Below are 57,671 nucleotides of genomic sequence, written 5' to 3'. Positions count from 1 at the left end.
GCGCGATCCTGAGAACCGCGGACGCCGCCGGCGTTCTCGAGGTGCAGCTCGTCTATGCAATCGAAGAATTTCCGAAGCTCGGCAAGAAGAGTTCCGCGAGCGCGGTCAAGTGGGTCAAACGCCGCACGTTTAAATCGATAGAGGCTTGCTACGAACGGCTGCACAAGGAGGGGTTCCGGGTGTATGCGACTCATCTCGGCGCGGCGTCCCCATCGATCTTCGAGCTCGATCTCACCGGAAAGGTGGCCCTGGTCTTCGGCAACGAGCACCGCGGGGTGTCGGAACGCGCGGCGGAGCTCGCGGACGGAAATTTTCAGATTCCGATGGTGGGAATGATCCGGAGTTTGAATGTTTCCGTCGCCTGCGCGATCTCTCTTTTCGAGGCATTCCGCCAGCGGCAGAAAGCGGGTTGCTACGGGCGATCGGCGCTTGGAAGTACGGAGGAGAAACAGTTGATTGATGAATGGCTGGACAAGTAATTCATCGCTACCTTCAGGTGGGGGGCGTCAAGGCGCGCATCTCGGAGGGTGGATCCGGCGTCCCGCTTCTTCTCATTCACGGCCTGGGAGGGCCGCGCACGTGGCAGCGAGTGCTCGAACCCCTCTCGCAACGGTTTCATCTCATGGCGGTGGATCTTCCCGGGTTCGGTGAAACGGAGTGCCAGGCGGGAAGCTATTCCACGGGGGAGTATGCGGGGTTTCTGCTCGAGTTGCTGGAGAGGGTGGAGGCCCCCAAAGTCGTGCTGTGCGGCATCTCCTGGGGCGGAGAGGTCGCGGTCCGGGTTGCAGATCTGAATCCGGGGCGGGTCGAGCGGCTTATCCTTCTCTGCAGCAGCGGTTTCCGCCGCCGCCCGTTCGCGGCCAGTCAGCCGTTCAGGAGGCTTGTTTCCGCCTTTCTGAACGGGGTCGTCTTCCGGTCGAGGGGAATGGTGGACTTTTTCAGCCGGCGGTCGTATTACTCGATCGTGAGCCGGCCCCCGGAGCTCTGCGATCAATTCATCGCGGATCTGGAGAGGCCGGGACGGAAAGCCGCCTGGTCGAACGCGCTGCTGTCCGCGTTGAAGGGCGACCCGGAATTTAAGAGCAGAGTCTCACGGCTGAGCATGCCGTTGCTGGTCGTATGGGGGAAGAACGACGCGATCGTGCCGGTGAGGCATGCGCTCGAGTTTCAGCGGCAGAGGCCCGATCTGACGCTCGAGCTCTTCTCCGAGTGCGGTCATTCCATCCCTCTCGAGAAGCCGCGCGAACTTGTTCGGGTTCTCGAAATGTTTATTACGAGAGAAGGGTCCCCGAAAGGCGCCCCCGGGCGCTAGAGCAGGGGCGGAAAGGAAGTCTTATGCAGGAGACGATTATTCGGCTCAACGATACTCTTCCCCGGTTCGACCGGCTTCCCGGCGCCGACGGCAAGACCTACTCCTCGGACGATTTCAAGGGGAAGGAGATCCTCGTCGTCGTGTTCAGCTGCAATCACTGCCCGTACGTGAAGGCGTACGAACGAAGGATGATCGAGCTCGAGCGGGAATACGCCCCGAAGGGGGTCCAGGTGATTGCGATCAATTCGAACGATACGAAGAACTACCCCGAGGACCGGTTTGAAGAAATGGTCCGGCATGCAAAGGAGAAGGGGTTTACGTTTCCCTATCTCCGGGACGAAGACCAATCGGTCGCCGGGGCGTTCGGCGCCACGCACACGCCGCAATTCTTTGTCTTCGACCGGGAGAGAAAACTGAGGTACGTCGGAAAAATGGACGATAACTGGCAACACCCGGAATCTGTGAAGGAACGCTACCTCCGGGACGCTCTCGAGGCGGTTCTCCGGGGAAAAGAGGTCGCGGTTCCGGAAACCTATTCGATCGGGTGCACGATCAAGTGGGCGTAGGAAAAGACCGCCGGTAGGCGCGACCTTCAGGTCGCGTGCTTTTTGTTGGGCTGCGGCTACCAAGAGATGACGGCAGAGGTACCGGTAGCCGCAAGCTTCAGCTTGCGGGCTTTTTGTTGGGTTCCCCTCCCACGGTCTCCGTGGGAACGAGGGAATGAGGTGGTACGGGTAGGCGCGACCTTCAGGTCGCGTGTTTTTTATTTGCTCCGTTCGAGGACGAAGCCGACGAATCCGCGGAGGGCATCTTTGGAGGGCGAGGGAGGAAGCCCCTCCAGCGCGTTGAGGGCCAGCGTCGAGTAGTGTTCGGCCTTTCTTGTCGTATACTCGATCCCGCCAAACTCGTAGGCAAATTCCACCACGCTCTGCAGATCCTTCTTGCCCGAACCGTCCTTGATGATCCGCAGGACCGCTTTGGACCTGCCCTGCGGCGCCTTCAGGAATGAATAAATGAGAGGAAGCGTCAGCTTCTTTTCTTTCATATCGAGGCCCGTCGGCTTGCCGGTGATGCTCTTCCGGCCCGTGTAATCGAGCAGGTCGTCTCGGATCTGAAACACCATCCCGATGTTCTCGCCGAATTCCCTCAGTTGCCGCACCGTCTCGGGGCCGGCGGCTGCGCTCGCCGCGCCGATCTGGCAACAGGTCGAGAGGAGCGATGCGGTCTTGTCCGAGATGATCTTCAGGTACGTCGCCTCATCCAGATCGAGATCCCGGCTCTTGGCGATCTGGAGAATCTCCGCTTCGCTCATCCTCCGCACCGCGTCGGAAGTGATTTTCAGAAACTGGAAGTCGTTGTTGTCGAGCGACAACAGGAGCCCTTTCGCGAGCATATAATCGCCCATCAGGACCGCCACTTTGTTTTTCCAGACCGCGTTGATCGACGCGAGCCCGCGGCGGGTGTCCGCGTCGTCCACGACGTCGTCGTGAATCAGGGTCGCGGTGTGGAGGATTTCCACCAGGGAGGCGCCCCGATACGTGCTGTCCGAGATCCCCCCGCACGCCTTTGCGCTGAGGAGGACGAGGGCCGGGCGGATCTTTTTCCCCTTTTGCCGGACGATATACCGGGCGATCAGATCGACGAAGGCGACTTTCGAGCGGATCGCGCCGCGAAAGTAACTGCTGAACGCGTCGAGCTCCTCACTGATGGGTTCCAGGATCTCCTGCAGGTTCACGATGACTCTCTCGCCGCCTGGGCCTCCGCCCGTTTACGCTGCGCAACCTGCGCGATCCAGATGCTTATCTCGTAGAGGACGAACATGGGAAGAGCGAACACCGTCATCGTGAGAGGGTCGGTCGTCGGAGTCACCACCGCGGCGATGATCAGGATCGCGACGATCGCGTGCCGGCGGTAGTGCTTCATGAACGCGGGAGTCACGATTCCGAAGCGCGCCAGGAAATAGGAGACCATCGGAAGCTCGAAAATCAATCCCGAGAGGAGGATGAGCTGGAGGGTGAAGCTCATGTACTCGTCGATCGAAATCATGTTCTGTATGCCGGTCGATCCGAACGTCGCGAAGAACTGGAGCATGTACGGCAGCATGATGAAATAGGCGAACGCGATGCCGGCAAGGAAGCAGAGGGTCGTAAACAGGACGATGCTTGAGATGTATTTTCGCTCGCGCGGAAGCAGGCCCGGCTGGACGAACTTCCACAACTGGTAGACGATCCAGGGGGAGCTGAGGATGAGCCCCCCGGCGATCACGACCATCATGTAGAACGAGATCTGTCCGTACGGAACGGTGTTGATCAGCTTGAGGGGCGGTGTGATCGTCTGGCTCGGGCGGAGGACCACGTCGTTGACCAGCCGGTCGGCGAAGATTCCGCAGACGATGATGCCCGCGAGAAGTCCGAGCACCGCCCGGACGATCCGCCACCGCAGCTCCTCGAGGTGGTCGAGGAACGACATCTCCTTTTCGTCGGATTCGAACGGCTCGCCGTCTTCCGGCAGGGGATTCTCTTCGATATGCTCAGCCACTTCAGCCACAGGATGCTATTCTGTTCTTCGTTCGGTTGTGCCGCACTTTGTCCAGATCGGTCACCGCAACACTACTGGTCACACACCTGATTGTCATCCTGAGCGTAGCGAAGGATCTCCGTTCGTAAGCCGAAAAGCTAGATCCTTCGGTCGCTCCGCGACCTCAGGATGACAAGCAATGGGAAAACGGAACACCTTCCATTCCCCCGCAGCGATCACCCGGAGTGAGTCCGGCCTGTCAGTCCCGGGTACAGGGGAAACTTCGCGCATAACTGCCGCACGCTCTCCTCCACCGTTTTCTCCACGCCGGCGTCGCCCCTGTGTGCGAGGACCTGATCGATCAATCCTCCCACGATCTCCATTTCGGGCTCCCGCATCCCGCGCGTGGTGAGGGCGGGCGTTCCGATCCGGATGCCGCTGGTGATCAGCGGGCTCTTGTCGTCGAATGGGACCGCGTTCTTGTTGACGGTGATCCCGGCTCTGTCGAGGGACTCCTGCGCGTCTTTCCCGGTCGTGTTCTTGTTCCGTAAATCAACGAGCATCAGGTGATTATCGGTTCCCCCGGAGATCACATCGTAGCCGAGGCTCGTCAAGCGCGCCGCGAGCGCCCGGGCGTTCCTGATGACCTGGGCGGCGTAGGTCGCGAACCCGGGCTGAAGGTTTTCCAGAAATCCGACGGCCTTTGCGGCGATCACGTGCATCAGCGGCCCGCCCTGTATTCCGGGGATGACCATCGAGTCGATCAGCTCGGACATGAGTTTTGTCCTCCCGGACTTCGCCGCTTTCTGGCCGAATGGATTTTCAATATCCGTTCCCATGAGGATCAGGCCGCCCCGGGGCCCGCGAAGGGTCTTGTGCGTCGTCGAGGTTACCACGTGGCAGTGGGGAATCGGATCGTTGAGGAGTTTCTTGGCGATCAGGCCGGCGGGGTGCGCGATATCGGCGAACAGGAAGGCTCCGATCTTGTCGGCGATGACGCGGAACGCCTGATAGTCGATGTTCCGGGAGTAGGCGCTCGCGCCGACAGTGATCATCTTCGGCTTCTCGCGCAGCGCGACCGACTCGACTTCGTCGTAGTCGATCAGCCCGGTGTCCCGCCTCACGCCGTAGGCGACGAACCTGTAGAGCTGGCCCGAAAAATTAACCGGCGACCCGTGGGTGAGATGGCCTCCGTGAGAAAGGTTCATGCCCATGATCGTGTCGCCCGGCTTGACGAACGTGAAGTAGACGGCCATGTTCGCCTGCGACCCCGAGTGCGGCTGCACGTTCGCATAAGCGGCCGAGAACAATTGCCTGGCCCGGTCGCGGGCGAGGTTTTCCGCGATATCGACAAACTCGCATCCGCCGTAGTAGCGTTTTCCGGGGTAGCCCTCGGCGTATTTGTTCGTCAGGACGGAGCCCAGCGCCTCCAGCACCGCGGTGCTGACGAAATTCTCCGAGGCGATCAGCTCGAACTTCGAGTCCTGCCTCTCAATTTCGCGCCGGATCGCATCGTAGATCTCCGGATCCTGTTTTGAAAGCGCGCTCATTCTTCCGGGGGCCGTACGAACCAGAGTTCACCCGCGGTCAGGGTGACGGTAAACCGCAGGATGCGGTCCTTCTGCAGTTGCTGGTCGGTTGTGCCGCGGAAGCTGTACCCTGTCGTAAAATGCAACCGCGTATCGGAAACGATCGGCACGCCGATCCCGGCGGTAAAGCCGATCTCGTTGATCGGCTCGCCCTTGATATCGTAGTAACTCGCATCGTAGAAAAAACCGGCCCGGTAGGCGAGGCGCTGGAAGAACGGAGCGGAGGCTTCCCGCTTCGGGATGAGTTCCCCCCCGGCGCTGAACCTGTAACTGTCGCGCACGTCGGGGGATTTTACGTCATTCACCGTGTACGCGTTCCAGTTCTGGTAGGTGAAGTCGGCTCCGAGCGAGTACCGCTCCGCCGTGAAGGCGATCCCGCCCCCGGCCGCAAGCGGAAGGCGCGTGGTCCCTTCGGGATTGAGGACGGTATCCCGCGTCGTAAGCGACGAAGTCGTATAGGTGAAGTAGCGTTCCTCCGCGGAGTTCATCCGCGATACCGTGGAAACGACGGCGCCGATGTTGAGCGTCTGGCCCGCAGGGAGATTCAGAATGTTCTTCAGTCCGCGGTAGACGATACCGAACGTCGCTCCCAGCCCGTTGAAACGCGTCAGCCGGATATCCTCGGCGTCTGTGTACTGGGCCGGCGTAAACGACTGGTCCAGCGTGTTCCGGATCGTTCCGAAATAATAGTTCATCTTCGCCCCCAGCAGGAGCTGGCTGTCGGGCATCGCGGAAAACCCGAGGTGTCCCTGCGAGAGGCCCCCGTCCCCCTGGTACCGGACGGTATAGTCGTATCCGTTCTGGGAGGAAGGGGAGACGATATTATAATCGACTCTGCTGTAGGGCGTGATGCCGGCTCCGAGCACGACGCCCCAGCGGGGAATGAGGGGTATCGCAAACATCAGGCCGTTGAAGGAGGCCTGGCTCAGATAGGTCGAGTTCCTGTCGTCGCTGGAAGCGAACCCTTCGTAAAAACCGCTGATGGAAAACTGGGTCCTGTTGTCGACTCCCCACGTGGCGGGGTTGAGCGGGTCGACGACGCCCGAAGAGAGAAGCGCGATCCCCACCCCTCCCATTCCTGTCCCCCGGCCCGAGGTTCCGTACCGCAGATCCCCTATCCCGTGGCGCGTGTAAACGGACCCCCCGCCCCCGGCAAAAGCCGCGGCCGTACACATGGCCAATAGAAGGAGGAGGCGCAAGAGTGTGGTTCGGGTTGTCATCACGCTGGAGTCGCTACGGGAAAAGAGTGTAGGAAACGGTCAGTTTGGGCCGAAGGTTCGGAGGAGCATCCGCTCCATAGACCGCGAACCGGTCGAGAGTCGTGAATTCCGCATAGGAATGGATCGCCAAGCCGTGATTGGGCTCGTGCGTGATCCACTGCTGGACGATGTTCCTCACGTTCGCCTTGTAATATTTCTGGAGTCCGATCCGTTCCGGGCTGCACACGGCTCCCAGAATGAGGGAATCGTAGGGGTAGACATCTTTCCTGGTCAGGTACGCGATCAGGGAGTCGCGCGAGTACCGGTTCAGGAGGGAGGTTCCCTCGTCGATCGCAAACTCGAGCGAAGCTTCCACGACGCTCACCTTCGGGGGAAGCGCGAGCGAATCGAACCGGAGGAGCACCGGGTAATCGACCCCCGCCTGGATGAACGTACGCTGGGCCGCCGCAGGAATCGTCGAGTTGGCGACAAAGATGCTCCGGGGCGCGCGGATTCTGAGCGTGTCCGGCGTCCCCGCGCTGTCGCGGGTGTTAATGGTCAGGAGCGGCCTGGAGTCCGAGAGGGTGTTCGACACGGTCGAGAACCCGAGGATGATCTGCGCGGTGAGAGATGGCATCAAAAGGAGCGAGCCGGTTCCGGTCTGCGACCAGGTCCGGACGAGGGCCGTGTCGATCCGGAAGGTGAGGGTCGACATGGTGTCCGAGGCGGAGATCGACTTCAAATACGCTCCCGCGAGCGCGTTGTCATAGGAACCCGGAATGCTGTCCCACCGGAAGGATGCGGTCCCCCAGGGCCTGATCATGTTGTGGGCGGAGATTCCGAATTCCCCCGTCGTGTCCCTGAAACGATAATCGACGGTGAGCGTGATCGTCGCGGAATCGAGTGTGGAGCCGGAAATGAATTTGGGGATACCCGTGTATTCGATGAGCGCGTTCGCCTCGAGATCCTGAAAAGTGCCGACGAGCACCCTCCCCGAATTGCCGTTGATCCTCGTGAGAAAATTCGCGGCCGACGTCGCGCCGAACACCCGTGTCTCCAAATGGAGCGTGTCCTGCGCGGTGAGGAGGCCCATCCCCACATCGGCGGGCTGGTCGCTGCAACCGGAGAGGAAACTTGCGAGCGCTAAGATGGAAACGAATTTCCGAACAACCGATCTGAACAAGTTAGGACACCACCTGCTGGAATGTCTGCTTGACATAGTGGATTGCATCGGGGAGATCTTCGGCGACATGCCCGACGGGAACCCCGTTCAGGCGGCAGAGTTCCAGTTCTTTCCGCCCGTAGCCGGTGAGAACGAGGATCGAGGCCGCGCCGGCGTTGTTTCCGGTCTGGACATCAATCATCCGGTCGCCGATCACGAACGATTTCGATATGTCGATCCCGAACTCCCGAACAGCCGCATCGATCATTCCGGTTCCCGGCTTGCGGCAATTGCAGACCGCCCGGAAGGGGGGTTCTCCGAAATCGGGATGGTGGGGGCAATAGTAAATCTTGTCGATCGTCGCATGCTGCCTTGCGAGCGCGGAGACGAGAGCCGCGTGGATTTCCGCCAATCGTTCCTCGGTGAGGATGCCCCGGGCGATTCCGGACTGGTTGGTGATGATAAATACCTTAAATCCGGATTCGTTGGCTTCGCGGATGGCGTCCGCCGCGCCGGGGATCAGGTGAAGGTCGAGCGGAGAGGAAAGATAATCTACTTCTTCATTAATGGTGCCGTCGCGGTCGAGAAAAATCCCTATACGGTTCATCGGCCGTTTTTTGCCAGCTCTCGATAGACGTCAATGAATTTTCGGGCTAGCAATCCGTTTCCGTTTCCGTTGTGTGTTTCCGTCCCCATGGAGACGATGCTGTTCTTCCGGGCCTGCAGGATCTTGTCGACGCCGTCCTGGGGCGCGATCCGGATACCCTGCTCCGCGCGGTTGCCGAGCGTGGTGATGACGTCCGCGAATGTCAGGCCGGCAGAGAGGAAATTAAACCGCCCCATCCCGTCCCCGTTCGTGCCGCAGACATGCGAGGGGAGGCCGGCTTTCTCGAACGAATTTTTCGGGAACGAGCCGTGGGAAGCGAGGCTGAACACCGTAAACACGGTCTTCATCCGCTTGAAGTAGGGATCGTTTTTGTAGATCGAGTTCAGGTATGCCGGGATCAGTCCGCACTGCCAGTCGTTGCAGTGAATGATGTCCGGTTGCCAGCGTAATTTTTTCAGCGTCTCGAGAACGCCGCGGCAGAAGAAAATGAACCGCTCGTCGTTGTCGGCAAAGTATTTCTTGGTCGAGGGGTGGAAATAGAGGCCGTCCCTGCTGAAAAACCGGTCGTTGGCGAGGAAGTAGACCAGGACCTTTTGATTCTCGCTGTTCAGGTAAGAGGATCGCACGCTCGCCTGCTCCATTTTTCCCCCGATGGGGATTTCGATGTCCTTCATCCGGAGAAGATTGTGTATCTGGAAACGGCGGGTGTTGATACTCCCGTACCCGGGAAGCATGACACGGATGTCATGACCCATTGATCGGACGGTCTTGGGCAGGCTGCCGGCAAGTTCTCCGATACTCCCTGACTTGATAAAGGGATCCGCCTCACTCGCGACGTAGAGGATTCCTATCGGCTTGGCCATTGGGTCACATAAATTGTAGGAAAAACGAGAGATTTCAAAATAATTTACGAATTATTCGGGTAATAAACAACTCGGGTCTTGACATTACCCCTTAGAATTCCTATATTTCTTCGAAATTGTTTCACTATTATACCGGACCGACCGCATAGAGATTTTGTTAAAGGTTCTTTTTCCGTCCAGGGGGTAACCCCTCGAGTTGATGAATTCGGCGCTGATCGCTGAATTCTTCTTTTTTCAAACCCGGAACCTTTGACAATCTGCTGCGGAATGATAGAACATCATGCCGTCCAGACCGAATGTCAGGGTTCTCTGACATTCGGTCTTTTTGTTTTACGCACGGCAGCACGATGCGGCATCTTGATCACTTACAGGACCAATATCGCGACCACGAACAAGGAGGCGTCATTTCTCCTTACATCCATTATTCTTTGCTCCACCGTATCCGGAGGCATCTCCCCGTCGTATGGCGGGTCAAGGGAGATACAGATCGTGCAATCGGATAGAAACGGAGTCACGGTACTCTACGAACCGCAATTCCGGACGCCTTCCCGCGTCCCTTCCCCGGGCCAGGAGTTCGTCCGGTACGATTTCGAGGGCGCTGTCGTTTCGGGGCGGCCGCTCCCGGGTGAGCCCGAGCTGCGCGTCCGCCGGATACCTCTTCGGCTTCCGGACCGGGCCGGGAACAGCGTCGAAATCCTGAAAGCGGATTATGAGGATATCCCCAACGTGACGCTCCTTCCCGTCGCCGGCCTCCACCCTGGCGAACTTGATCCGGTTCGTTCCTACGCGCCCGACCGGGCGGCGTATTCTCGGACGGAGTTTCTTCCCGGCCGGATTGCCACCCTGGAGAACGTAGGGGAGAGCAGAAGGATGATTCTCGGGGATCTCACGATTTCACCGATGCAGTATAACGCCGGACTCCGGACCCTCAGGAAATATACCCGCATCCTCGTGCGGGTAAATTTCGGGGGAGAGGGCGCCGCTGCGGCCTCCAATGACCCGATGGCCCGGGGCCTCGCGCTCAATGAGGCGGCGTTCAGTTCCACCCTTTCCGGATCCCCCGGACGCCGGGCCGCGACCCTCCGCAACAGCGTACTGAGCAGCGGAGTCTGGTACCGGTTTCCGATCGCGGCCGACGGAGTGTACAAGCTCACAGGCCAGGCCTTGCTGAACGCGGGGATTCCCTCGGGAACGGATCCGAAGACGATCCGAATCTTCGGGAACGGCGGATTTGAGCTCCCGGCTGCCGTCACCGCACCCTCGGCGGACGACCTCATCGAAAACGCGGTCTATACGTTCGACGGGGGAAGCCAGGGCGCGTTGGATCCCGGCGACTATGTCGCCTTCTACGCGAAGGGCGTGCGGGGATGGACCTACAATCCGGCGACGCGCTCCTTCAGCCATTACATAAACCATTTTACCGAGACAGACTATTGCTGGCTGACGTACGGGAACACGCCGGCGAAGGCGATGGCGGTCTCGCCTTCCCTGAATCAGCCCGGAGTCCCGGCGGTCACCACGATTCTCGGCATGGAATCACGCGAGGATGACCGTGTGAATCTTCTCTCCTCCGGCCAGGAATGGCTTGGCCCGCCGATGAGCAACGGAGAGCAGGCGACGTACGTCACTTCGCTTCCCGGCCTCGACAATTCCCAGCAGATCAGCTACCGGTTTCACGTCGGAGCCCAATCCCACGATTTCTCGACGTTCGCGATCAAGGAACACGGGGTTCAGCTCGGCGCGAACGTGATCCTGAGCGGAACCGACGTCGGAAACGATCTTGCGAGGCAGCTCACCGACGCGGTGCTCGTGAGGTCGATCCAGCCCGCCTTCTCGGACGGGCAGAGCCAGCTCCGGTTCGCCTATTCGACATCGAACGTGGGAGGGACCGGATACGTCGATTGGTATGAGATCTTTTACAGGCGGAAGCTGCAGGCGCAAAACGACCTCTTCAACTTCCGGGCGCAGGATACTTCGGCGGCGGCCGGGTACGACGTGACGGGGTTCAGCGGCGGCCCGGTGCTCGTGTTCGACGTGACGAAATTCGACAGCGCCGTGTTCGTTTCGGGCCCGCGCGTCTCGGCCGACACCTGTTCGTTTCAGGTTCAGCTGGCGGCGGGAAGCGCGAAAGAATTCTACGCGGTGGGCGCGAACGGGTTCAAGACCCCGGGCCAGCTTTCGCGGGTCCCCAATCAGAATCTCCACGGCGATCCGGCGGAGGCCGACTACATCATCGTCACGCATCCCGACTTTGACGGCGCGGCGCAGCGGCTGAGAACCTTCCGCGAGCAACAGGCGCCGAATCCGCTGCGGTCCCTCGTGGTCGATGTCGACGATATCTACAACGAATTCGGCGGCGGCCTGCCGAGCCCCGTCGCGATCCGCAATTATCTCCGGTACGTCTATTCGAACTGGTCGCGTCCCCCGAAGTACCTCCTGCTGTTCGGCGACGGCGACTACGATTATCGAAGGATTGTCGCCACCGGCCCCGACTGGATACCGGCGTGGGAAACCGTCGAGTCGTTCGATCCGCTCGGCACCTATGCCAGCGACGACGATTTCGCCATCCTCGACAATAACGTGCGCGTCGACCTGGGGGTGGGGCGCCTGACAGTCCGGTCGGCGCAGGAGGCGAACACGGTCGTCGACAAGATCGTCGAATATGAAACAAACCCGGTCGAGGATCCGTGGAAGATCCGCGCCACCTTCGTGGCGGACGACGCCCTGGCGGGCGTGCTCCCGAACGGAACGATAGAAAACGACGGAACCCAGCACATGGACCAGGCGGAGGACGTCGCCCGCAGGATTCCGCCGCTCTTCGACGTGAAGAAGATTTACGAGTTCGAGTATCCGACTGTCTTCACGCCCGAAGGACGAAGGAAGCCCGGGGTGACCGCGGCCATCATCGACCAGGTGAACCAGGGAACGATGATCATGAATTTTTCGGGACACGGCAACCCGCAGCTGTGGACGCACGAGCACTGTCTCGTGAACGCGACGGACTTCCCCCAGTTTCACAACAAGGGGAAATATTTTTTCCTGGTGGCGGCGACGTGCAATTTCTCGGCCTTCGACCAGCTCGATCAGCAGAGCGGCGGGGAATTGCTGCAGACTATGCCCGGCGCGGGGGCGATTGCGACATTCTCGGCCACGAGGCCGGTGTTCCAGAGCCTGAACGCCACGCTCAACGTGATCGTGTTCCAGAACCTGTTCCAGCTCGACAGCGCGGGGCGGGTGTTGCCGCAGCGTCTGGGCGACGTGGTCTACCGCGCGAAGCAGATCCGGACGACCGACAACGACAGAAAATACTTTTTGCTGGGTGATCCGGCGCTGAGCATCGCCTTTCCCCGGCTCTATGCCTCCGTGGACAGCATCAACCACCAGCCCGCGTCGCTGACGGCCCAGCTTCAGGCCCTCAGCCATGCGGCGGTCACCGCCACGGTCCGGGATACCGCATCGTCGGGAATCCTCCCCGTCTCCGGGCAGGCCCAGATCGTCGTGAACGACGCCCAGGGGACGATCCAGCTCACCGATCCCGACGCCGGGCTCGTCACGTTCAGGACGGAAGGGAGCGTCCTGTTCCGGGGCGCCGCGACGCTGAACAACGGAACCATCAGCTCGACATTCGTCGTGCCGAAAGACATCTCCTACCGGAACGACTTCGGACGCATCACCACCTATTTCTGGAACGGCTCCACCGACGGCGCGGGATATACCGCAAACGTCCGCGTGGGCGGATCCGACTCGGCGGCGGTCCCCGACTCGACAGGTCCGCTCCTCCGGCTCTATCTCGACAGCAGGGGATTCAGGCCGGGCGACATCGTCAGCGCAACGCCGTTATTTATTGCGGACCTCTCCGACGTCAGCGGGATCAACACGTCGGGCTCCGGAGTCGGGCACCGGCTGGAAGCCTGGCTTGACGACCAGCCCGAGAGCATCGACCTGAGCGCGTTCTATCAGAGCAAGACGGATACCTACCAGGAAGGCACGGTCGAGTACCGGTTCGGAACGCTCCCGGCGGGAAGCCACAAGCTCAGGATGCGCGCGTGGGACACCTACAACAATTCCACCATGACGGAGACGATCTTCAGCGTCCTGGAAGGCGCGGGGTTGGATATCACCAACGTCTACAATTATCCCAACCCGTTCTCCTCCACGACCCTGTTCACCTTCGAGCAGAGCCAGGTCTCCGGAGTCGACGCGGAGGTCAAGATTTACACCGTCGCCGGCCGCATGATCCAGTCGCTGAAGAAAGCGAATCTCAACGAGCATTTTGTCCAGATTCCGTGGGACGGGCGCGACCGCGACGGCGATCTCCTCGCCAACGGAGTCTATCTTTATAAATTAATCGCCAGGACTCAGGACGGCAGGTTTTCGAAGGAAGTCCTCGGCAAATTGAGCATTATCAGATGAAGAGAGGCTGTGACACACTCCAGCTTGTCATGCTGACATGCTCCAGGTCAGCATCTTTACCAAGGCACGAGAATGAAGATCCCGGCCAGAAGCGTGCCGGGATGACGAGCGGGGGTAGTTTATGAAGGCATCTTGTGATGCAGGTAATTGCTTATTACGGCGTAACGTGCTACATTATAATCCCCTAGACGCCTGGGAATCGGTCAATTCGTCTCACATTTCCACTCATAAAAGGATACTCGCTATGATTTCAGACCGGACAAGGAGAAATCTCTCCTGGATCACAATCGCCGCCGCATGCTGCCTGCTGGCAGTGCCCCGGACGGCGGAGGCGCAGGGCGAATCTGCGGTGCCGTTTTTGCTTCTCGCTCCGAACGCGCGCGCGGACGCGATGGGAGAAGCGGGCGGCGCGCTCGCCGATGACGCGGCTGCCGCGTTCTGGAACCCGGCGGGGCTCGCATTCCTGCCCGGCCAGGAAGTCAGCATCACCCACTCGAATCTGCTTCCGCAGTTCCAGCAGAGCGACCTCTTTTACGACTATCTTGCGTACAGAAACCACATCGACGACATCGGAGGCACGATCTCGGCGACCCTGACGTACGAGAGCCTGGGCGAGTTTAACGAGACACGGGACACGCCCGACATCATCAGCACGTTCAGGGCGTACGAAATGGCGGTCACGGCGGGATACTCCACGAAAGTTCTTTCCGACCTCGGGGTGGGACTGAACCTCAGGTACATCAGAAGTTCTCTCGCGCCGTTCAACGTCCAGGGGCAGGACCGTCAGGGCGTGGCGTCGACGGTGAGCTTCGATGTTGCCGCCCTCTGGAAGCCGTCGTTTTTCGACAGCCGGTTGAACATCGGCCTCGACCTCTCGAACCTCGGGCCGAAGCTGACCTATATCGACCAGGCGCAGGCCGATCCGTTGCCGACCAACCTCCGGCTCGCGTTTTCGGGCCAGATCATCAAGACCGAATACAACAACATCAACCTCGTGCTCGACTTCACGAGAATCCTCGTCCGGCGCCGCCCTGAAGTGGACGATTCGATCACCTTCGCGATCATCACGCCGGCGTCGGTCGATCCTTTGCCGAAGGCCCTGTTCAGCGCGTGGGGCGACGGCGGCCTCAAGAAGGTCGACATTGCGACGGGGCTCGAGTACTGGTACGGGAGCCCGAGGCTCATCGCATTGCGGTTCGGCTACTTCTACGAAAACCCGAACTACGGAAACCGGAAGTTCCTCACCTTCGGAGCGGGCGTGCGGTATGATGTCTACGGGTTCGATTTCAGTTACCTTTCCGCGGTCGAAGAGAATCATCCCCTCGACGGAACGCTTCGGTTCAGCCTGATGATCGCGTGGGGCGGAAATAAGGAATAAAGAAACTCTGAAACCGCGTGGCGTGAATTTTTCCACACTCTGCAGGGCCGCCCTTATCATCCTCGTCTCCGCCGCCGTCGGCGCGGCGGACGCCCAACACGGGCCGGGGTTCAGCCATCCCCTGACGGTCCGGCGCGGCGCGAACGAACGGCTGCACCTGCCGGGCGGATCGGCGGCGTTTCCGGAAACTCTTCGCGTTCTCGCGGCGATGGTCGCCTTCCAGGAGGACAACGATTCCCGCTCCTCCGGGACCGGGAGTTTCGACACGACCGCGACGACGAAGAAGTATCTCGACCCACCTCCGCACGACCGGGCGTACGTCGAGCAGCACCTGGCCTTCCTTGAGAATTATTTCCGGAGAGTTTCACTCGGCAAATTGATCGTGAAGGGAGATGTGCTCCCTTCCGTTTACCGGCTTCCTTTTCCGATGAGGCATTACAGTCCGCCCAGGGGCACGACCGACAATGTCGAGCTGGGCCTCCTGACACAGGACTCCTGGCGCCTCGTCGATTCTTCGACCCCGGGAATTCCGTTCGCAAACTATGGAGCTTTTCTGATCCTCCACGCAGGCGCCGGCAGAGACGTCGATCTCACGAGCCTGTTCGGATTCGATCCGACACCGTTCGACGTTCCCTCGATCTATCTCAACCTGGCTTCCCTCCGGCGCATGTTCGGAAGTTCGTACGCGGGAGTCCCGGTTGACAGCGGCAGGTTCACGATCCAGAATTCGATCATCCTGCCGGAGACGGAGAGCCGCGACGTCACGACCTCCGTGGGGTCCACCCGCCTGCAGCTCGGCATCAACGGCCTTCTCTGCGCGAGCGTGGGGAGCCATCTCGGATTGCCGGATCTGTTCGACACCAAAACAGGCGCGACGGGAATCGGCCGGTTCGGCCTGATGGACGGGCAGTCGATCTTCAGCTGGAACGGACTCTTCCCGCCGGAACCTTCGGCGTGGGAGAGGTATTTCCTCGGGTGGATCGATCCGGTCACGCTCCCCCCGGGGGATCTGACCTACACGCTCCCCGCGGCGGGGCTGCCGGGCCAGAGCGACACGGTCTACCGCCTGCCGATCTCGGCGAGAGAATATTTTCTGGTTGAGAACCGGAATCGCGACGCAAGCCGGGACGGCGCCACGGTGACCTTCGTCCGGAACGGCGCGACGGTCACGCGCACGTGGTACCGGGACACCACGGGCTTCAACGCGTTCGACACCGACTCGCTGTACGGCGTCGTCACCGACGTCGACGAGCCCGATTGGAGCCTCCCGGGCGGCGTCAGTTCCACCACGCACGAATTATACGACGGCGGCGTCCTGATCTGGCATATCGACGAGAATGTCATCGCGGCAGAGTACGACGCCGATGCGGTGAACGCCGATCCCGGCCGGCGGGGAGTCAACCTCGAAGAAGCCGACGGTTCCCAGGATATCGGCCAGAGTTACGGCATCATCAGCTCCGGCTCGGGAAGCGAGAACGGGACGGTGCTCGATTTCTGGTACGACGGAAACAGAGCTCCGCTCCGCGTCCAGTCGAACGCGTTCACGCCCGACTCCCACCCGGGGAGCGAGAGCTACGACCACGCAAACAGTCATATTTCCGTCCGCGAGTTCTCCCCGAGGGGACCCAGGATGACGGCCCGGTTCCAGACAGGCGACGACCAGGTCTCGCTCCTTCCGGGATTTCCGAAGCCGACGTTATTCGGATTCGGCAGGAATTCCGTCACCGTCGGATCCTCGCCGGCGGGAGTCTCTCCGAAATTGCTCGTAGCGACGCTCCCTTCCGGGCCTGCTCCGCCCCCCGCTTCGGGAGTTCCGCCTGCCGACGGAACCTTTGGATCCTCTCTCATCTACGGGTGGACCCTCGAGGGAACGCCCATACTTCCTTCGGGGCTCTCCTCCGGCCAGCTTGCCTCTCCGGGAGGCGAGTTTGGATATTTTACGGGGAAAATCGCCCTCGGAGAGTTCAATGGCGACGCCACTCCCGATCTTACAATAGCGGGAAGCAGGTCCGGCCCGTTCCCCAACCCTGCGCCGGCCGCAAACGCCCGCGAGGTCTTCGGCTGGACCCTGCGCGACTCGGACAGCGACCACCTGATCGATACGCTCTTCACCAGGCAGCTCGGCCGTTCGATCACGACTTCTCCTGTCGTCTCGGATTCGTTCGTCGCCTACGGAGCGACGGGAGGGATCGTCTATTTGCTTCATCTTGACGGATCAATCTCTGACAGCGTTCGGGTGTACCCGTCCGACTCGTCCGATGTCGTCAGCCTGAGCCTCCTCCAGAATCCGGGCGCGTTTCTTGCGCTCACGGCAAACGGCTCGATCGCCGTCACGGGAATGGCCTGCGCGGATAATGCGGCGGGCGCCATCCGGCCCTCGTTCGCGGTCGCGGCGACGCTTTCCGCGGGCGCCGGAAAATTTGTCATCCTCGTGTCGAAGGACGGAGTTGTCTCTTCCCGCGGTTATTGCGCGAGCCTCGGCCGCGACGGTTTTACCGTTTCGACCGGCGGCGAAATCCTCAACGCCCCGGCCATCGCCGATCTCGACGGCGACGGAAGCAAGGATGTGATCGTCTGCAGCGCCAACAAGATCTATGCGATCAACGCCGTGGGTTCGGTGCTCGACAACTTTCCGGTGACGGTCCCGTCGGCAAAAACGATCCTCACCTCACCCGTCGTCGCTGACGTCGACGGCAACGGCTCGGCGGATGTGGTGGTGGTGACGCAGGAAGGGCTGGTCGTCGCGTATGACCGGAACGGAAAAATGGTTCGCGGGTTTCCGCTCCTCGCCGGGGCGAACGGCGGTTCGACCCCTGCGGTATTCTCCTCCATGCTGGGCGATTGTCTGAACTGCTGGACCATCGGCCTGGCTGTCGCCTCCGATGACGGCCATGTCTACGCCTGGAGAACGGGAAGCTGGCACCCGGGGACCCTGATTCCGCCCGCGCAACCCTGGCCTCAGTTCATGCGCGACGAGCGCAACACCGGTTTGTCCGACTCTGTCGGTGCGGGCCAACCGCTTGCATCCAATTTTTTCCCTGCTTCGCGCGCCTATAACTGGCCCAACCCGGTCGACCGGGATCACGGATATAAGACTCATATCCGTTACTATGTGAACAGCACGGCCCAGGTGCATATCAGGATCTTCGATCTTGCCGGCGATCAGGTGACCGAATTCGACGCACCCGGGACCGGAGGGTTGGATAACGAGGTGGAGTGGGACGTCTCGGGAATCCAGAGCGGAATCTACTTCGCCCACCTCGACGCCCGGGGGACGGGGGGGAGCGGCGCGACCGTCATCAAGATAGCGGTCGTCAAGTGAGACGGGCGGGAGGTGCATTGTTGTGCATCCTCTGCGCCGTTCTTCCGTCGTGCCGCGACATTCAGCCGTTTCAATCCTCATCATCCACTCAAGGGTACCAGTTGAACGGAACGGTGACATCCCCGAACGGCATCCCCCTCGATAGCGTCGGCGTCCGGCTCTACTATTCGTATGACATCGTCAGTTATGATCCCATCGATACTCAACAGGTGATTGTCACGGACTCAACGCGCATCGTCGACGTTTCGGTCTATACGCCGGACCACGTGTTCGTCAAGCAGCTCTACTTTAACTACCGGCCGAGGGGCCCGGTCCCGCATTTCCTGTGGGACGAACGGGATCAGACCGGGGCGCCGGTATCGAGCGGCGAGTACCTGATCCGGTACGCCATCGACACGACGGTCGTCAAGTATTCGGTCGTGGTGATCGACGGCCACACGACGGCGACGACGGACGGATTCGGCCGGTTCACCATTACGGCTCAACACCTGCCGGTGGGAACGGTCTTCGACGCCTATACGCAGCTCAACGCCTACGACGTGACGCTCCGCGTAAGGGCGCAGGTCGACTTGTTCCTGTACAAGGGCGCGCTGAACGCGCCCTATCCCTCCGTCCTGTTGAAAAAAGATCAAATCACAACCGCCGGATTCACACTCGGATGAAACTGAACCGCCGCCTTCGCTCGCTGCTTATCCTGTTGTGTTCCGGGGTTCTCCCCGGCTTGCTCCTGCCGGTCCCGGCCGCGGCCCAGGACGACGAATACTATCACCCCGAGCTCACGTGGCGATCGATAGAAACGGAGCATTTCTACGTCCACTATCACGAGGGGGAGGAACGGACCGCCCGGGTGGTGGCGAAAATCGGGGAGGAGATCTACCGCCCGGTGACGTCGCTCTACCATCACGAGCCGGACGGCAAGGTGAGCTTCGTGATCAAGGACTACGACGATTATTCGAACGGCGCCGCCTATTTTTTCGACAACAAGATAGAGATCTTCGCCTCCGCGCTCGATTTCGACCTGCGCGGCACGCACAACTGGCTGCGCAACGTGGTGACGCACGAGTTCACGCACATCGTCCAGATTCAAACCTCTCTGAAGTTCGGAAGAAAAATTCCGGCATTTTATCTCCAGTGGCTGCAGTACGAATCGGAGCGGCGGGCCGACGTCCTGTACGGCTATCCCAACGGGATCGTCTCCTACCCGGTCTCCGGGTACGTCGTCCCGAGCTGGTTCGCCGAGGGGGTCGCGCAATACAACAGAAAAGAACTGGGATACGATTCCTGGGACTCCCACCGCGACATGATCCTCCGCATGTACGCGCTCGACAATACCATGCTGACCTGGAACGAGATGTCGGTGTTCGGCAAGACGAGCCTGGGCAACGAATCCTCGTATAATGCGGGATTCGCCTTCGTCCGTTACATCGGAGAGAAGTACGGCGACGACAAGCTGGAGGCGATTTCCCGGAACCTCTCCTCGTTGACGGCGGTGACGATCGACGGCGCAATCGGGTCGGCGGTCGGGAAGAACGGCAGCGATCTCTACGACGAGTGGAAGGAGGAGTTGCGCAAGGAATATGCGGCCCGGACGGCGCCGCTGAAGGGCGCGCTCGTCGAGGGCAAGGTCGTGGGCAATGTCGGCTTCGGCAATTTCTACCCCTCCTTTTCTCCGGACGGGAAGAGCCTCGCGTATGTTTCGAACAAGGAGGCCGACTATTTTTCGCTCTCGTCCATCTACCTGTACGACATCGCCTCGCAGACGGAGAAGCTCCTGAAGCAGGGCGTGCATTCCAATTTCTCCTGGTCTCCGGACGGGAAGAGAATCTTTTACGCCAGGACCAGCCGCGAGAACGACCACTGGTCGAACCTGTCCGACCTCTACGTCTATGATATCGGCCGCGACGATGAAACACGGCTTACGCACGGCCTGCGGGCGAACGCGCCCGCGGTTTCCCCCGACGGGGAAAGGATCGCGTACGTCGCCGGGTCCGACGGCACGCTGAACCTCTACACGATGAAGAACGACGGGTCCGACATCCGGAAGCTCACCGAATACGTGCAGGGCGAGCAGGTTTACAACCCCAGGTGGTCGCCGGACGGAGCCGCCATCCTCTACGAATACTCGATCAAGGACGGAAGAGATATCGCGCTCGTCCCCTCGGTCGGCGGCCCGCCCACCTTTATTATCGCATCGCCGCAGGATGAACGGAATGCCGTTTTTGAGGGGCCCTCAAAAATCATCTATTCGTCCGACCGGACGGGAATTTTCAATCTCTACGAGTACGATCTGGTTTCGAAGCAATCGGTGCAGCTCACCAATGTGCTGGGGGGAGCGTTCATGCCCGCGGTGAACCGGGACGGGGCCATTGCATACGCGTCGTACGCCTCCACCGGGTACAAGATCGCCCTCATGAAAGAGTCCCATCCGCTCGGTTCGGGCGGCAGCTACCTGGCGGACGCGCGTGGCCGGGCCGCGGCGGATTCCGGTGGGGAGAGCGACGGCCCGGAGAAGGACCGCTTCGACTGGAAATCGCTCCGGTCGTACGACGACGCGAAGCTTCCCCCCGCGACCGATACGACGTACAAGAATATCGCCACGAGCCTCACGATCGTTCCGTTCCTGCGGGTCGACAATTACAATCCGCGGAACAAGGGGATCGACGTCCTGAAGCTCGGGGCGTACCTCTTCTCCTACGACGTGCTCGACCGTTACGGATTCTTCGCGGGAGCGGCGTTCAACAAGCTGGGCGAGCGGGACCTCTTCTTCAATTTCGATTACCGGGGAAAAATACCCGGACTCTTTCAGCTCGGGTTGGAGCCCGCCCTCTCGCTGGAGGCGTACAACGTGACCCGGACGACCGGATCGCAGATCGCGCTGCCGCTCGACACGATCGGAGTGGACGTCTCCTACAACCTCCTCGAGTTCGACGTCGCGCTCAAGCAAAAAATCATCAGCGAAGCGCTCGGCATGGAGGTCCGCTACGCACACAGCCGGTACACCGCGTCGGTCGGCGCGTTCAGCCTCCCCGACCTGCCTCCGCCGAACAACCTCGTCCAGGCCTTCAGCGAGCTCTACCTGATCGGCAACGACATCTCGACCACCCTGACGCTGGAGCAGATCGCTCCCTCCCGGACGCAGGACATCAACCCGGTGGGGCGAAGGATCCGCATGCGCTACGACTATGAATTCAACAAGTTTAATCCGTCGAGCGACTACGAGGTCTCCAACGGCCTCCTGGTGCCGAAGTACCAGCAGGTGAACTTCCACCGCCTGGAGTTGGGCTGGAGGGAATCGCAGCGTCTGCCGGGATGGAAGCATACCCTGAGCCTGCAGGTGAGAGGCGGGACGATCTTCGGTCCCCCCGTGGACGAGTTTTTCGATTTTTACATCGGCGGACTCGCGGGCATGAAGGGATATCCGTTCTATTCCATGGGCGGGAACGAATTTGCCATGGCGAACCTCACCTATCGCTTTCCGGTCCTGGAGCACATCGACATGCGCTTTCTCCAGCTCTACTTCGACAAGCTCTACGCCGCGTTCTACGGCGACGTCGGCGAGGCATGGACGGGGGGCGGCCCGGGCGCGCAACAGTTCAGACGGGACGCCGGAATCGAGCTGAGGCTCCAGGCGTTTTCCTACTACGCGTTCCCGACGCGCGTGTTCCTCAATGCGACCTACGGATTCGATCAATTCAACCGTTATTTCAGCAACACAGGCGCGACCGTGACCTACGGGAAGGAATGGAACTTCCATTTCGGCGTCCTGTTCGGCTTCGATCTGGATTAAGGAGAAGGGAGTTACCGATGTCGACTCACGCAGATAACAGGCGCAGGGTTCTTCTGTTGACGGTCTGCGCTATGGCTCTTTCGTTCGCCGGACTGACCGCCGCGGCCGGAGAGAAGCCCGCGGCCGCGCTCACCGGGCATCATTCAATCGACTTTTTCGGCGGAAGCGTCACGGTCCGGAGCGACCACTGGTCGCCTTCGCAACCCCCGCTCCTCCCTGAGGAGGAGCAAACTTCGGGCGAGGAGAAATCCCCCTGGGTCGCGGGCGCATTGTCTCTCGGATTGCCCGGCGCGGGGGAGTTCTATGCGAAGAGCTATATCAAGGCTGCCGCGTTCATCGCGGTGGAAGCGACCTCCTGGATCGTCGCCTACACGTACAATAAGAAAGGCGACCGCCAGACGGGCGATTTTCAGGTCTACGCGGACCAGCACTGGAGCGCGGCGCGGTATGCGAACTGGACGCTCCAGAACGCCGGCACACTGAATCCGGCCATCACCGATCCCGGAAGTTACAACGTGTTTCCCAACGGGTCCACCGATTGCAGCGCGCCGTTCGCCTGCGTGCGCTGGACGGAGCTGAACCGTTTGGAGCGGGATATTTCGGCGGCGTCGGCCAACGGTTACACGCACCAGCTCCCCTACTACGGGGCCCAGCAATACTATGAGTTGATCGGGAAGTACGACGAGTTCAGCCGTGGCTGGGACGACGCGGACCTCCGGCCGATTTCGCAATCGGACCTTCCCCTGAGGAGCAATTCGAAGAGGTTCTACGAGTACGCGGAAATGCGCGCGCAGGCGAACAACCAGTACGACATCGCGAGCACCTTCGTGAGCGTCGCGGTGGTGAATCACATCGTGAGCGCGCTCGACGCCTACTGGTCCGCCACCCGCTACAACCACTCCCTGCATGCGAGCGTGAAGATGAGGGTGGAGCCGACCCAGTACGGCGTCGCCCCCGTCACCGAAGCCCGCATCGAGTACCGGTTCTGACGCCGAAGGCGTCATCCCGACATGCTTCAGGTCGGGATCTTAATTCTTTTCCGCGACAAGTACGATACGGGGGAGGCCCGGTACGAAGCCCAGCTACGTTTACATCCTTTCCAACTTCAACCGCACGACATTCTATACCGGTGTGACGACTGATCTGCGCGCACGCGTTCAAACTCACAGGGATACTGCAGGCTCGAAGTTCGCAACCAAGTACAAACTCAAGGACCTGGTCTATTACGAAGTGTTCAATCAGATCCGGGAAGCGATCCAAAGAGAGAAAGCGCTGAAGAAGTGGCACAGGGAGTGGAAGATTCGTCTCATCCAGTCGGTCAATCCGGATATGCGTGATCTATCTCAGGAGATTCCCTGGACATGGTGAGGCGAAGCCTCATAGCCGCTGACCTAAAACATGTCAGCATGACGAGGGGGAGGGACAGCAACTTCACTCAGGCAGCGGAGCGGCCGACATGTGCCTTCCCATGAAGGGCGTGGGAACAAGATAAGATGCTGACCAGGAGCATGTCAGCATGACGAGGGGGAGGGACAGCAGATTGACTCAGGCCGCGGAGCGGCCGACATGTGCCTTCCCACGCAGAGCGTGGGAACGAGATAGAAGCCGTCCTCCCGACATTTTCTTACTTCGTCCTCCCGAAACTTTTTAAGCTCGTCATCCCGACATGCTCTAGGTCGGGATCTTAATTCTTTTCCGCGACAAATACTACTGAGACTCTTCCTACTTCGGCACACGGATCAGGTTGTAAATCCCCGCGGCGAGGAAGATGATGTTCGCGAGCCACGCCGTCAACAGCGGGTCCAGGTCGCCGTTGTAGCCGAACGCCTGGCTCACCTTCAGGAAGATCATGTAGAGGAAGCAGACCCCCAGGGCGATGCCGAACTCCACCCCGAGGCCGCTCCGCCGCTTGACCGACGAGAACGGAATTCCGAAGAGCACGACCACCACGCTTGCGAACGGAAAGGCGGATTTTCCGTAGAGGTCCACCATCCACCGCGCCACGTCCTGCCCCGCCCGCCTCTGATTCTCGATGAACTGGCGGAGGTCCGGGAGGTCCATTTCATCCGGCTTCTGCTGCTTTTTCCTGATGTCCTCCGCTGAAAAATTCAACGCCCCGACGGCGCGGGACACGAACGGTTGCATCGATTCCTTCCCTCCGTCGAATCTCCTCCATGTCCCGTTAAACAGGCTCCACGATTTCTGTTCGGGGTCCCAGCGCATCTCGGCCGCGTCGTACCGGGCGCGGAGGACGGTCGGATCGTTCGGATCGAACTCCTGGATGCTCACCTGGTGCGCGACGGCGCGGCTGTCCTCGAACATGCCGATCGAAAGGATTCTCACAGGCGAATCCTGGATGTAGATGTTGTTCTTCGCCACGTACTCGACGTTCTTTTGAAAGTAATTCCGCCCGAGCTCGAACTTCTTCTTGTTCGCGAACGGCACGATCCATCCGTTGAAATAAATCGAGACGCCGCTCACGAGCAGCGCGAAAATCAGGAGCGGAGCCATGAACCGGTAGAGGCTCATCCCGCCCGATTTCAACGTCGTGAGCTCGTTGAACGTGGAGAGGCGGCCCGTGGTAAACAGAGCCGACAGAAGCATCGCGACGGGGATCATCAGCTTGATGATCTCGGGAAGAAAATACATGTAGTAGGTCGCGATCAGCCCGATGCCGGCGCTCCGGTCGAGAAAATCGTCCAGGTTTTCCATCATGTCGACGACCACGAAGATCACCATGAAGGCGAGAAGCGAGAAGAGCGCGGTCTGAATGAACTGGCGGAGGATGTACCGGTCGATGATCCTCATCAGAGGCCTTCCCCTTCGGCGCCCGGCTCGACGGGGGTTCTGAGCGATCGCGGGACGAATCTCCGGAACCAGGCCCAGTTGATCGAGGGGGTTTCGCGCCCCATCCGGACGGTGAGATAGATTCCGATGGCGCCGATGACGATATCCGCCCCCCACATCCCGATCCAGGGGGGGATGATCGCGCGGTCGGCGAGCTTCTCTCCGCCGATCAGAGCGGCCCAGTAGATGAGAAAAAATCCGAAGCTCATCGAAGCCGCGACCGCAAACGTCCCGCGGCGGGCCATGATCCCGAGGGGCGCGCCGATGAACACGAAGACGATGCATGCGACGGGAATCGCATAGTGCTTGTTGAACTCGACGAGATACTGGTTGATCTGGTCCTGGTTGTACTTGACAAGCATCATCTGGTTGTCGATCGCGCTCGCCGTCGCGCGCGCGTTCACGATCGCAAGCTGGATCGCCTGCGCGCGGAGAGGGAGGGACGGGGCGCCCGGGGATCCGGGGATACTCCGGCGAAACGCCCCGTAGGGGGTAAAGCCTTCGCGGCCGGAGAGCGGCACCCTGGAGCGGGCCGCGGCGTTCACGACCTCGAGGCTGTCGGCCAGGCGTTGCAGGTCCCCGGCGCTCATTTCCCGGTCGCCGCGGCTCAGCGCGTTTTCGTTCGACCGCTCAAAATCAAACCCTTCCGTATTCATCACGATACGGTGGCGGACATACCGCATCCTCCGGTACGACTGGAAGTTGCTCGTCCCGACCTGGTGAATTTCTCCGTTGAAGAGATCCATGATCAGTTTTCGCTGGTCGGGCGTGAAGCTCACCTTGCCGCGCTCGGCGGTGACGACGACATTCGTGGCCGGATCGGTATAATCGTAGATCGTGATCCCCTCCAGGTCGTTGGAATTCTCGAAAGTCTTCCGCGCGAGGATGCTGTAGCCGGCGAGCTCCTGCGAGAAGAGGCCCGGAAGGATCGCGAGCGTGGGCTTCACCTTCCGGATGTCGACCATCAGGACTTTTACCCGGTGGTTCGCCTCGGGAAGCACCTTGTTGTAAAACTCGATCATCAGGTAGGTAAGGACCAGCGAGACGAGGAGAACCGGAAGCATCATCCGGTAGAGGCTCATCCCGCCCGCCTTCATGGCGGTGACCTCGTGGTTCGCCGAGAGCGTTCCGAAACCCATCAATGTGGAGACGAGGACGGACATGGGGCCCGCGAGGACCACCATCCAGGCCAGATTCAGCGTGATCAACTCCCCGATCACCCACCAGCTGAGGCCTTTTCCCACGAGCTGGTCGATGAATTTCATGACGAACTGGAGGAGAAAAATGAACATCAGCGTCACAAACGAGAAGAGGAAGGGCGCAATGTGGGCGCGGAGAATGTGGAAATCGAGACGCATGGGTAAATATAGGTTCAAAGGGTTGCATTTACAAACGTTTCCGGATTCCCGGCACGCCCGAGGCACCGGTAGGCGCGACCTTCAGGTCGCGTGCCTTTGTAGGGGCGGGGCATGCCCCGCCCGGAAGCTCAGATGATACGATGACCCTAGCGGGCGACGCATGCGTCGCCCCTACATCAGGCGACATGCCAAACCGAACAAACGCAGGCTAAAGCCTGCGCCTACCAAGCCCGAAGCGTCGGTAGGCGCGACCTTCAGGTCGCGTGCAGCCTGACGCAGGCTAAAGCCTGCGGCTACCGAGCCCGAGGCATCGGCTTCTGGGACGCTCCAGCGTCCACGGCTCTGCGATAGCGAACGGATTAGCGGGATCGGGTAATGATTTACTTGATATTTGATGCGCCAGGGCACATGTCAGTTGCGTATGAAGAACCTTTTACCTACATTATTAAGCGATCTTCCGCCCGCATGAAGAAACGATTCGGCGGAATTTTTTTAGGTCGACATTCCATCAACGAGGTGAAAGGAGCCGTTTAGTATCGAATCTTGCTGACTCTGTTTTGTGCGTGTCGTGGTGCGGTGTAACGCTACAAAGTCGTATTTAACAAGATTAACATACTAAGCTTGGCTCAACATCTCCGATGTCTGCGCGGGATCGTTGTATCCCTCCACCCCCGCGTATTCCCCCGTGTGATTATCCTTGCGGCGGCGTTCATCGCCATGCTGCTGCTTTGCCCGCGCGTGGCCCATGCTCAGATCGGGTCGCTGGCCGACTCGCTCGCCCGCGTGGATTCGCTTGTGCGGGCCGACTCCCTCAGGGCGGACAGCGTTCAGAGGGGCCTTGCGTTCCCGTTCCCGGGGCGAAACGATACTGCGGTTGCCGCGCAGCGGCTGAGGATGCGGGACTCGCTCCGGGCCCACCGCGACTCGCTCAACTTTTTCCGCGATTCCCTCCATGTGCGGCGCGATACCCTGAAAGTCGACACGACCTGGGTGGTGTACAAGGATTCGACCTCCCGGATACGGCAATTCGTCCACCGGCGGCGGGACGGACCTTCGGCCGAATTTTTTCCGCGGGAAAACCAGCGGCTCTTCCTCCGCGTCCGTTCACCCGCCTATACGCGCGATGTGACGATCGATTCGTCGGGGCAATACGTCAGCGCCCGCGAGATGGTCAACGGCAAGGATGTCAGAATCCCCAACGCGGTGCCCCTGAACGATTACATCCAGCTCCGTTCCCGGCAGGAAATCCGGAACAACTGGCGCGAGTTCGTCAGCAAATATCAGTACAAGGAAAACCGTGATCAGCTCGGCGGCTTCTTCTCTTCCCTGACGAGCATCGAGATTCCCGTTCCCGCGAACCCGCTCCTGAGCATTTTCGGCGGCAGGGGCATCAAGCTGAACGTGTCGGGCGCGGTCGATATCCGGGCGGCGTTCAGGAACCAGAAGTCCGACCAGGTCACGGTCTCGCAGCTCGATCAATCCCGCAGCGAGCCCGACTTCAATCAGGACGTGCAGGTCAACGTCAACGGCACCGTGGGCGACAAGCTGAACATCCTCGCGGACTGGAACACGCAGCGGACCTTCGAGTACGAGAACCAGTTGAAGATCAAGTACACCGGGTACGACGACGAGATCGTCCAGAGCGTCGAAGCCGGAAACGTTTCGCTCCAGACCCCGTCGCTGATCGGTGGCGGCCAGGCGCTCTTCGGGATCAAGGCGAGGATGCAGGCGGGGCCGATGACGCTCACGACGCTCCTCTCGCAGAAAAAGGGGCAGACGAAAGAGCTGACCCTCACCGGCGGCGCTCAATCGAACGCGTTCGATCTCTACCCGTGGCAATACAGCAGAAACTATTATTTCGTCGACACCTCCTACCGGAAAAACTGGGAAGTCCTGCACAGCTCCACGATCCCCGATATCGGTCCCTATCCCGACATCGTGAACAAGCAGATCGTGCAGATCGACGTCTGGCAGAACGTCCAGATCATCAACCAGCAGAATTACGGCACCTACGTGAAGGCGTCGGCCTACATCGATATGCCGCCGCACCAGCTGGCCACGCGGTCGAACCCCGGGACTCCGCTCGACACGGCCGCGATCGCCCTGTTCGATACCACCTCTCCCGGGCGGTTTAAATCGGGGTACTGGACCAGGCTCGATCCGTCCAAGGACTACCGGTACGACCGGTATGGCGGTTACATTACGATTCTCACGAACGTCAACGAGCAGGTGGCCTACGCGGTGAATTACATCACCGCCGACGGCACCGTCTACGGGGACAGCGTCGAGCACAAATTCTATCTGAAGATGGTCAAGCCGGAAAACCTTCAGGATCATCCGAGCTATAAACCGGCGTGGGACCTGATGTTGAAGAACGTCTATCCGCTCGGGGGGAGGGATTTGAAGCAGGAAGGGTTCGATTTCAAGCTTCTTCGGCGGACGGAGGCGGCGCCGATCTTCCAGATCTACAGCACGAATCTGCTCCAGGTCCTCTCTCTCGACCGCTTCAATGCGTCGGGTGTCCTGCCCCCGGACGGCGTCTTCGATTTTCTGAAGGGGATCACGGTGGACGTCGACCGTGCGGAGGTGATCTTCCCGACGCTCCGGCCGTTCGATTCCACGATCGTCCAGTATTTCCGGAAGACCAACGGGATCGCAATCTCGGACTCGCTTCTGTTTCACGACATTTACGACACGACGGTCGCGGCCGTCCAGAACAATAACGCGAACAACCGGTACTACATGCACGTCACCTCCTCGACCTCCCAGTCGAGCCGTTACCCGCTCGGTTTCAACCTGGTCGAAGGAAGCGTGCAGGTCTTGCTGAACGGTTCCCCGCTTCAGCCCAATATCGATTACACCGTCGATTATATCGTCGGCGAGGTGGTTATCCGGAACCCCGCGGCCCTCGTTCCCGGGGCGAACGTGCAGGTGAAATACGAAACGAACGACCTGTTCCAGCTTGCCTCCAAGACGCTGATCGGCGCCCGCGGCGAGGTGTCGAATTTTCTTCCCAACACGAACCTCGGGTTCACCGTGATGAACCTCAGCCAGGCGACGCTGAGCGACAAAGTCCGTTTGGGAGAGGAGCCCACGCAAAACCTGATCGGCGGCGCCGATATGACGACGTCGTTCAACCTCCCGTTCCTGACCAGTCTCATCGGCTCGATCCCGTTCTACCACACCAGGGAGATGTCGAGCATCAGGCTGAGCGGTGAGGCCGCCTATGTCATTCCAAACCCGAACACGAAGACGAGCACGATCGCCGACGATAACGGCGCAAGCATCGCGTACCTCGATGATTTTGAGGGAGCGAGGCGCACGATTCCGCTCCCGATCTCGTACACCCAGTGGCATCTCGCGAGCCCGCCGGTCTATTCCCTGCTTCCCGGCGGTCTTACCCCCGCCGAACGATCCTATTACAAGGCTAAGCTGGCCTGGTATAACCGCCTTCCGAGCGACGTGGTTTCTCAGGAGATCTGGCCGCTGCGACAGGTGCGCACCGGGGAAAACCAGGTGACCGTGCTGAACCTCGATTACGACCCCGATCGCCGGGGGATGTTTAATTATTCTCCGAGGCTCGACTCCACGCTTCACCGGGAGGGAACGGCCTTCGATCTGATCGATCCCAGGGACAGCCGGCAGCTCCGCCAGAGGAACTGGGCCGGTGTGATGCGGTACATGAACAACACGGGAGGGCTCCTCGACCAGAACATCTCCTACCTTGAACTCTGGATGAAAGTATCGGGCCCGGATCTGCAGGAGCTGAAGCACGGGCGGCTGTACGTCGATCTCGGGCGCATCAGCGAGGATGTGATTCCGAACGGCCGTTTAAATTCCGAAGATCTCATCGTCTCGCCCGATAACCCGAGCGGGATTCCGAACAACGTCCTGAACCCCGGGGAGGATGTGGGCCTCGACATGCTTGCGGACAGCGCGGAGCGGCGCGTCTATGCCGATTTCCTCGAGTCGAACCGGGACGATTCGAAGATCGACTCTCTTCGCCTCGATCCGAGCGGCGACGACTGGGCCTATGTCACCGGTTCGGGGGACTTCAGCCATCTGAACGGCGAGGAAGGGAACGGCAACGCGGTGGACGGCCGCCTTCCCGAAACCGAGGATCTGAACAGCAACGGATCGGCGGACCAGGTCGACCTCTACGCGGAATACGAAGTGCCGCTCGACAGCGTCTACATCGATTCGCTCGGCAGGGAGCAGCGTAACACGCTCATCGTCGGCGGGAACGTATGGCGGCAGATACGGATTCCTCTTTTTGACGCGAACCGCATCATCGGCGGAGAGCAGTCGATCACGTCCGTCCTCAGCGACGTGCAGTACATGCGCCTCTGGGTCTCCGGCGTGCAGCACCCGGTGAGCATCAGGATAGCGGAAATGGATTTTGTCGGGAACCAGTGGCTCGAGCGCACACAGAGCGACTCGACGTTGAAGGTCTCTACGGTCAATATCGAGGACAATCCCTCGTACGTCTCGCCCCCCGGAGTGATCCGCGAGCGGGACAAGACCCAGCCGGACCAGGTCATCCTCGGCAACGAGCAATCGCTCGCGCTCATTCTCGACGGCCTGAGGCGCGGGGATTCCCGCCAGGTGTACCGTTCGTTCGCCGTGAGGCCGCTGGATCTCTTCAATTACAAGGCGATGAAGATGTTCGTGCACGGAGACAACGCGTTCGGCTTTTTCGGGCCGGACCGGTACGACGCGGAGGTCTTCATCCGGTTCGGATCCGATTCGCTGAATTTCTACGAGTACCGGGCCCCGGTTCATCCGGGATGGGACCCCCTCAACGACATGAACATCGTCTTCTCCGAGCTCACATCGGTGAAGGCGAGCAGGGATTCCGTGAATAAACTGTTCATCGATCCGGTCAGCAAGTACCGGAAAGACGCTCCTCCGGGAGCTTCATACGGCATCAGGGGAAATCCATCGCTCCGGCAGATCCGCGAGATCTCGATCGGCATCGAAAACCCCGCGGCGCAGGGCGGGCGATTTCCTCTCGTGGGACAGGTATGGGTCAATGAGCTCCGCCTCACCGATGTCAACAATGCCAAGGGCTATGCGTACCACTTCGACACCCAGGTGAAGCTCGCGGACCTGGGCGGAGTGAGCTTCAACTATGCGAAAACCGATCCGAACTTTCACGCCCTCGACCAGAGTTTCGGAAACCAGAACACCACGGTGAGCTGGGGAGTCAACTCGAGCATCTCGCTCGACAAGTTCTTCTCGCCGGCATGGGCGGGAACGACGGTTCCGCTGGGGTACTCTCACACCGAGAATCTCACCAAACCCGTCTACCTCCCGGGGAGCGACGTGGTCGTGACGTCCGCCGCGGACAGGGCGGCGGGCAGCCGGACCGACCCCAAGGAGTCCGCACGGGTGCGCGACAGCGTCATCACGGGATCGCAGTACCTCCACGTGCAGGACTCCTATTCACTTCCCAACTTCCGCCTCGTCCTGCCGACGCAGTTGTGGTTCATTCGCGACACGTTCAGCAAGCTGTCATACTCGTTCAATTACACGACCGCGCACGACAGGGATCCCTCGATCACGACGCGAAGCTCGTGGCTGTGGAATTTCAGGGTCAGTTACGGATTGTCCCTCCCGGAATACTATGTGCAGCCGTTCAAGAGTATCTTCAGCGGGATTTTCATGCTGGACGGATTCAAGGATTGGAAATTCTATTATGTTCCGATCAACAACCTTTCGGCGAATGTCAGCGCCCAGCGCTCCCGCACGTTCGAACTCGGGAGCGATCCGGCGAGCATTCCCAGGGATACGCGAAACTTCAGCGGCGGGAAATCGTTCGGGTTCGGCTGGAAGCTGACCGAAGGCGGCCTCCTCGGCCTCGCCGGCGATTATGGCGCATCGCTCGACAAGAACCTGCTTCCCCTCGACAACGACAGCGTGGGGCGCGGTTTCCAAAAGATTCTTCGAGCCATCTTCGTCGCGGGCGAAGACAGCCGGTTCGGCCAGAGGGTGACGATTAATTCGAAGCCGAAGATTCCGGACGTGTTCGATCTTCCGAAATATGCCACGCTGAACGCCGGGTACGCCGTGAACTACGGCTGGCAAAACTCCTTCCAGAACGGGGACCTGGGAAAGAGCGCGGGATGGGACAACAATATCACCCTTTCGCTCGATTTCCGGTTGAAGTCCTTTACCGACCCGTGGTTCCGGTCGTCGGGTGACGCCGCCCAGCCGCCGGCGCCTTCCGCCGCCCCGAAAAACCCTTCGGACACGTCGGCGGGGAAGGACAAACCGCAGACCGAGAAGAAAAGCAACGCCTCCGGCCTGCTCGCGGGCCTGAAGACCGCCGCCAAAATATTCCTGCAAATCCCCTTTCTCAATTACGAGACGATCAACATATCCTTCTCGCAGACGAACAGGGTCTCGAACAGCGGAGTGGTCGGCGCGACCGGATTTCAGAATTTTTGGGCTCGCGCGCCCTGGCAGGGCTCGCTGCCCCGCTACGGTCCGTCGCGCCTCTACCAGCTCGGCCTTGTTTCGGACCCGTCGGGAGATCTGCGGTTCACGCCCAGCTCGCGCTTTCCTTTTCTGGGGTGGACGACGGAACCGGGGATTCGGCCCCCCTACGGCGCCCTGTCCGATCAATTCGGCCAGACAAACAACGTCACGCTCCGGACGAACCGCCCGCTGTGGGAAGGCGCGACTCTCGAGCTCAACTGGAAGGTCGGGTGGCAGTTCCAGAAGAATACGACCTTCCAGACCAACCAGTTCGGGTTCCGCGACAGCAACAGCGCCACCTTCGCGACCCAGGGGAGCATCGAGCGCACGTACCTCTCGATTCCTCCGGTCTTCATCTTCAAGCCGATCAGCGGCAGCCTCGAGAAGGTCGGCAAGAATTATGACGAGGCCCTCGGAAAGGGGACTCCCGCCGCGGACGCGCTCGCGGAATCGTTCGAAAAGGGGCTGGAAGCTCTTCCGTTTCTCAACAGGATCTTCGGCCAGTATGTGCCGCGTCCGAACTGGACCGTCCGCTGGGACGGGGTCGAGAAGGTCATCGGAATTTCGAGCGTCGTCGACCGCATGTCGTTTGAACACTCCTACTCCTCGAGCTTCCGGAGGGACTTCCGGGGGGACCTGACCAGCGACCTCGGGGGAGAGCGGACGGACGTGGAGCGCGTCGTCTACGGCTTCGCTCCGCTTCTCGGCGTGAACGCCTCGTTCAAGGAAGTGTTGAAGGGCAATTTGTCCGGGAACCTCCGGTACAATACGGCCACCACGTACGACCTGAACATCGCCGGGCTGAACATCGTGGAGACGGGGACGCAGGAAATGTCCCTGTCGCTGACCTACTCCCGCAAAGGGTTCAAGTTCCCGCTGTTCGGGCTGAACCTGAGCAACGACGTCGATCTCTCCGTCACGTTCTCGCGCGCCAAGAACGCGCGGCGCTCGTACGACCCCGCGTTTCTCAGCCTCAGCCAGGAAGGTATCCCGATCGAGGGGAGCACCCGGACAAATCTTGAACCGAGGATCCGGTATGTGCTGAGCAGCAGGGTGTCGGCGGCTCTCTTCTACCGGCTGACGAAAATCGCGCCCGATGATCAGGGCTCGCCCATCCCCGGAACGACGACGAACGAAGCGGGGGTCGAGATCCATATTACGATCTGAAGCAGTGCTGTGCGTCGTACCGGAACGCATCTGATCGGGATCTACTCAGAGGCTCGTCATCCCGACATGTTTCTGGTCGGGATCTTTCTAAAAGCGTTGAAAGATGCTGACCAGGAGCATGTCAGCATGACGAGTTTGAGAGAGCCGCGGTGAAACGCAGACACCACCGCGTGCTCCGTTGACTCTCTTTCTCGAAATACTTACTTTCAATTCGGGGGTACCGCAATGACCGTCATGACTGCAACGAAAGGCAAAATTCTCTGGGTTGACGATGAAATCGAGCTTCTCCGGTCTCATATTCTTCTCCTTTCGGAAAAGGGGTACAATGTCGAGACCGCCACGAACGGGGAGGACGCGGTTCAGCTCGTCAAGGAACGGTCGTTCGATCTCGTGTTTCTCGATGAGATGATGGCCGGCATCGGGGGCCTCCGGACCCTCTCCATGATTAAGGACATCCGGCCCGAGCTTCCGGTCGTCATGATCACGAAAAACGAGGACGAAGGGCTGATGGAGGAGGCGATCGGAGTCAAGATCAGCGACTACCTGACCAAGCCCGTCAATCCCAGCCAGGTCCTCCTTGCCTGCAAGAAATTCCTCGAGGGAAGGAAAATCACGGGGGCGCATGTCTCCCGCGACTACATCAAGGAATTCAACGAGATTTCCATCGCGCTGCAGAATAATCTCACGGCGGACGAGTGGACCGCGCTCTATGCGAAGCTCGTGGACCGGTCGCTGGAGCTCGACCTCCACCCCGAGCTCGGGCTCAAGCAGACGCTCACCGACCAGTTCCGCGAGTGCAACGTCGAGTTTTCGAAATTCATCGAACGGAATTACCGGCACTGGCTCGGGCAGGCGAAGCGCCCCACCCTCTCGGTCGACATCGTGGAGAAATACCTCATCCCCCAGCTCCAGCCCGGGCGATCGGTCTTCTTTTTCGTCATCGACTGCCTCCGGATGGACCAGTGGATGATGATGGAATCGGTGCTGCGGGAGTATTTCGACATCTCCCGCGAGTATTACTATTCGATTCTTCCGACCGCGACTCCCTATTCGCGCAACGCGATTTTCAGCGGCGCCTTCCCCGATGAGATCGAGGTCCGCTTTCCGGAGATCTGGGAAAAATGGGAGGACGACGACAACAGCCAGAACCGGTATGAGCATCAGTTCCTGGAGAACCTGCTCGAGCGCCGGAAGGTGCATCTGAAGCCCGAGTCGAAGTATGTGAAGATCCTGGACCCCGAGTTCGGCCGCAGCATCGAGCAGAGCATCAATTCCTACGCCAAAAACCCGCTCACCTCGATCGTGGTGAACTTTGTCGACATGCTCGCGCACGGGCGGTCCGACTCGCAGCTCCTGAAGGAAATAGCGCCGGATGAGGCCGCGTACCGGTCGCTGACGCAATCGTGGTTCATGCACTCGTCGCTTCTCGGAATGTTGAAAACCCTCGCCCGGCAGAAGAACGTCAAGATCGTTCTGACGACCGATCACGGGAGCATCCGGAGCCTTCGAAGCACGAAGGTGATCGGCGACAGGGAAGCGTCCACGAACCTGCGCTACAAGTACGGGAGAAACCTCAAGTGCGACGAACGCCATGCGATCTTCGTGAAAAACCCGGCCGATTTCCGGCTGCCCAAGCGAAGCGTGACCATCAACTACCTGGTCGCGAAGGAAGACTATTACTTTGTCTATCCGACCGAGTTCCATAAGTATGTGAACCAGTATCGCGACAGTTTCCAGCACGGCGGAATATCGATGGAGGAGATGATACTTCCCGTGGTCACGCTTGACCCGAAACCGTAGCGCAGAGGGCGGTACGGCTCCCCCGGAAACCTACAACACACGTACGGAACGGGAGACCGCGGGCCTCGGCGGGGACCTTGGCCGGAGGCTCCGACCGGGCGATACCGTCGCGCTCTACGGGGAGCTGGGGACGGGCAAGACCCGCTTCATCCAGGGAATTTGCAAGGCGCTCGGCGTCAACGAACATGTCGCAAGCCCGACCTTCACCATCGTGAACGAATATCATACGGCCGCATTCGATATCTACCATTTCGATCTCTACCGCGTGAACTCGATCGCCGAACTGCGCGACCTCGGTTTCGAGGAATACGTTTCGGGAGACGGAGTCTGCCTCATCGAGTGGGCCGAAAAGGCGGCGGCCGTTCTTCCGGCAAGAAGGTATGACGTCGTGTTGAAATTCGGGACAGGGCCGATTTCCGGAACACGGACCGGCCCCGGTCCGGCGTGTCGCGGGAGCCGCGACCTGCGCGAAATCACCATTACACAGATCCTCGGGGTGGCTGCATGACCGTCCTTGCGATAGAGACGGCTACCGCTGTGTGCGCGGCCTCGGTCGTCCGGGACGGCGCGGTCCTGGCGGAGAGCAGGGTGGAGTCGCGGCACGTGCATTCCGAGAAACTATTGCCCATGATGGATGAAGCATTCAGATCGGCGGGCGTCGCGCCCGCCCAAATCGACGGCATCGCCGTTTCGATCGGCCCGGGTTCGTTTACGGGCTTGCGGATCGGCCTCAGTGTCGCGAAAGGACTCGCCTATGCCTGGGAGAAGCCGCTGATTCCGGTTCAGACGCTCGAGGCGCTCGCGATGCATGCCGTGGAGCAGTCGCTCGCGGTCGCCGGAGGATTCGTTCTTCCGATGATCGACGCGCGGCGCGCGGAGGTGTATGCGGCTCTCTATCGCCGGGTGGGGGGGAACCTCGAAGAAATCATTCCCCCGCGAGCCGCGCAGCTTCGCGACCTTGAGGGGATCCTTCCCGGGGAGTCGCCGGTCGTCGTCATGGGAGACGGAGCCGTAAAATTTCTGGAATATCTTGAGCTCGGGAAGTCGCCGGCGCGCTCCCGGTTCGTGTTCCCTCCTATGGAAGCCCGGCAGTGCAGCGCCTCGGCGGTCGGGCTGCTCGGGGAACGGGCCCTTGCGGCCGGGCGCACGGGCGTCGTCGCGGATCTCGAGCCTTTTTATGTAAAGGATTTTCAGTCGCTGGTCGGCGCCGGTCAGCACGGGGTGGTGTCCTGATGGCCTGGTTCCGCCGCTCCAAAGCGAGCATCATGGCCGATCCCCAGCGCAAGGACACGCCCGACGGGATGTGGACCAAGTGCGAGGGTTGCGGCGAGATCATTCACCGGAAGCAACTCGAGCAGCAGTTCTATACCTGCATCAAATGCAATTATCACTTCCGGATCGGGAGCAAGGAGTATCTGTCGATCCTGATCGACGAGGGAACGTTCAAGGAGCTCGACCGGAAAATGAAGTCCACCGATCCGCTCGAATTCCAGGATACCAAGCGCTATAAGGACCGTATCCGGGAGACCATGAGGAAGACCGGTCTGAACGATGCGGTGCGAACCGGAACCGGCAAGCTCGGCGGAGTGAGCGTGGCGATCGGCGTCATGGATTTCAGTTTTATCGGCGGGAGCATGGGTTCGGTGGTGGGAGAGAAAGTCGCGCGGGCGATCCAGAAGTCGCTCAAATCCAAGGTTCCGCTTGTGACCGTTTCATCGAGCGGGGGCGCGCGCATGATGGAGGGGGCCCTGTCGCTCATGCAGCTTGCAAAGACGAGCGCGAAGCTTGCACAGCTCTCGGATGCCGGTATCCCCTATATCTCGGTCATGACAGACCCGACCACCGGCGGCGTTACGGCCAGTTACGCGATGCTGGGCGATATCAACATCGCCGAGCCGGGGGCGCTCATCGGATTCGCCGGTCCGCGGGTGATCAAGCAAACCATCGGAAAAGACCTGCCGGAGGGCTTTCAGCGGTCCGAGTTTCAGCTCGAACACGGCTTTGTGGATGTCGTCATCCATCGCAAGGAGATGAAGGAGACCATCACCCGGCTCCTGAAGCTGATGACCGAGTAGGAGAGTTTCCCCCCGTCTCACCCTCCCGTAGCATGCTCCCGAAACGCCGTTTCAACCTGGGTTCTAATATTCGCCTCGCGGGAGCACGATCGCTCTAACCCCTGGCTTTGGTAGCCGCAGCCTTTAGGCTGCGTCATCCGGCACGCGACCTGAAGGTCGCGCCTACCGACATCCATTAACCGTTGTTGTAGGGGCGGGGCATGCCCCGCCCGGCGTTTCAGGTATCACGATCATTCCGGGCGACGCATGCGTCGCCCCTACGGTAGGCGCAGGCTTTAGCCTGCGCCTGCACGCGACCTGAAGGTCGCGCCTACCAAATCCTCCGCCTTCTTCCGGTTCCGAGCCTCCTCAATTTCCTCATTTCTGAGCCCCTGAAGGTCAGTATTTGGTCACCTGTCTCAACCAATACTTTCATAGAGACCCGCAAGGTATTGATATTAAGATAAATATTTATTAATTTGACTTCACGTATGAACATCCATATCATAGGAGTCCCGATGGACTTGGGTGCCGGCCGGCGCGGAGTCGACATGGGCCCTTCCGCGATCAGAATCGCCGGAATCGGCCCCCGTCTGACGGAACTCGGGTACACGGTCAACGACGAAGGCGATCTTACGATCAAAACGCAGGAGGAACAGCGGATCCTTGATCCGCTTGCCAAATACCTGCCGGAGATCGCCCGGGCCGTAGGCGTCCTGAGCCGGAAAGTCGAGAAAGTTCTCGAGCGGGGTCACTTTCCCCTGGTATTGGGGGGCGACCATTCCATCGCGATCGGGACCATCAGCGGCGTCGCGGTCCATGCCCGGAAGCGCCGCAAGAAACTGGGCGTGTTCTGGATCGATGCCCACGGCGACTTCAACACGCCGGAAAGCTCGCCCTCGGGAAATATCCACGGCATGCCTCTGGCGATTTGCACGGGGCTCGGCCCGCGGGCACTAACGCGCATCGGCGGGACGTTTAGAAAGGTGGAACCCCAGAATGTGGCGATTATCGGTGTGCGGACGCTCGACAAGGGCGAGCGGGACAATCTGATCAAGTACGGTGTGAAGATTTTCACGATGGAAGAGATCGACAAGTTCGGGATTCATCGCGTCATGAAATCTGCCCTTCAGAAGGTGGGGAGGCAGGTCGACCTGTTGCACGTGAGCTTTGACCTCGACAGCGTCGATCCGGTCTATGCACCGGGGGTCGGGACGCCGGTCAAAGGAGGCCTCGATTACCGCGAGGCGCACCTCATCATGGAGATGCTCGCCGAATCGAAGAAGATGTCTTCCCTGGAGCTCGTCGAGGTAAACCCCATCATCGACAATCGCAACCAATCGGCGGAATTCGCCGTAGAGTTGGTACAGTCCGCATTCGGCAAGAAAATATTGTGAGGACACTCGAACCCGTGGAAGCTGACCCGAAGATCCCAGGCCGGGACGAAGAGCATTACCGGATCGAGATCAGGGGGAGGCGGATCGGCGACTTCTCATCGTTACAGGTGGGGCCGGACCCCGGAGACGACGCGCCCCGGCGCGCGACCGTGCAGTCGATTTCGGGGGCGATGCACCTGCGGAAATCGTATCTCTCCGACAGCGATTTCCGGCGGATCAGGGTTGTGGCGCTCCTTAGCGGCCTCCTGCTTCACTTCACGGTGATCGTCGGCCTTCTGTTTTACCTCGAGCGGCAGCTTGAGAAATCCAATTTGGAGGAAACCCCCTTCGGAAGCAGCGGCGGCGGCGGCGGGGAGGACGAGCAGTCGCTCGTGTTGCAATTCGGGCCGCAGAGCAATCCCGATCAGGGGAAGCAGGCAAAAGAAAATTCCACGCGGGGAAGGGTCAACCTGATCGACCTCTATATCTACAGCGAAGTCGAGCACGCGCAGCCGGTCGTGATTAAAGAACCTCCCAAGACGGCCGTAAAGAAAGTGAAGAAGCAACAAACGATCATCGCCGAGAACCTCCCCACACGCTGGGTCCGCCACGGATCGGGTCCGGGTACCGGCGGAGGAGCCGGGGGAGGAAGCGGCGGCGGCATCGGGAAATCGATCGGCTACTCGATCGACTGGGGCGGCACCGGCGGACGGCGGCTCCTCAGCGGGCTCTATCCCCGCTACCCCGAAGGCACCGACAAGCAAATGGTGGTCGTGCTGCAATTTACGGTGCTGCCGGACGGCTCTGTCGACGCCATCCTCCCGACCCGCAAGACCGACGAAATCCTGGAAAGCGCATCGATTGCCGCTCTGCGTACCTGGCGCTTCGAACCGCTCCCCCAGCAAGTCGCGCCGAAATCTCAGACCGGCAAGGTGGGTTTTAATTTCAAGCTCGAGCTTTCCCATTAACGAAAGGTAAATCGATCTCATGAACGTCCGAACTGGTAGCGGAAGACGCATCCCCTTTTTCATCCTGCTGGCCCTGGCGGCGCAGACTCTTCTCAACGCGCAGGAGTCCAGGCGGCTGCAACCCCAATGGTGGTTTGGCGGAGCCGTCGGCCCCAATTTCAACACCTACAGCAGCGATATCAACAGCTCGCAGTTTTACCCGCCGGGATATGTCGGTGCCGTTCCTTCCCTGCCTTCGTTCACGAAAGGCACGGGAGCGGGTGTCTTTCTCTCCCCGCTGCTCGAATATCGCCCCGATCCCGTCTGGGGCGGCATGCTGATGCTCGGTTTCGACGGGCGCGGCGGGTCGTTCACCGACGTGAGCGGCAGCGGGGTGACCCGCACGCTGAGGACTTCCCTGAACTACATCAGCCTGGAGCCGAGCGTGCGCGCGACGCCTTTCAGCGCCCCGCTCTATTTCTTTGCCGGGCCGAGATTGGGTTTTAGCGTCTCCAAGTCGTACACGTTCACCGAAGTCGGGGGTCCGGAATTCAGCGGAGATTGGACCGGTTCGCGCGGAACCGTCTTCGGCGCGCAGATCGGCGCCGGGTATGACATCCCCATCTCCGACCCCAATTCCTCCTCGCAGATCGAGCTCTCGCCCTTCGTCGCCTTTCATTTCGGGCAGGGACCGAGATCGGAGGAGAGCTGGACGCTGACGACCCTTCGCGCCGGGTTGGCGTTGAAATTCGGCTCCGGGTCCGAGGCGAGACAAACCGCCAGCGGCGAAGTCCAGTTCGCCGTCCGCGCGCCGAAGCTGATACCGGTCGAGCGGAAGGTCAAGGAAACGTTCCCGATGCGAAATTGCATCTTCTTCGACGAGGGATCGAACACCATTCCCGCCCGGTATATCTCGCTCACCCAGTCACAGGCCTCCTCGTTTCGGGAGGAGCAGCTCGTTCAACCGGAACCCAAGGATTTGTCGGGCCGGTCCCGCCGCCAGTTGACCGTGTATCATAACATCCTGAACGTTCTCGGCGACAGGATGCGCCGCCATCCGTCTGCCACGCTCAAGCTGAGCGGGGCGTCCGAGCAGGGCGCGTCGAACGGCCGCGAGCTTGCCGAGGCCGTGAAGCGCTATCTCGTGGACCTCTTCGGAATCGACGGCGGCAGGATTGTCACCGATGGAAGGACGAAACCCGAAATTCCGTCGATGCAATCGGGGGCATCGCGCGAGCTCGAACTTGTCCGTCCCGAAGACCGGCGCGTGGATATCTCGAGCCCGTCGCCGGAGCTTCTGGAGCCCGATCAGATTATTTCGTTGCAGGAAGACCCGCTCGACAGCGACGTGCTCTTCAGCGTCGCCGGCGCGCAGGACGTGCTTGCCTCCTGGTCGATCGTCGCCACCGACGAGAACGGCGCGGTGAAGCGGTTCGGCCCGTTCACCTCGTCGGAAGAACGGGTATCCGGGAGGGCGATCCTGGGAGACCGCCTGCAGGGCAAGTACACCGTCGTCCTCGACGGCATCACCAAGTCGGGGCAGTCGATCCAGAAAGACGAAACGATCCGTCTCGTCCGGTCCGACCAGCCGGAGGAAGAGCCCGGCTTGCGTTTCAGCATCCTTTTCGAGTTCGATCAATCGAAGACCGTCGCGACGTACGAACGATTCCTCTCCGGCACGGTCGCGCCTCTGATACCGGCGGGCGGAAGCGTGATCATCCACGGGCATACCGACATTGTCGGCGAGGAGAGCCACAACCTGAAACTCTCCCGCGATCGCGCCCAGGAAACCATGGCGATCCTCCAGCGGGAGCTCGCCAGGGCGGGCAAGCGCAACGTGAAATTCGACACGTACGGCTTCGGCGAGGACGTGCGGCGCGCGCCCTTCGACAACCGCTTGCCGGAGGAACGGTTCTACAATCGGACGGTGATTATTGACATTCTGCCGGAGTAAGCCGCTGTTCCGTTCAGGCTACAGGGCGGGCCGGGTAGCCCTCCTCCTTTGCTTCGTGCTGTCGCTCCGGTGCTTTTCGCAGATCCCTCCGGTCGACAGGCAATCGACCTCCGGCCTCCTCAATGAAGCGACGGATTGGATGGACGCCGGCTCCTACCATGTGGCCCGCCAGAAGCTTGCCGAGATTCTCCGCCGCTCCTCGTTCACCGAGCAAAATCGGGACGTCCTCTACTGGCTCGTCCAATCGACCTTCAAGGACCAGGAGTACGAGGAGGCCTATCAGTGGGCTTCCGAGTTCGTTCAGGAGTACCCGAACGACGTCCGCAGGGTCACAGTCCTCTATATCCAGGGAGTGAGCGCCTATCAGACGCACCGGCTCGACGCATCCGCGTCGGCTCTGGGAAAGTTTCTGAAAGAAGGGGGCGATCATCCGCAGAGGGGAGCCGGCTGTTTCTGGCACGCGATGGCCGAGCTCGACCGCGGGGACACCGCGGCCGCGCAGGACGATATCCAGCAATGTTATGGCGACCCGTCGGCGCTCGCCTATCGCGATTACATCCTGATGGGTTGGGCGCTCTCGTTGGAGCGGCGCGGCAACCTCGACGGGTCGGCCGAGCGGCTGGAGCGGCTCCTGTCGGATTACCCCCGGAGCGAGCTTGTCACCGACGCGCAGCTCCGTCTCGCCTCGATCTCGCTTCGCCAGGGGCGGCTCGCCCGGACGCTCAACATGCTCGAGCAGGCATCCCCGTCCTACTCCTCCCAGAGGCAGGAGTATCTCCTCCTGGAGGCCGAAGCGAACATCCAGCTTGCACGGTACCAGGCCGCGCGCGACGCCTACGAAGAGTTCGCGTCGAGATTCTCGGACAGCCCCCACGCCCGGAAGGCTCGCTACGGCCTGGGATGGTCGCTAGTCAAGCTCGGCGACTACGCGCGCGCGCAGGCGGTCTTTGATTCGTTGGGCCGCGGGCACGATTCGCTCGCGTTCGCGTCGCTCTACCAGAGCGGGATCCTTTCGCTTCTCAGGGGAAGGATCACGGCGGCGCTCACCACGCTCGACACGTTGACATCGCTTTCCCCCTACGACCGGGACGCGGTCAGCGCCTATTTCCAGATGGGGATGATCCAATACAGGGGGAAGCAATACCGCGAGGCGCGGCGAAATTTCCAGCTTGCAGCCCGTCTCTTCCCGGAAAGCGAGCTGCGGACCGCCGCGTATCACATGCTGGGAGAGAGCAACATGGCGATCGGCGACTTCTCCAACGCCCAGTATGCCTTCGCGCAGGTGCGGCACCTCGGCGCACCACCTGAAATTCTCGCACCTTCGCTCTTCCAGGAGGGGGTCGCGCTCTATCACCTGGGCCGGTTCAAGACGTGCGGCGAGCGGTTCGACGAGTATCTCCAGAAATTCCCGCGTGACGCCCGGGGGGGCGAAGGCCACGTCTGGCGGGCCGAAGCGCTCTATCAGGACAGCCGGTTCGCGGACGCCGAGCGGTCCTATTCGGAGGCCCTCCGGCTCTATCCGAACAACCCGAAAAAACCCGAGGCGGCGTACGGATATGCCTGGACGCTCTTCGAACAGAAAAAATTCTCCCAGGCCGCGTCGGCGTTCGACAGCTTCACGAAGTTGTACCCGAACGACGGCCACTATCTCGACGCGATGCTCAGGAAAGCCGACTCCTATTTCGCCGTCGGGGAGTATGAGAAGTCTGCGTCTCTCTATTCAACGCTCGGCGCGGAAAAGGCGAGCGGCCGACAGGTGGAATACGCGGCCTTTCAGCTTGCGATGTCGTACATCCAGCGGGGCGAATCCGACCGCGGCGTCGAGCAACTCCGGAGTTTTCTCGTCAAGTATCCCTCCTCGATCTATGCCGAGGTCGTCCAGTTCAACATCGGGTGGACCTATTTTTCCAGGGAACAATACGCGCTTGCCGTCACCGAGCTCAAGACGGTGCTCCGAAAATACGGCGACAGCCAGCTCTTGCCGCGTGTGCTCTTCAATCTCGGCGACTCTTATTACAACCTGAAGGAATACGACAGCGCCCGCGTTTACTATCAGAGGGTGATCAAGGAATACCCTTCGAGTCTTTTGGTGGCCGACGCTCTCTCGGGTCTCCAGTATACGTACGCCGCCCAGGGAAAGCCCGAAGGAGCGCTCGCGGAGATCGAAAAAGTGATGAAAGAGAAACCTGCCGGGGCGCCCGAGGGGGAGCTCGTTCTCAAGAAGGGGGAAATCCTCTTCGGCCAGGGCGACTTTGCGGGGGCGATCACGGAATACCAGCGGCTTCTCGCGATGAAGCCGGAACAGTCCGTCAAGGCGAAGGCGCTCTATCAATTGGGAAGGGCGTATGAGCAGGAGGAAAACCCTCTCCGCGCGGCGTCCTTCTACGAGCAGATTCTCTCCGACGCGCCCGATTCGGAGGTGGTCCCGCGGGCGACGCTGGCGCTCGGCCTCGCGCGCATGAAAGCGAAACATTACGGGCAGGCCGTCGACGCGCTGAAAGGGTTCGACAAGCGATACCCCGACTCGCCCCTTCTCACCGAAGCGCAGTACCAGCTCGGAGTGGCCCTCTCGAACCTTTCCGACAAGAATGCGGCCTCGGACCAGTTCCAGCTTGTCATCAGGGAGCATCCCGCCGACCTGTTCGCGGACCGGAGCCGGATCGGAATGGCGCAGATCGACCTCGAGAGGAAAAGAAACGCCGCGGCGATCGACACCCTGACGGCGATCGTCGGCAGGCGGAGCGACGACATCGCGGGAGAGGCGCTCCTGATGATCGGCCAAAATTATCTTGCGATGAAAAAGACCAAGGACGCGATGCAGGCCTACGAAGACGTGATCCGGCAGTATAAGGATTATCCGATGGTCGTCGAACGGGCGAAACTCGGCGAGGGAGAATGCTACGAGCGGCTGCGCGACAAGAAGAGGGCGCGGTCGGCCTACGAGGAGCTGGCGGGTTCGGCCACCGATGCCGGTGTCCGCAGTGAGGCGCAGGAGCGGCTCAGGAGGCTCGGCAGATGAAGTGGATTCTTCTTCCCTGTCTCATCTCCACGTTTGCGCTCGCTCCTGCTCAGGAGAAACTCGAGTCGAGAGACACGACCGGTCTCCCCAGCCTCGAAATACCGGAGATCACCATTGTCGGCAAAAAAGCGATCATGCTTCCCTTCGCGCGGAAGGGGGAGATCTACGACGTCTCGCTGTACGAGGCGCCCCCTCCGGACACAAGCCTCCTCGGCGACCGGCGCTCCATCGTGCTGCCGCAGGGCGCACTTTCCCGGTACGAGGAACACCAGATGCCGTGGCGCGCTTCGCTCGAAGGCTCGTTCGGAAGCTTCAGCACGGGCGGGCTGAAAGCGTTTGCCGATTACAAGACGCAGGTCTGGGGCATCTACGGGAACGGCAATTACAGAACGACCCAGGGACACGTCGCCAACTCTTCCGGAACGACGACTGGCCTCGATCTCGGGGCGCACTCGCTTCTCTCGACGGACAACGATCTCCTCAGGGGGCTCCGCGTATCGGGCGAGCTCGGTTTCAGGCACGATTCCTACGGTATGTTCGGAATCCCTGCGGGGTCCCCGAAGCGGACGAGGAGCAACGAGGCGCTGGGAGTTGAGATCGGTTCGGTGAACCGGCAGGGGACCGTTCTGGACCTGAGCCTCGACACGAAAGTGTGGAATGTCACCGACACCCGGGCCGGGCGCGATTCCGACGTGTCTGTCGTCTCGCCCGACGTGCGGGCGTCGTTCAGGACGGACCTGCAGGACGCCGGGTTCGGCGCCGAGGTCGTGTACCGGGGATCGTCGCTGAACTATCACCTCCCGACCAACTCTCCGTCGGTCCTCGGGTTTTCGGCGACGGCGAGCTGGAAATTCATGGATCAGTGGTCCATCCGCGCAGGAGGGGTCTACCAGAACGGATCGGGAAGCACGGGCGAGAGCCGGACGGTGATCGCTCCGACGGCGATCCTCCAGTGGGACGCGAGCCAGGACCGGGAGTGGATTTTCTGGTTCCAGCCGGAACTTCATCTTGCGACCTACGACGAGCATATCCGCGACAATCCCTATCTTGTCCGGGAGCTCGATATTCGTCCCGAAAAAAGACCGATTCGCCTCGGAAGCAGCCTCTCGTACAAAGACGAGAACGTGTCGCTGCGCCTGAGCGGTTCGTTCACCCATAGCACCGACAAGGATATCACGCTGAGCGACAGCGGCAGAATCATTCTCGCCTACGTCGACGCGGATCAATTCGTCGCCGAGGCGGCGGGCTCCGTCACTCCGACAGCCGCGACGAGGGTCAAGTTCTCCGCAGCCCTTCAGCCCGGACATGAAACCGGGACCAGCGTCCAGCTGCCGATGATTCCGATCATACAGGGGCTCGGCCGTGGAGAGCTCGATCCGATCCCTTCGATGACCGTCTGGGCTTCTGGCGAGTATTGGAGCCGCAGGAACGTGGACCGGGCGGGCAACAAGACTCTCGGCGACGTGTTCCTGTTCGGGTGCGGAGTATCGACCCGCGCCCTCCCGCGCACCGTCATCTCGTTCGAGATCGCAAATCTGTTCAACACAGGGTACGAGTGGTGGAGCGGGTACAGCGCGCCCGGGAGGGAGCTGAAGCTCGACGCCAAGATACATTTGCGATGAAGCTCATCACGAGCGTCCCGGAAATGCAGCGGAGCGCCGAAGCCCTGCGCCGGGAGGGCCGGCGGCTTGGCGTTGTTCCCACCATGGGGTTTCTCCACAAGGGTCATCTGAGCCTGATCAGGATCGCCGCGCAACACTCCGACGTGGTCATTGTCACGGCGTACGTCAATCCGGCCCAGTTCGGTCCGAACGAAGATTTTTCGAAGTATCCCCGCGACCCCGGGCGCGACCGTTCTCTCGCCGAAGAGGGCGGGGCTGCGATCCTCTTCACGCCCGAGACGTCCGAAATGTATCCCCCCGGCTACCTGACCCACGTGGAAGTCGATACGATCACCAGCCTCCTCGAAGGGAAGGCGCGGCCTGGTCACTTTCGGGGCGTGACCACGGTTGTCGCCAAATTATTTGCCATCACGAAACCGCACGTCGCCGTGTTCGGCCAGAAAGATGCCCAACAGGCCGCCGTTGTAAAGAAAATGGCCCGGGACCTGAACTTCGACCTCGAAATCATCGTGGGTCCCACCGTCCGCGAACCGGACGGACTTGCAATGAGCTCGAGAAACGTTTATCTTTCCGCTGAACAGCGTGCCGAAAGCACGGTCCTCTACCGTTCACTCCAGCTGGCCGAAGGACTGATCGCGAAGGGCGGGCGGGACTGCCCCGCGATACTCGCTGAAATGCAGAAACTGTTCAAACTCCATCCATCGGCCTCGGTAGAGTATATCTCCATCGCGGACTCCGTGACCTTGGAAGAATTAAAAACGCTGACCCCCGGCGCGGCGGTTCTCGTCTCGATGGCGGTCCGCATCGGCGGCGTCCGGTTGATCGACAATGTAGTCGTGCAGGTTCCCTTGTCATCCTGAGCGAAGCGAAGGATCTCCGCACCGAAATTGTTATGATCGAACTCTCCAAACCCCCGAAACTGGCCGTCGTCATTCTCGCCGCAGGCAAAGGCACGAGGATGAACAATCCGGATCTCGCCAAAGTCATGTACCAGATGCACGGCAAGCCGATGGTCGAGTATGTCGTGGAGCTCGCGACGAAACTCCAGGCGGACCGCACCCTGATCGTCGTCGGGTGGCAGAAGGATTCGATCATCGGGCATCTCTCGGGGGTGAACCCCCGCGTGGAGTTCGTCGAACAGCGGGAACAACTCGGAACAGGACACGCGGTCCTGCAGACGGAATCGGCGCTCGAGAAACTCGAGGGAGACCTCCTCGTCCTGTCGGGGGACGTCCCGCTCCTCACGGAGAAGACGGCCCGGGCCCTCATCGGATATCACCGGACCACCGAGGCGGTCGCCACGATTCTCACCGCGGAACTCGACAATCCGGCGGGCTACGGCAGGATCGTCCGCAACGAAGACGGGAGCGTCAAACGGATCGTGGAGGATAAGGACGCCTCCAAAAAGGAACTTGCCGTCAAGGAAATTAATTCGGGGATCTACGTGTTTGAGAGAGAGAAGCTCTTCGAGTGCCTCCGGCTCGTGAAGCCCAATAACGCCCAGGGGGAGTACTACCTGACCGACGTGTTCGAGATTTTCTGGAAGAATCAATACAGGGTCTCTGCCGTCAAAGCCATTGACTCGATTGAAGTTATCGGGATCAACGACCCGGCCCAGCTCGATGCGGCACGGGCTCTGATGGCATCCAGGACGACCGCCTGAAGGTTTGACTCTCATGGCGTTTTTCTTTATCATTAAGCAGGAATCCACACGAGAAATGGCAATGAAATCACTCCTGATCCTCGCTTTTTCGGCATTTCTTGCTACAGGCGTATCGAACGCACAGTTGAAATCCCTGGACGAACAACCGGTCAGCGCATCGCAGTCGCTCGTCCACCCGGCGACCAGCATCAGCAGCTTTCTCGGCCTGCTGAATTCCGATAATTTCATGATGAGGCACAATTTTTCCCTGAGCTATCTCTCCTCCGGGGGGGACGGCATCTCGATGGCGTCGTACACGAACAGCATGTTTTACCGCATCGCCGACCCGCTCAACCTCAGGCTCGATCTCACGCTCCAGGGGTCGCCCTTCGGGGGGTCGGGAACGCTCTCGCAGGGGAACTTCAGCAAGCTGTATATCAGCCGGGCGCAATTGAACTACAAGCCGGCGGACAACATGTTCCTGAGACTGGAATACAACCAGATTCCGTTCGGTTATTTTCCCGGTGGATACTCTTCGTTCGCTCCGGGCTATTACCTGGGAGACGAATAACCCGCGTTGGCAGCCAGCCGATGGACCCCAGAATCAGAACCGGGTTGGTCTACCTCAAGCGGGCTGACTCGTTTTTGTTTTTTGCCCTGCCAGGGTGATCGGGAATAATGGAGTCCCCCCAGCAGACCGAGACGGTACAGCAGTCGCCAAGTTCCTCCTCCCGTACGACCAGAATCGCGAAATCACTCCTAACCGGTTTGATCATCGTGTTCGTGTTCGCGGCCGGGTACCTGTCATACACATTCATCTCCCGGGGCGCCAATCCTCCCGCCGCAACCGCGCCGCAGGAGAAACCCCAGAAAATAATTCAGCTCGATGTCCTGAACGGCACACGCACGAGGGGAGTCGCCGCGAGGTGCATGAACTATCTCCGGACCAACGGGTTCGACGTGGTGGAGATGAAGAATTACAAAGTGTCCAACATCCCCCGCTCGATCGTCGTCGACCGGGTCGGAAACCTCGCCGCAGCGCGCCGCGTCGCGGCCGCGCTCGGGATTTCGGACAAGAACGTGGTACAGCAATTGAACCCCGATTACTTCGTCGACGTCTCGGTGATCATCGGGGCGGATTACAGTTCACTGCAGCCATTTCACTAATGCCGGTCAGGCCAGGCCCCAGGACACGTTGAGAACAAAGACACTCGCGATGAAGATCGCACGATTCGCACTAAGCAGAAAAGCCCAGGACGTCACCGTCATGGATCTCCGGAAATTGACCGACATGACGGATTTTTTCGTCGTCTGTTCCGCGGATTCCGACGTGCAGGTGAAGGCCGTCGCGGACGCGATCGCCGAGGGGACGGACAAGATCGGTGTCAGCTCATGGCACAGCGAAGGCCTCACGCACCGCCAGTGGGTGCTGCTCGATTACGTCGACGTCGTCGTCCACGTCTTCCACAAGGAGGTCCGAAGGTTTTACGGGCTGGAAAAACTGTGGGGTGACGCGAAGATTGAAGTCGTCGAGGACGGTGAAAAGAAGAAACCTGCCAAGCCCCGGTCGCGAACTGCAAAACGGCGATGAGGCAATACCTCAGGGAGCGGATAGAATCTAGCCTCCGGTCGCTGGGCCTCTCCGCCGTTGGTCCGCCGACGTTCGAAAAACCCCGCAATCCCGCCCACGGAGACCTTACCACCAATGTCGCGATGCTCGCCGCGAAGCAGGCGAAACTTGCGCCCGCCCCGCTCGCCCGCCGGATCGTCGAAGAGCTGAAGGCCGACCCGACGCTCATCGACAGGGTCGAGATCGCCGGTCCCGGCTTCATCAATTTTCATTTCACCGAGAAGTTTTACCGCGAGCAAACCGCGGGGATCCTCCGGCAGGGTGCCTCCTATGGAAGAAGCGACTCCGCCGGCGGGACAACCACGCAGGTGGAGTTCGTTTCCGCGAACCCGACCGGGCCCCTCACGGTCGGCCACGGGCGCGGCGCGGTGTACGGCGACACGATCTCGCGCCTCCTCGAGTGGACCGGCCACCGGGTGACGCGCGAGTATTACTTCAACAATGCCGGGAGGCAGATGAGGATACTCGGCGAATCGGTCCGGCTCCGGTACCTCGAATTGCTCGGCGACCGGATCGACTTTCCCGAGGACCATTACCAGGGGGAGTACATCAAAGAAATAGCGGCTCACCTGAAAGCGTCGCACGGCGAAGCGCTGAGAGACGAACCCGCCGACGGACTCTTCAAGCGGCAGGCCGAGCAGGAAATTTTCGACGATATCAAGAAGACCCTCGCCCGCCTCGGCATCGCGCACGACGTCTTCTTCAATGAGAATTCGCTCTATGAGTCGGGCATGGTCAAGGGCGTGATCGAGGAGCTCCGCTCGCGCGGCCTCGCGTACGATCAGGAAGGCGCCGTCTGGTTCAAGACAAGCGCCCTCGGGGCTGCCCAGGACAAGGTCATCGTCAAAAGCACGGGGGAGCCGACCTACAGGCTTCCGGACATCGCCTACCATCGCGAGAAACTCCGGCGGGGGTTCGGTCTCGTGATCGACGTGCTCGGAGCCGACCATGTCGCCACCTATCCCGACGTGCTCGCGGGGCTGAAGGCGCTCGGAGAAGATCCGGCGCGGATCAAAGTGCTGATCCACCAGTTCGTGACGATCGTGCAGGACGGAGAGGTGGTGAAGATGTCGACCCGGAAGGCGAACTTCGTCACGCTCGACGAGCTGATCGATGAAGTGGGAGCGGACGTTGTCCGATTTTTCTTTTTGATGCGCGGAATCGGGAGCCACCTGAATTTCGACCTGAAGCTGGCGAAGGAGCAGTCGGACCAGAACCCGGTCTATTACCTGCAGTACGCCCACGCGCGCATCGCAAGCATCATCCGCCACGCCGAAAGCCAGGGCGTCGACTCGAAATCGGCGCATGACCTTTCCATCCTCGCCGCGCCCGAGGAGATGGCGCTCCTGAAGATTCTCGTGGAGTTTCCCGACATGGTGGAGTCGTGCGCGTCGACGTACGAACCGCACCGCCTGACCGAATACCTGCGCGAAATTGCGGGAATTTTTCACGCGTTCTACCATGTTCATAGGGTTGTGACGGAGAACGCCGCCCTCACTGCGGCGCGGATTGCGCTCTGCCTGGCGACGAAAACGGTCCTCGGGAACGGTTTTTCCATTCTGGGGATCACGGCGCCTGAAAAAATGTAGGATTTCATTAACCAACGGTCAATCTCTCAACCGGAACGCAGAATAGAACCATGACGGACATCAAATCTCTCAACGAACAGATCCAGCGGGAAAGCGCATTCGTGGACCTGCTCCAGATGGAGGTCGGCAAGGTGATCGTCGGCCAGAAAGCGATGGTCGAGCGCCTGCTGATAGGATTGCTCTCCAACGGGCACATCCTCCTGGAAGGCGTCCCGGGTTTGGCGAAGACCCTTTCGATCAAAACGCTGGCCGCCGCGATCCAGGCGAAGTTCCAGCGGATCCAGTTCACCCCGGACCTGCTGCCGGCCGACGTCGTGGGGACGATGATCTACAACCAGAAGAACAGCGAGTTCACCGTCCGGAGGGGACCGATCTTCGCCAATTTCATCCTCGCCGACGAAATCAACCGCGCGCCTGCGAAGGTTCAGAGCGCCCTGCTGGAGGCGATGCAGGAACGGCAGATCACGATCGGCGAACAGACGTTCAAGCTCGAGGAACCCTTTCTCGTGCTCGCGACGCAGAACCCGATCGAGCAGGAAGGAACCTACCCGCTCCCTGAGGCGCAGGTCGACAGGTTCATGCTCAAGATCAGGATCGATTATCCGAACCGGGAGGAGGAACGGCTGATCATGCGGCAGAACATCACCAACTCCACCCCCGCGGTCAGACCGGCCGTGAGCCCCTCCGATATTCTCAAAGCCCGCTCCGTCGTCCAGGAAGTCTACATGGACGAAAAAATCGAGCGGTACATTCTCGATATCGTCTTCGCGACGCGGAGCCCGAAGGACTTCAAACTCGACAAACTGGCGTCGCTCATCAACTACGGCGCGTCGCCTCGCGCGACCATCAACCTCGCGCTCGCGTCGAAGTCGTTCGCGTTCATCAAGCGCCGGGGTTACGTGATCCCGGAAGACGTCCGGGCGATCTGCCACGACGTCCTGAGGCACCGCATCGCGGTGACGTACGAGGCCGAAGCCGAGAACGTCACCCCCGAGAACATCGTGGACGAGATTCTGAATGCAATCGAAGTGCCGTAGTGTATCCGTCATCCCGACATGCTTCTGGTCGGGATCTTTCTACGTTTTTTCCTCGTTCCGCCGCTCCGCGGCGGAATGCATACCGGGACGCTCTGCGTCCCAACGCCGTAGCGGCGCAGAGCGCCGCAATATGCGTTCCCACGCAGAGCGTGGGAACGAGAATATTGTCATCCTGAGCACATTCGCTCCGCGAAGGATCTGACTCTATTGAGAAACCATGGAAACCGCTGAACTCTTAAAGAAAGTCCGGAAGATCGAGATCCGCACCAAGGGCCTCGTCAACCAGATCTTCTCGGGCGAATACCACAGCGTCTTCAAAGGGCGCGGCATGGCCTTCAGCGAGGTGCGAGAATACCAGTTCGGCGACGATATCCGGGCGATCGACTGGAACGTCTCCGCCCGGTTCAATCACCCCTTCGTCAAAGTCTTCGAAGAGGAGCGGGAACTGACGCTCATGCTCGTCGTCGACGTCAGCGGATCGGGAGAATTCGGAACCGTCCAGCAGATGAAGCGCGAGATCGCGGCGGAGCTCTGCGCGGTCCTCGCGTTCTCGGCTCTCCAGAACAACGACAAAGTCGGCGTGATCTTCTTCAGCGACGTCATCGAGAAGTTTATCCCCCCGAAAAAGGGCCGCACGCATACGCTGCGGATCGTCAGGGAAGTCCTTGATATGCAACCCTCACGGAGAGGAACCAGCGTCGCGGAAGGATTGCGCTACCTCACGAGCGCCATCAAGAAAAGAAGCATCGCCTTCCTCATCTCCGATTTTCTCGACGACAATTATTCCGACGCCCTGAAGATCGCCGCGAAGAAGCACGATCTCATCGGCGTGCGGCTCTATGACCCGCGCGAAGCGGCGCTGCCGCCCGCCGGCCTGATGCGCCTGATCGACGCGGAAACCCGGGAGACGGCGTGGGTCGACACCTCCGACCGGCGGGTCCGCGACCGTTATGCCCGCTGGTGGCAGGACCGGGGCGCGGAACGGACGAAGCTCTTCCGCAGAAGCGGCGTCGACGCCATCGACATCCGCACCGACCAATCGTACATCAATCCCCTGGTCGCATTCTTCAAGCTCCGGGAGCGCCGTTGGTGATGAGGCGAGTTCTGACTTCCCTGCCGTGGGCTCTCCTCGCAGCCGCGTTGTTGCTCCCCGGGTCGCTTCCCGCCCAGAGCGTTCACGTCACCGCGCGGGTCGATTCCAACAACATTCTCATCGGCGACTGGCTGCCGCTCCGCATTGAAGTCGAGCATCCTGCGGGCACGACCGTCACCTTTCCCTCGCTCCCCGACTCGCTCGAAGGGTTCGAAGTCGTCCGGCGTGACGCGCCCGTAAAAAAATCCGCCGGGGGGGCCGTCCTCGAGTCGGCGACCTTCATTCTGACCGCCTTCGACTCAGGCATGCATGTGGTGCCGCCGTTCACCGTCCGGTACGCCTCGGCCGGCGACACCACGAAGCACGCGATGGACACCCCGCCGATACCGATCGTGGTCCATGGCGTCGCGGTCGACACCTCGAAAGAGATTAAAGACGTCAAGCCCCCGATCTCGCTCCCCATCACATTCGCGGATCTTCTGCCGTACCTCATCGGGGCGGCAGTCCTGGGGTTGTTGGTTTGGCTCTATCTTTATGTCCGCGCGAGAAGGAAGAAGGGGGTCTCTCTCATTCCGGAAGCGCCTCCCAGACCGGCGCACGAGCTCGCGCTTGAGGCTCTGCGGGCCCTCGACTCGGAACGGATGTGGCAGCGCGGCAAGGTCAAGGAGTATCATTCACAAGTGGCCGACATCGTCCGCCTCTATATAGAGAGGCGATTCGCGGTGGACGCGCTGGAATCCACGACAGACGAGATCATGGCATCGAGCCCCATCAAGACATTGCCCGCTTCCGGGCGGGACCAGCTCGGGGAACTCCTGACGCGGGCCGACCTGGTCAAGTTCGCGAAATATCAATCGTCCCCGGACGAGCACGAGAAGAGCATGCGGCTTGCAGTCTCGTTCGTGGAATCGACCCGGAGCCGGGTGGCTGAACCCGCCTCCAATGAGACTCCGGAGGAGGTGAATCTCCCGACCGCATGATCTTCGCGAACCCGGAATATCTGGCCCTCCTGGCCCTCGTTCCCCTGATGCTCGTCTGGTACTGGAGTCGGCAGAAGCACCAGCTTGCCGAGCTTCAGGTTTCGACGGTGAAGGTGTTCCACGCCGTGCCGCGGACGTGGCGCCAGAGGCTCCGTCACGCGCTCTTTGCGCTGCGTCTTTTCGCGCTCACGTTTCTGATCATCGCGCTCGCCCGGCCCCAGACCACCGACCGGGGTGAGAACGTTACGACGGAGGGAATCGACATCGTCCTGACGACCGATATCTCGGGCAGCATGCTTGCGGAAGACCTGAAGCCGAACCGCATCGAAGCGGCGAAGCGGGTGGCCGCCGATTTCATCGACGGGCGGCCGAACGACCGGATCGGACTTGTCATCTTTTCCGGCGAGAGCTTCACGCAATGTCCGCTCACGCTCGATCACGCGGTCGTGATCAACCTTCTCAAAGAGGTCAAGTCGGGAATGGTGGAGGATGGAACGGCCATCGGGATGGGGTTGGCGACCGCCGTAAGCCGGCTGAAGGAAAGCAAGGCGAAAAGCCGCGTGATCATCCTGCTCACAGACGGCGTGAACAACCGGGGGTTCATCGATCCCACCTCCGCCGCCGGCATCGCGCAATCGTACGGGATCCGGGTCTACACGATCGGTGTCGGAACCATGGGACTGGCCCCCTATCCGGTTCAGACCCCGTTCGGCGTGCAGTATCAGAATGTTCCGGCGGACGTGGATGAGCCCCTCCTGCAAAAGATCGCGGACGAATGCGGAGGCAAATATTTTCGCGCAACGGATACCCGCACGCTGAAAGACATCTATTCCGAAATAGACCGCCTCGAGAAAACAAAAATCGAAGTGACCCAATTCCACAGGCATCGCGAGGATTTCTACCAGTCCGCGATGCTCGCCGGATTGTTGTTGATTCTGGAGGTGTTGTTTTCGCAGACCATCTTCCGGAAAATTCCATGATCCGCTTCGCGCATAGCGAATACCTCTACGCGATCGCGCTCCTTCCGGTCCTGGTGCTCGTGTTTCTCTGGGCGCTCCGTTCGCGCCGGAAGGCCCTTGAGGCGTTCGGAAATCTCGCTCTTCTGAAGCAGCTCATGCCGGCGAGCAGCGGCCTGAAGCGCGCGGCCAAGTCCGCCCTCCTTTTCGCCTCCATCGGGTTTCTCATTCTCGGACTCGCCAACCCGCAGATCGGGACCAAGATGGAGGAGGTCAAGCGGGAAGGCGTGGACATCATGATCGCCCTCGACGTTTCGAACAGCATGAAGGCGGAGGATATCAGACCGAACCGTCTCGAGAGCGCCAAGCAGGAAATATCCCGGATGCTCGACAAGCTGCAGAACGACAGGATCGGTTTGATCGTGTTCGGGGGCGAGAGCTATCTTCAGCTTCCCCTCACCACCGACTACTCCGCCGCGCGCCTCATCCTCAGCTCGATCGATGTCGACATCGTTCCCGTCCAGGGAACTGCCATCGGATCCGCGATCCGCCTCGCCATGAAATCGTTCTCCTCCGGCGAGCGAAAATACAAAGTCGTGGTTCTGATCACCGACGGGGAGAATCACGAGGACGACGCAATCGCCGCAGCGAAAGAGGCCCATGCCGAGGGGGTCGTCATCCATGCGATAGGGATGGGCTCGCCCAACGGCGGTCCGATCCCGGAATACCAGAACAATGTGCAGGTGGGGTTCAAGAAGGACCCGGATGGAAACACCGTGATCACAAAGCTGGACGAGCAGGCGCTGACACAGATCGCAGAGGCGGGCGGAGGGGAGTTCATACGCGCTACCAGCGCGCAGAACGAGCTGGACGAAGTTTTTAAGAAGGTCGAAACGATGGAGAAGAAGGAGTTCGGCGCGAAGGTGTTCACCGAGTACGAGGACAGGTTCCAGTATTTCCTTGGAGTTTCACTCATCCTACTGGTGGCTGAATTCTTCCTTTCAGAACGTAGAACACGGCTTTTTTCACGATGGAAGATCTTCCACGAATCCCTATGAAGACGATCCCTGCCATCCTTTTTTTTATTATGTTATCAACGGCTTCGTATGCCCAGACGGAGCGCTCATTGATCCGCGACGGAAACCGTTCGTACAAGGAGAACAAGTTCACCGACGCGGAGGTGAACTACCGGAAGGCCCTCGAAAAGAACAAGGATTTGACGCCTGGAACGTTCGACCTCGGCGACGCATTGTATAAACAGGGGCGGTTCGGCGAGGCGGCCGAGGCGTACGGATCCGTTGCGGAGAAGGCCGGCAATTCCGGTCTCAAGGCGCAGGCGTTGCACAACCTCGGCAACGCACTCCTGAAGGAACAGAAACTTCCCGAGAGCATCGGCACGTACAAGGAGGCGCTCAAGCTGAATCCGAACGACGCCGATACGAAGTACAACCTCGAGTATGCGAGGGCGCTTTTGAAACGCCAGCAGGAACAGCAGAAACAAGAGCAGAATAAGGATCAAAACAAGGATCAGAAGAAGGACGATAAGCAGAAGCAGGATCAGCAAAAAAAGGATCAACAAAATAAAGATCAGCAGAAGCAGGACCAGCAGAAAGACCAGAAGCAGAACGATCAACAGAAGCAGGCGCAGCAGAAGAAACAACAGATCTCAAAAGAGGACGCCGAACGGATCCTGCAGGCCCTGAACAACGAAGAAAAGAATGTCCAGAAAAAGCTCCACCGCAAAGTCCCCGCGAGGGTCAAAGTGGAGAAAGATTGGTAGAGGATGCACGTCATCCTGACATGTTTTAGGTCAGGATCTTTATTCTGTTTCTTTCTCGTTCCCACGCTCTCAGACTGTGTGAAAACCCCTCCGGATGTTCCTCCGTCGAAGGGGCTCCGAGCGTGAGATCATGCGAGAAAAAAATCTATCTGTGCCCCTCGCAAAAGCTCGTTAGTGTATTATATTTGTAG

The 57,671-nt window shown here is 60.3% G+C and carries 41 protein-coding genes (1 of these 41 running past the window's edge); 32 read left to right on the top strand and 9 right to left on the bottom strand.

What is annotated here, in order from left to right; translation table 11 throughout:
• The 3 genes in view from VI215_12505 to VI215_12495 are tightly spaced (at most 23 nt apart) and all read left to right on the top strand, a layout consistent with a single transcriptional unit that may run on beyond the window.
• Nucleotides 1–479, top strand: partial view of an RNA methyltransferase gene (locus tag VI215_12505; GenBank protein ID HEY6193136.1) — the 3' portion only. The gene continues 112 nt to the left of window position 1, outside the view; only the last 479 of its 591 coding nucleotides appear in the window; its start codon lies beyond the left edge, outside the window; it ends in the stop codon at nt 477–479.
• Nucleotides 464–1,312, top strand: coding sequence for an alpha/beta fold hydrolase (locus VI215_12500; protein ID HEY6193135.1), 849 nt, complete (start codon nt 464–466; stop codon nt 1,310–1,312). The genes VI215_12505 and VI215_12500 overlap by 16 nt, the downstream gene beginning before the upstream one ends.
• Nucleotides 1,313–1,335: 23 nt before the next feature.
• Complete coding sequence (locus VI215_12495; protein HEY6193134.1) at nt 1,336–1,878, top strand: thioredoxin family protein; 543 nt, start codon at nt 1,336–1,338, stop codon at nt 1,876–1,878.
• Between the two features lie 197 nt (nt 1,879–2,075).
• Here the strand turns inward: VI215_12495 and VI215_12490 are convergent, their stop codons facing one another.
• The 7 genes from VI215_12490 to VI215_12460 all read right to left on the bottom strand — a co-directional run bounded on the left by VI215_12490 (nt 2,076) and on the right by VI215_12460 (nt 9,249).
• Nucleotides 2,076–3,047 carry a polyprenyl synthetase family protein gene (locus VI215_12490; GenBank protein HEY6193133.1) on the bottom strand — a complete coding sequence of 324 codons (972 nt, stop codon included), beginning with the start codon at nt 3,045–3,047 and terminating at the stop codon, nt 2,076–2,078.
• Nucleotides 3,044–3,859 carry a twin-arginine translocase subunit TatC gene (gene tatC, locus VI215_12485; protein ID HEY6193132.1) on the bottom strand — a complete coding sequence of 272 codons (816 nt, stop codon included), beginning with the start codon at nt 3,857–3,859 and terminating at the stop codon, nt 3,044–3,046. The genes VI215_12490 and tatC overlap by 4 nt, the downstream gene beginning before the upstream one ends.
• Nucleotides 3,860–4,065: 206 nt before the next feature.
• On the bottom strand, nt 4,066–5,379 hold the full coding sequence (glyA, locus tag VI215_12480) for a serine hydroxymethyltransferase (protein HEY6193131.1): 1,314 nt from the start codon (nt 5,377–5,379) through the stop codon (nt 4,066–4,068).
• Nucleotides 5,376–6,638, bottom strand: coding sequence for a hypothetical protein (locus VI215_12475; GenBank protein ID HEY6193130.1), 1,263 nt, complete (start codon nt 6,636–6,638; stop codon nt 5,376–5,378). The genes glyA and VI215_12475 overlap by 4 nt, the downstream gene beginning before the upstream one ends.
• Nucleotides 6,639–6,651: 13 nt before the next feature.
• Complete coding sequence (locus VI215_12470; GenBank protein ID HEY6193129.1) at nt 6,652–7,800, bottom strand: hypothetical protein; 1,149 nt, start codon at nt 7,798–7,800, stop codon at nt 6,652–6,654.
• Between the two features lies 1 nt (nt 7,801).
• A complete protein-coding gene (locus VI215_12465) occupies nt 7,802–8,386 on the bottom strand; it encodes an HAD family hydrolase (protein HEY6193128.1) in 585 nt (194 codons plus the stop codon).
• Nucleotides 8,383–9,249: a glycogen/starch synthase gene (locus VI215_12460; protein ID HEY6193127.1), complete on the bottom strand. Its 867-nt coding sequence runs from the start codon at nt 9,247–9,249 to the stop codon at nt 8,383–8,385. Before VI215_12460 ends, VI215_12465 begins: the two co-directional genes overlap by 4 nt.
• Before the next feature lie 357 nt (nt 9,250–9,606).
• Here VI215_12460 and porU point away from each other — a divergent pair, with 357 nt between their 5' ends.
• From porU to VI215_12425, 7 genes are all read left to right on the top strand, one after another.
• Nucleotides 9,607–13,662: a type IX secretion system sortase PorU gene (gene porU / locus VI215_12455; GenBank protein HEY6193126.1), complete on the top strand. Its 4,056-nt coding sequence runs from the start codon at nt 9,607–9,609 to the stop codon at nt 13,660–13,662.
• Nucleotides 13,663–13,906: 244 nt separating this feature from the next.
• Nucleotides 13,907–15,040, top strand: coding sequence for a type IX secretion system outer membrane channel protein PorV (gene porV / locus VI215_12450; protein HEY6193125.1), 1,134 nt, complete (start codon nt 13,907–13,909; stop codon nt 15,038–15,040).
• A gap of 22 nt (nt 15,041–15,062) precedes the next feature.
• Nucleotides 15,063–18,362, top strand: a complete 3,300-nt coding sequence (locus VI215_12445) for an FG-GAP-like repeat-containing protein (protein HEY6193124.1) — start codon at nt 15,063–15,065, stop codon at nt 18,360–18,362.
• Between the two features lie 101 nt (nt 18,363–18,463).
• A complete protein-coding gene (locus VI215_12440; GenBank protein HEY6193123.1) occupies nt 18,464–19,024 on the top strand; it encodes a hypothetical protein in 561 nt (186 codons plus the stop codon).
• Complete coding sequence (locus tag VI215_12435; GenBank protein ID HEY6193122.1) at nt 19,021–22,149, top strand: biopolymer transporter Tol; 3,129 nt, start codon at nt 19,021–19,023, stop codon at nt 22,147–22,149. The genes VI215_12440 and VI215_12435 overlap by 4 nt, the downstream gene beginning before the upstream one ends.
• 17 nt (nt 22,150–22,166) lie before the next feature.
• Nucleotides 22,167–23,138, top strand: coding sequence for a hypothetical protein (locus tag VI215_12430; protein HEY6193121.1), 972 nt, complete (start codon nt 22,167–22,169; stop codon nt 23,136–23,138).
• 64 nt (nt 23,139–23,202) lie between these two features.
• Nucleotides 23,203–23,517 (top strand): GIY-YIG nuclease family protein, encoded by a 315-nt coding sequence (locus VI215_12425; GenBank protein HEY6193120.1) that lies wholly within the window; start codon nt 23,203–23,205, stop codon nt 23,515–23,517.
• Between the two features lie 354 nt (nt 23,518–23,871).
• Here the strand turns inward: VI215_12425 and lptG are convergent, their stop codons facing one another.
• Together lptG and VI215_12415 are read right to left on the bottom strand one after the other, a co-directional pair.
• Entirely contained in the window at nt 23,872–24,957 is a 1,086-nt protein-coding gene (gene lptG / locus VI215_12420; protein HEY6193119.1) for an LPS export ABC transporter permease LptG, read from the bottom strand.
• The gene (locus VI215_12415; protein ID HEY6193118.1) at nt 24,957–26,354 is read right to left on the bottom strand and encodes an LptF/LptG family permease; all 1,398 of its coding nucleotides are present in this window, start codon (nt 26,352–26,354) and stop codon (nt 24,957–24,959) included. Before VI215_12415 ends, lptG begins: the two co-directional genes overlap by 1 nt.
• A 687-nt stretch (nt 26,355–27,041) precedes the next feature.
• On the opposite strand from VI215_12415, the gene sprA reads away from it, so the two are divergent.
• The 22 genes from sprA (at nt 27,042) to VI215_12305 (ending at nt 57,480) form a co-directional block, all read left to right on the top strand.
• Entirely contained in the window at nt 27,042–34,001 is a 6,960-nt protein-coding gene (sprA, locus tag VI215_12410) for a cell surface protein SprA (protein HEY6193117.1), read from the top strand.
• A 234-nt stretch (nt 34,002–34,235) separates the two neighbouring features.
• The gene (locus VI215_12405; protein HEY6193116.1) at nt 34,236–35,801 is read left to right on the top strand and encodes a bifunctional response regulator/alkaline phosphatase family protein; all 1,566 of its coding nucleotides are present in this window, start codon (nt 34,236–34,238) and stop codon (nt 35,799–35,801) included.
• On the top strand, nt 35,785–36,309 hold the full coding sequence (gene tsaE, locus VI215_12400; GenBank protein HEY6193115.1) for a tRNA (adenosine(37)-N6)-threonylcarbamoyltransferase complex ATPase subunit type 1 TsaE: 525 nt from the start codon (nt 35,785–35,787) through the stop codon (nt 36,307–36,309). The genes VI215_12405 and tsaE overlap by 17 nt, the downstream gene beginning before the upstream one ends.
• Nucleotides 36,306–37,034 (top strand): tRNA (adenosine(37)-N6)-threonylcarbamoyltransferase complex dimerization subunit type 1 TsaB, encoded by a 729-nt coding sequence (tsaB, locus tag VI215_12395; GenBank protein HEY6193114.1) that lies wholly within the window; start codon nt 36,306–36,308, stop codon nt 37,032–37,034. The genes tsaE and tsaB overlap by 4 nt, the downstream gene beginning before the upstream one ends.
• Nucleotides 37,034–37,876 (top strand): acetyl-CoA carboxylase, carboxyltransferase subunit beta, encoded by an 843-nt coding sequence (gene accD, locus VI215_12390; GenBank protein HEY6193113.1) that lies wholly within the window; start codon nt 37,034–37,036, stop codon nt 37,874–37,876. The genes tsaB and accD overlap by 1 nt, the downstream gene beginning before the upstream one ends.
• A 470-nt stretch (nt 37,877–38,346) precedes the next feature.
• Nucleotides 38,347–39,252, top strand: coding sequence for an arginase (gene rocF / locus VI215_12385; GenBank protein ID HEY6193112.1), 906 nt, complete (start codon nt 38,347–38,349; stop codon nt 39,250–39,252).
• Nucleotides 39,249–40,199, top strand: coding sequence for a TonB family protein (locus tag VI215_12380; protein ID HEY6193111.1), 951 nt, complete (start codon nt 39,249–39,251; stop codon nt 40,197–40,199). The genes rocF and VI215_12380 overlap by 4 nt, the downstream gene beginning before the upstream one ends.
• Nucleotides 40,200–40,218: 19 nt before the next feature.
• Nucleotides 40,219–42,132: an outer membrane beta-barrel protein gene (locus tag VI215_12375; GenBank protein ID HEY6193110.1), complete on the top strand. Its 1,914-nt coding sequence runs from the start codon at nt 40,219–40,221 to the stop codon at nt 42,130–42,132.
• Nucleotides 42,113–45,151 carry a tetratricopeptide repeat protein gene (locus tag VI215_12370; GenBank protein HEY6193109.1) on the top strand — a complete coding sequence of 1,013 codons (3,039 nt, stop codon included), beginning with the start codon at nt 42,113–42,115 and terminating at the stop codon, nt 45,149–45,151. The genes VI215_12375 and VI215_12370 overlap by 20 nt, the downstream gene beginning before the upstream one ends.
• Nucleotides 45,148–46,773, top strand: a complete 1,626-nt coding sequence (locus VI215_12365; protein ID HEY6193108.1) for a TonB-dependent receptor — start codon at nt 45,148–45,150, stop codon at nt 46,771–46,773. The genes VI215_12370 and VI215_12365 overlap by 4 nt, the downstream gene beginning before the upstream one ends.
• The gene (panC, locus tag VI215_12360; GenBank protein HEY6193107.1) at nt 46,770–47,633 is read left to right on the top strand and encodes a pantoate--beta-alanine ligase; all 864 of its coding nucleotides are present in this window, start codon (nt 46,770–46,772) and stop codon (nt 47,631–47,633) included. The genes VI215_12365 and panC overlap by 4 nt, the downstream gene beginning before the upstream one ends.
• Nucleotides 47,634–47,665: 32 nt before the next feature.
• A complete protein-coding gene (locus tag VI215_12355) occupies nt 47,666–48,436 on the top strand; it encodes a sugar phosphate nucleotidyltransferase (GenBank protein HEY6193106.1) in 771 nt (256 codons plus the stop codon).
• A gap of 61 nt (nt 48,437–48,497) precedes the next feature.
• The gene (locus VI215_12350; GenBank protein HEY6193105.1) at nt 48,498–48,986 is read left to right on the top strand and encodes a hypothetical protein; all 489 of its coding nucleotides are present in this window, start codon (nt 48,498–48,500) and stop codon (nt 48,984–48,986) included.
• 107 nt (nt 48,987–49,093) lie between these two features.
• On the top strand, nt 49,094–49,582 hold the full coding sequence (locus tag VI215_12345; GenBank protein ID HEY6193104.1) for a LytR C-terminal domain-containing protein: 489 nt from the start codon (nt 49,094–49,096) through the stop codon (nt 49,580–49,582).
• Nucleotides 49,583–49,610: 28 nt separating this feature from the next.
• Nucleotides 49,611–50,006 carry a ribosome silencing factor gene (rsfS, locus tag VI215_12340; protein HEY6193103.1) on the top strand — a complete coding sequence of 132 codons (396 nt, stop codon included), beginning with the start codon at nt 49,611–49,613 and terminating at the stop codon, nt 50,004–50,006.
• On the top strand, nt 50,003–51,634 hold the full coding sequence (gene argS / locus VI215_12335; protein ID HEY6193102.1) for an arginine--tRNA ligase: 1,632 nt from the start codon (nt 50,003–50,005) through the stop codon (nt 51,632–51,634). Before rsfS ends, argS begins: the two co-directional genes overlap by 4 nt.
• A 50-nt stretch (nt 51,635–51,684) precedes the next feature.
• Nucleotides 51,685–52,671 (top strand): MoxR family ATPase, encoded by a 987-nt coding sequence (locus tag VI215_12330; GenBank protein ID HEY6193101.1) that lies wholly within the window; start codon nt 51,685–51,687, stop codon nt 52,669–52,671.
• A gap of 217 nt (nt 52,672–52,888) precedes the next feature.
• Nucleotides 52,889–53,764 (top strand): DUF58 domain-containing protein, encoded by an 876-nt coding sequence (locus tag VI215_12325; GenBank protein ID HEY6193100.1) that lies wholly within the window; start codon nt 52,889–52,891, stop codon nt 53,762–53,764.
• On the top strand, nt 53,764–54,744 hold the full coding sequence (locus tag VI215_12320; protein HEY6193099.1) for a hypothetical protein: 981 nt from the start codon (nt 53,764–53,766) through the stop codon (nt 54,742–54,744). Before VI215_12325 ends, VI215_12320 begins: the two co-directional genes overlap by 1 nt.
• Nucleotides 54,741–55,724, top strand: coding sequence for a VWA domain-containing protein (locus VI215_12315; GenBank protein ID HEY6193098.1), 984 nt, complete (start codon nt 54,741–54,743; stop codon nt 55,722–55,724). The genes VI215_12320 and VI215_12315 overlap by 4 nt, the downstream gene beginning before the upstream one ends.
• Entirely contained in the window at nt 55,721–56,758 is a 1,038-nt protein-coding gene (locus VI215_12310; protein ID HEY6193097.1) for a VWA domain-containing protein, read from the top strand. Before VI215_12315 ends, VI215_12310 begins: the two co-directional genes overlap by 4 nt.
• Complete coding sequence (locus VI215_12305) at nt 56,755–57,480, top strand: tetratricopeptide repeat protein (protein ID HEY6193096.1); 726 nt, start codon at nt 56,755–56,757, stop codon at nt 57,478–57,480. The genes VI215_12310 and VI215_12305 overlap by 4 nt, the downstream gene beginning before the upstream one ends.
• The last annotated feature ends 191 nt before the right edge of the window (nt 57,481–57,671 follow it).

The sequence above is a fragment of the Bacteroidota bacterium genome (assembly GCA_036522515.1).
Taxonomy (GTDB): domain Bacteria; phylum Bacteroidota; class Ignavibacteria; order UBA10030; family SZUA-254; genus VBOC01.
Note: the sequence above shows the minus strand (reverse complement) of the source record. Positions and strands in the feature narration are given on the sequence as shown.

Bases quoted from the DNA above. Each gene is read 5' to 3' on its own strand.
- panC (HEY6193107.1), top strand. From the start codon at position 46,770: ATGAAGCTCATCACGAGCGTCCCGGAAATGCAGCGGAGCGCCGAAGCC.
- VI215_12305 (HEY6193096.1), top strand. From the start codon at position 56,755: ATGAAGACGATCCCTGCCATCCTTTTTTTTATTATGTTATCAACGGCT.
- VI215_12320 (HEY6193099.1), top strand. From the start codon at position 53,764: ATGAGGCGAGTTCTGACTTCCCTGCCGTGGGCTCTCCTCGCAGCCGCG.
- porV (HEY6193125.1), top strand. From the start codon at position 13,907: ATGATTTCAGACCGGACAAGGAGAAATCTCTCCTGGATCACAATCGCC.
- VI215_12355 (HEY6193106.1), top strand. From the start codon at position 47,666: ATGATCGAACTCTCCAAACCCCCGAAACTGGCCGTCGTCATTCTCGCC.
- VI215_12500 (HEY6193135.1), top strand. From the start codon at position 464: ATGGCTGGACAAGTAATTCATCGCTACCTTCAGGTGGGGGGCGTCAAG.
- accD (HEY6193113.1), top strand. From the start codon at position 37,034: ATGGCCTGGTTCCGCCGCTCCAAAGCGAGCATCATGGCCGATCCCCAG.
- glyA (HEY6193131.1), bottom strand. From the start codon at position 5,379: ATGAGCGCGCTTTCAAAACAGGATCCGGAGATCTACGATGCGATCCGG.
- VI215_12415 (HEY6193118.1), bottom strand. From the start codon at position 26,354: ATGCGTCTCGATTTCCACATTCTCCGCGCCCACATTGCGCCCTTCCTC.
- VI215_12315 (HEY6193098.1), top strand. From the start codon at position 54,741: ATGATCTTCGCGAACCCGGAATATCTGGCCCTCCTGGCCCTCGTTCCC.
- VI215_12365 (HEY6193108.1), top strand. From the start codon at position 45,148: ATGAAGTGGATTCTTCTTCCCTGTCTCATCTCCACGTTTGCGCTCGCT.
- tsaB (HEY6193114.1), top strand. From the start codon at position 36,306: ATGACCGTCCTTGCGATAGAGACGGCTACCGCTGTGTGCGCGGCCTCG.
- VI215_12460 (HEY6193127.1), bottom strand. From the start codon at position 9,249: ATGGCCAAGCCGATAGGAATCCTCTACGTCGCGAGTGAGGCGGATCCC.
- VI215_12430 (HEY6193121.1), top strand. From the start codon at position 22,167: ATGTCGACTCACGCAGATAACAGGCGCAGGGTTCTTCTGTTGACGGTC.
- VI215_12310 (HEY6193097.1), top strand. From the start codon at position 55,721: ATGATCCGCTTCGCGCATAGCGAATACCTCTACGCGATCGCGCTCCTT.
- VI215_12330 (HEY6193101.1), top strand. From the start codon at position 51,685: ATGACGGACATCAAATCTCTCAACGAACAGATCCAGCGGGAAAGCGCA.
- lptG (HEY6193119.1), bottom strand. From the start codon at position 24,957: ATGAGGATCATCGACCGGTACATCCTCCGCCAGTTCATTCAGACCGCG.
- rocF (HEY6193112.1), top strand. From the start codon at position 38,347: ATGAACATCCATATCATAGGAGTCCCGATGGACTTGGGTGCCGGCCGG.
- VI215_12345 (HEY6193104.1), top strand. From the start codon at position 49,094: ATGGAGTCCCCCCAGCAGACCGAGACGGTACAGCAGTCGCCAAGTTCC.
- VI215_12405 (HEY6193116.1), top strand. From the start codon at position 34,236: ATGACTGCAACGAAAGGCAAAATTCTCTGGGTTGACGATGAAATCGAG.
- VI215_12495 (HEY6193134.1), top strand. From the start codon at position 1,336: ATGCAGGAGACGATTATTCGGCTCAACGATACTCTTCCCCGGTTCGAC.
- VI215_12350 (HEY6193105.1), top strand. From the start codon at position 48,498: ATGAAATCACTCCTGATCCTCGCTTTTTCGGCATTTCTTGCTACAGGC.
- VI215_12475 (HEY6193130.1), bottom strand. From the start codon at position 6,638: ATGACAACCCGAACCACACTCTTGCGCCTCCTCCTTCTATTGGCCATG.
- VI215_12435 (HEY6193122.1), top strand. From the start codon at position 19,021: ATGAAACTGAACCGCCGCCTTCGCTCGCTGCTTATCCTGTTGTGTTCC.
- VI215_12375 (HEY6193110.1), top strand. From the start codon at position 40,219: ATGAACGTCCGAACTGGTAGCGGAAGACGCATCCCCTTTTTCATCCTG.
- VI215_12325 (HEY6193100.1), top strand. From the start codon at position 52,889: ATGGAAACCGCTGAACTCTTAAAGAAAGTCCGGAAGATCGAGATCCGC.
- VI215_12465 (HEY6193128.1), bottom strand. From the start codon at position 8,386: ATGAACCGTATAGGGATTTTTCTCGACCGCGACGGCACCATTAATGAA.
- argS (HEY6193102.1), top strand. From the start codon at position 50,003: ATGAGGCAATACCTCAGGGAGCGGATAGAATCTAGCCTCCGGTCGCTG.